We start from the raw sequence: 56,734 nt of genomic DNA, 5'->3' as shown, positions 1-56,734 counted from the left end.
GTGTTTTGGTTCAAATATGCGATTTTATTCACTTTAGTCGCCTTTGCGATGTCATCTCAAAATGTGATCCCGGTTCACATTGCCTTTATTCCAATTGTTGTACCGCCATTGTTGAGTGTGCTAAACCAACTCAAAATTGACCGGCGTGCCGTTGCCTGTGCAATTACCTTCGGTTTAACTGCAACGTATATGTTGATCCCTGCAGGCTTCGGGCAAATCTTTATTGAAAGCATTTTAGTGAAAAACATCAACCAAGCGGGCCAAGCCTTTGGTTTAACGGCAGATGTTGGCGAGGTCACCAAAGCGATGGCAATTCCGGTAACGGGAATGATTTTAGGCTTACTTACCGCACTCTTTATTTCTTACCGCAAACCACGTAGCTATGTGGAAGGTGGCAGCGTGGTGGTGGAAGACATCGAAAGTCGGGTGAAAAACGTCACGCCATTTAATATCGCTATTAGCGTAGCGGCAATTTTAGCAACCTGTGTTGTACAACTTTCTACGAACTCCACTATTTTGGGGGGCTTAGTCGGCTTGGTGATCTTCGCTTTAGGCGGCGTGTTCAAACTCAAACAAAGCAATGATATTTTCCAAGACGGCTTGCGTTTAATGGCAATGATTGGATTTGTGATGATTGCTGCCTCTGGCTACGCCAATGTAGTCAACTCAACAGGCGGTGTGGGTGAATTAGTTGAAAGCTTAAAAGGTGCGATTAGCTCGAAAGAAATGGCGGCATTCTTAATGTTGTTAGTCGGCTTATTTATCACAATGGGGATTGGCTCATCATTCTCAACGGTGCCAATTATTGCGACCATTTATGTGCCACTTTGTATGTCGTTCGGTTTCTCGCCATTGGCGACCATTTCGATTGTCGGTGTCGCCGCCGCCTTAGGTGATGCAGGATCTCCTGCGTCAGACTCAACCCTTGGTCCAACCTCTGGTTTGAATGCGGACGGCAAGCACGATCACATTTGGGATTCCGTTGTACCGACTTTCTTACACTACAATTTGCCATTATTAGCATTCGGCTGGATGGCAGCAATGGTTCTCTAATTATGACAAGCGGTCAGTTTAGGCATCAATTTTGCAAATTTCTTTCAAAATCTGACCGCTTGTATTAAAAAATCTATTGCAATTCATAAAAAAACTTATATAGTCGGAACTTCCACATATTTGGAAACGAATTTTAACATTCTTATAACAACCACTTTGGAGTGAATAATGAAAAAGCTCACACAACTTTCTCTACTTGCATTAGCCGTGGCATCAGGATCTGCGATGGCAGCCCCGAAAACGTTTGTTTACTGTTTAGAGGCGTCACCCTCTTTTCTTAGCCCACAGCTTGGTACCGATGGTGCGACGTTAGACTCAACAGGCCGAGCCATTTTTGATAAATTAACCGCTTTTGAACCAGGTACAACTAATGTAGTGCCAGGTTTGGCGGAGAAGTGGGACGTCTCTGAAGATGGCAAAACTTATGTTTTTCATCTGCGTAAAGGCGTGAAATTCCACTCAAACAAAGCATTCAAACCAACTCGCGAATTTAACGCAGACGATGTATTGTTCTCTTTCAACCGTCAGTTAGATCCAAACCACCCATTCCACAAAGTATCAGGTGGCAACTATGAGTACTTTATCGGTATGGATATGCAAAACATCATCGATAAAGTGGAAAAAGTTGATGATTACACCGTGAAAATTAGCTTGAAAGTGGCAAATGCACCATTCTTAGCAAACTTGGCAATGGATTTCGCATCAATTTTATCAGCGGAATACGGCGACAAAATGTTAAAAGCGGGTAAGCCTGAAACCGTGGATAACCAACCGATCGGCACAGGTCCATTTGAATTTGTATCTTATCAAAAAGACTCAACAGTGCGTTACAAAGCCTTTGAGAGCTACTGGCAAGGTAAATCAAAAATTGACCGTTTAGTGTTTGCGATTACGCCAGATGCGTCAGTGCGTTATGCGAAATTGAAAAAAGGCGAGTGCCACGCCATGCCATATCCAAACCCTGCGGATGTGGAAAAACTTAAAAATGATAAAGACATTACTCTACTGACCCGTCCAGGTTTGAACGTTGGTTACTTAAACTTCAATACCCAAAAAGCACCGTTTGATAACGTGAAAGTGCGTCAAGCGTTAAGCTATGCGGTGAATAAAGATGCGATCATCGAAGCGGTGTATCAAGGGGCAGGTCAAAAAGCGAAGAACCCAATTCCACCAACAATGTGGTCTTACAATGACGACATCAAAGACTACGATTATGATCCAGAAAAAGCTAAAGCGTTACTTAAAGAAGCAGGCTTTGAAAATGGCTTTGAGACGGATTTGTGGGCAATGCCAGTTTCTCGTCCATACAACCCGAACGCACGCCGTATGGCGGAGCTTATTCAAGCAGACTGGGAAAAAGTGGGCGTGAAAGCGAAAATCGTTAGTTATGAGTGGGGTGAATATCTCAAACGTATGCGTGCAGGCGATCACCAAACAGGTATGATGGGCTGGACGGGTGATAATGGGGACCCAGATAACTTCTTAAATACGTTGTTAAGCTGTGCGTCTGTTGAATCAGGTTCTAACTATGCGAAATTCTGTCACAAGCCGTTTAACGATTTAGTGACACAAGCAGTACAAGAAACAGATAAACAAAAACGTACCGACCTTTACAAACAAGCTCAAGTCGTGTTCAAAGAGCAAGCCCCGTGGATTACTGTGGCTCACTCAACCACCTACTTCCCTGTGCGTAAAGAGGTCAAAGGCTATGTGGTTAGCCCATTCGGTGTTCACGACTTCTATTCCGTGGATCTCGAAAAATAACCCGCAACAAGCGGTCAGATTTGCGAAAAAATTTGCAAATTTCAGGTAGAATCTGACCGCTTGTATTAAACAATCTGCCTCCGCGTGCGGGGGAAGTACCTTGCGAAGCAAGGGGTAGGGGGCAATCATAATGCCCCCTTCGGTTTCGTTTCACATTGCTTAACTCAACCATTTCCTCCACAAACGGGGGCAGAATTAGTGAAAGAGATTTTGAATGTTTCAATTTATTATTAAACGTATTTTAATGGTGATTCCGACCTTCTTGGCGATTACCTTAATTACTTTTGCATTAGTGCATTTAATTCCCGGTGATCCAATTGAGATCCGAATGGGGGAACGTGGGCTTACTCCTGAAATTCATGCTCAAATGATGCAGCAACTTGGCTTAGATCGGCCGTTGACTGAGCAGTATTTCAGCTATATCAAAGGCGTGTTGCAAGGCGATCTTGGTAATTCCTTCCGCAATAACGAGCCTGTGCTAAAAGAATTTTTTACCCTTTTCCCTGCCACGGTTGAGTTGGCATTTTTTGCGTTGGGTTGGTCCCTTGTGGGTGGGGTGATTTTAGGGGTGATTGCGGCAGTGAAAAAAGAGTCGTGGATTTCGCATGTCGTTACCTCGATGTCTCTGACGGGCTATTCAATGCCTATTTTCTGGTGGGGGTTAATTTTAATTTTATATGTTTCCACCCCACTTGGCTTGCCTGCCTCAGGACGTTTGCCATCGGAATATTGGATTGAAGCCGAAACGGGCTTTATGTTGATCGATACTTGGAATTCAGACGAACCAGGGGCTTTTTTAGCGGCGATTAAATCGTTGATTTTACCTGCGGTGGTGCTTGGTACTATCCCGCTGGCTATCATCACCCGTATGACCCGTTCATCCATGCTCGAAGTGCTGGGTGAAGACTATATCCGTACCGCTAAAGCCAAAGGTCTGAATACCACTCGAATTGTGATTATCCATGCCTTACGTAATGCGTTAATCCCTGTGGTTACTGTGGTTGGCTTGATTATCGGACAGCTTTTATCAGGAGCCGTTTTAACCGAAAACATTTTCTCGTGGCCTGGTATTGGTAAATGGGTTATTGATGCGATCAACTCCCGTGATTATCCTGTATTACAAGGCTCGGTACTGATTATTGCCACCTTAATTATCTTAGTGAATTTAGCGGTGGACCTGATCTACGGTGTAGTGAATCCACGGATTCGACATAACTAATTGTGTTGGGTGGGACTTGCCCGACCATTTGCAAAATTATTGAAAAATCTGACCGCTTGTTGCGGTACTTGGTGGGCAAGACTCACCTTACTAATAAAGTTGGAGTGTTAATGTCTAGTATTGAAATTACATCCCCTGCACCTAAAACACCATTGCAGGAATTTTGGCACTATTTTTGCCAGAATCGTGGGGCGGTGATTGGTTTGGCGTTTATTGCCGTGGTGTTTTTAGCGAGCGTGTTTGCAAGCGTTATCGCCCCTTTTGACCCAATCGAACAAAACCGTTCGGCATTATTATTGCCACCGATGTGGTTTGAAGGGGGGAACAGTTCCTATATTTTAGGCACGGATGACATCGGGCGGGATATTCTTTCCCGTATCATTTATGGTGCTAGATTGTCGGTCTTTATCGGATTGATTATTGTACTGCTCTCTTGCGTATTCGGTGTGATTTTAGGTTTGTTGGCAGGTTATTACGGCGGAATGGTCGACATTATCATTATGCGATTTGTCGATATCATGTTGGCGATCCCAAGTCTGCTTTTGACCATCGGTGTGGTGACTATTCTTGGTCCATCACTGATTAATGCGGCCATTGCAATTGCGGTGGTCTCAATTCCGAGTTATGTACGTTTAACCCGTGCGTCAGTGCTCAGTGAAAAAAATCGTGATTATGTTACCGCATCTCGTGTAGCAGGAGCCGGTGTATGGCGATTAATGTTTATCGTGATTTTACCAAACTGTTTAGCTCCACTCATCGTACAAATGACTATGGGAATCTCTAACGCAATCTTAGAGCTCGCGGCCCTTGGTTTCTTAGGTATCGGGGCACAGCCACCAACACCAGAGCTTGGGACGATGCTCGCAGAATCTCGTGGCTTTATGCAGTCAGCAAATTGGCTTGTTACTATCCCAGGCTTAGCGATTTTATCTTTAGTATTAGCCTTTAACTTAATGGGCGATGGATTGCGTGATGCTCTTGACCCGAAATTAAAACAGTAGGAGCGGAAAATGGCATTATTAGAAGTAAACGAACTTTCCGTTCATTTTGGCGATCAAAAAGCGCCTTTTAAAGCGGTGGATCGCATTAGTTATACGGTTAATGAAGGCGAAGTATTAGGCATTGTTGGCGAATCTGGCTCGGGCAAATCAGTTAGCTCGCTGGCGATTATGGGGTTGATTGATTACCCAGGTAAAGTGTATGCCAACGCCTTAGAATTTAATGGCAATGATTTGTTAGCGTTGAGTGCCAAAGAGAAGCAGAAAATCGTTGGGGCGGACGTGTCAATGATTTTCCAAGACGCAATGACCAGTCTCAACCCAAGCTATACAGTCGGTTTTCAAATCATGGAAGCGTTGAAGGTGCATCAAGGCGGTAGCCGTCAATGGCGAAAAGAGCGGGCGATCGAGCTTTTGACGATGGTGGGAATTCCCGATCCCACTTCCCGTTTAGACGTTTATCCCCATCAACTTTCTGGTGGAATGAGCCAGCGGGTGATGATCGCAATGGCGATCGCTTGTAACCCAAAATTGTTGATTGCAGACGAACCAACCACGGCTTTAGATGTTACTATTCAAGCCCAAATCATTGATTTGCTATTGGAATTACAACGCAAAGAGAATATGGCGTTGATCCTAATCACCCATGATTTAGCCCTAGTTGCTGAATCAGCTCACCGTATTATTGTGATGTATGCAGGGCAAGTGGTTGAAGAAGGGCGAGCAGAGGAAATTTTTAAATCTCCGCTACACCCCTACACTCAAGCATTATTGCGCGCTTTGCCAGAGTTCGCGGAAGGCAAATCTCGTTTGCAGTCGCTCCCTGGGGTTGTACCAGGTAAATACGATCGCCCACAAGGTTGTCTACTCAACCCACGCTGCCCGTATGCCACTGATCTCTGTCGTACCCAAGAACCAGCATTACATCACATCAATGGTAGACAGGTGAAATGCCATACACCGTTGAATACGGACGGAATGCCGAGCTAATATCTGTATGTCGGGGCGGACTTGTGTGTCCGCCCGAAAATATCGGACGCAACGGGCGGATACATAGCTCCGCCCCTACAAAAGAATAGAAATATGCAAAAAGATACTCAAATCCCACCGCTTCTTGATGCGGTGGATCTCAAAAAATATTATCCCGTTAAAAAAGGGCTATTTTCTAAGCCGAAATTAGTTAAAGCGGTAGACGGTGTATCATTCCGTCTGGAAAAAGGCAAAACCTTGGCAGTTGTAGGTGAGTCGGGCTGTGGCAAATCGACTTTAGGACGAATGCTGACGATGATTGAATGCCCAACGGAAGGCGAATTGTTTTATAACGGGCAAAACTTTTTGGAAAATGATCGGGAAACGGTGAAATTACGCCGCAAAAAAATCCAAATTGTGTTCCAAAATCCGTATGCATCGCTCAATCCCCGCAAAAAAATCGGCACCATTTTAGAAGAGCCGTTACTGATCAATACGGATCTAACTGCCGCTGAACGCAAAGAAAAAGTGTTGGCGATGATGGCAAAAGTCGGTTTGAAACCAGAGTTTTACGACCGTTATCCGCATATGTTTTCGGGCGGGCAACGCCAGCGGATTGCGATTGCTCGTGGCTTGATGCTTGAGCCAGATATCGTTGTGGCGGATGAACCTGTTTCGGCACTGGATGTGTCGGTGCGGGCCCAAGTACTGAATTTGATGATGGAATTGCAGGAAGAAATGGGCTTGTCTTACGTGTTTATTTCACACGATTTGTCCGTGGTTGAACATATCGCTGATGAAGTGATGGTGATGTATCTCGGGCGGGTGGTCGAGCAGGGCGATACCAAAACGATTTTCAGCAACCCTCGCCACCCTTATACCCAAGCATTGTTATCGGCGACTCCAAGACTGAACCCAGAGCATCGCCGTGAGCGAATTAAACTAACGGGAGAGCTACCAAGCCCACTCAATCCACCAAAAGGTTGTGCCTTCCACGCCCGCTGTCGTTTAGCAACTGAACGTTGCAGTCAAGAACGGCCAGAACTCAAAACCTACCCAGATGGTGCCAAAATCGCCTGTTTTATGGTGGAGTAGGGTGACAAACGATTATAAAATTGGGTCGCTTGACGTAATTTGGGGCGAACATCATGAAAAGAAAAAAAACGACTGGATAAAAAATATTCAGTCGCTTCTTTTTTCAACTTAGTAGTAAGAATGTTCGCCGTGCTGGTGTTCGGTGGCATCTTTTACGCCAACGAGTTCTTCAGGGAACATCGCAATTAGTTGTTTTTCGATCCCTTCTTTCAAGGTGACATCTACCATTGAGCAACCATTACAACCACCACCGAATTGCAGGATCGCATATTTATCCTCGGTGATTTCAATCAAAGTAACACGCCCGCCATGGCTGGCAAGTTGCGGGTTGATTTGGGTTTGGATCACATAATCTAAACGCTCAATGAATGGGGCATCGTCTGCAACTTTTTTCATTTTCGCATTTGGCGCTTTCATGGTGAGCTGTGCCCCCATTGCGTCCGTCACATAATCAATTTCTGCTTCGTCTAAAAATGGCAAGCTGATGTCGTCAATAAACGCCGAAAATTGAGCAAATTTCATTTCGGTATCGGTTGCTTCTACCGCATTAGGTGGGCAATAAGAGACGCCGCATTCCGCACCTGGAGTGCCAGGGTTGACTACGAAAATGCGGATGTTCGTCCCTTCTTCTTGCTGATCGAGCAATTTACGGAAGTGGCTTTGTGCCGCGTCTGAAATGGTAATATTCATTAGTAAAATCCTTCTAAAAAATCGTGAGGCTATTCTACTCCGATGTGTCTTTTTTGACTAGGGTCAAATTTTGCCAAGATACAAGCGGTCACTTTAGCTAAAAAATTTGCAAATTTGTTACAAAAACTGACCGTTTGTCGTTTTTTTAGGCGGGGTGTGTGAGAGAAAACTTGAAGAAGATCAAATTTTTCTAGGGGGGATGTTAAAAAAATGTGGTTAAACTAGAATTGAGTACTCTTTTTCAGGTAAAATGCCACGTTTTATTTTATTTCAGCAGGACTGAAATAGAGATCCGATTTGAGAACTTAATGTAGCAAGCGGAAGTAGGTGGGGAACTTTCGTTTATTTCTGACTTCGCTACGGCTCAATAAAGCGATTGCAGCTTGTCTGCAATCATATTTTTAACCCAACAAAAAGTAGTGCAAACAATATGATTACAATTAAACAAGGCTTAGATCTTCCGATTGCGGGAAAACCTGAGCAAGTAATCCATAACGGCAATACCGTTACTGAAGTTGCTGTGCTTGGCGAAGAATATGTGGGTATGCGTCCTTCTATGAAGGTGCGTGAAGGTGATGTAGTGAAAAAAGGTCAGGTGCTTTTTGAAGATAAAAAGAACCCTGGCGTTGTCTTTACTTCCCCAGCAAGCGGCACGGTTGTAGCGATCAATCGTGGCGAAAAACGTGTTCTTCAGTCAGTCGTTATCAAAGTTGAGGGTGATGAGCAAATTACCTTTAGCCGCTATAACGCGGCTGACCTTGCCACTTTAAGTAGCGAGCAAGTCAAACAAAACCTAGTGGAATCAGGCTTATGGACTGCATTCCGCACTCGTCCATTCAGTAAAGTGCCTGCATTAGATGCGGTACCTTCGTCAATTTTCGTGAATGCGATGGATACCAATCCATTGGCGGCAGATCCTGAGGTGATTTTAAATGAACACAAGCAGGATTTCGTTGATGGTTTAACGGTATTAAGTCGTTTATTCAATGGCGAGAAAACCATTCATTTATGTCGTGCACCAGACAGCACCACACCAAATGCTGATGTACCAAATGTGAAAGTAACTGCTTTCTCTGGTCCTCACCCAGCTGGTTTGAGCGGCACACATATTCACTTTATCGATCCGGTTAGCATCACAAAACAAGTGTGGTATTTGAACTATCAAGATGTGATTGCTATCGGTAAATTATTCACAACAGGTGAACTATTTACGGATCGTGTGGTTGCCCTTGCTGGCCCAACAGTGAAAAACCCACGTTTAGTACGTACTCGTTTAGGTGCAAACCTTTCACAATTAACTGCAAATGAATTGCAAGACGTTGAAAATCGTGTGATTTCAGGTTCTGTATTATCAGGGGCAAAAGCAGAAGGGGCTCACGACTATTTAGGTCGTTATGCATTGCAAGTATCAGTGTTAGCAGAAGGTCGTGAGCAAGAATTCTTAGGAATGATTGCCCCGTATTCACATAAATTCTCTATCACTCGTACGACGTTAGGTGCGTTTGCGAAGAAATTATTCAACTTTACTACGGCAGTAAATGGTAGCCATCGTGCGATGGTACCCATCGGCTCTTATGAGCGTGTAATGCCGTTAGATATTCTCCCAACATTGCTGTTGCGTGACTTGGCATCTGGTGATACAGATTCAGCACAAGCGTTAGGTTGCTTAGAGTTAGATGAAGAAGATTTGGCACTTTGTACCTTTGTTTGTCCAGGTAAAAATGACTATGCACCAATGTTGCGTGCAGCGTTAGATAAGATCGAGAAGGAAGGTTAATCAAATGGCTTTAAAAGATCTTTTTCATAAAATGGAACCTGCTTTCCAGAAAGGTGGAAAATATGAAAAATTCTACATTCTGTTTGAAGCAGCATATACCATTTTCTATACTCCCGGCACTGTAACACGCAAAGATGCTCACGTGCGTGATGCGATTGACTCTAAACGTATGATGTTAATCGTATGGCTTGCGTTATTCCCTGCGATGTTCTGGGGGATGTATAACGTAGGTAACCAGTCAATTATGGCATTAGCCGTTGGGGATTTCGCACAAAACGTGGCGAATAGTGTTGCAAAAGACTGGCACTTTGCTCTTGCTAATAGTTTAGGTATCTTAAATCAAGATGCAGGTGCATTAGCGAAAATGTTATTAGGGGCGATTTTCTTCCTACCAATCTACTTAACCGTCTTTGCGGTAGGTGGTTTCTGGGAGGTGTTATTCGCAATGGTGCGTAAACACGAAATCAACGAAGGCTTCTTTGTAACTTCTATCTTATTAGCCTTAATCGTGCCACCAACATTACCATTATGGCAAGCCGCATTAGCGACAACCTTTGGTGTTGTTGTTGCGAAAGAAGTATTTGGTGGTGTGGGTAAGAATTTTATGAACCCAGCGTTAGCGGGTCGTGCGTTCTTATTCTTCGCATACCCTGCTCAAATTTCTGGTGATTTAGTTTGGACTGCGGCAGATGGCTTCTCTGGTGCAACAGCGCTTTCACAATGGGCAAGTGGCGGTCAAGTCGCGTTAAAACACGTGGCAACTGGCGAAACAATCACTTGGATGGATGCTTTCTTAGGTAATCTACCTGGTTCTGTAGGTGAAGTTTCAACTTTAATGTTGATGATCGGTGCGGCAATTATTGTATTCGCACGTATTGCTTCTTGGAGAATCATTGCGGGTGTAATGATTGGTATGGCGGCAACTGCAACGTTATTCAACCTAATCGGCTCAGAAACAAATGCGATGTTTGCGATGCCATGGCATTGGCACTTGGTGTTAGGTGGTTTCGCATTAGGTATGTTCTTTATGGCAACTGACCCAGTGTCTGCGGCTTTTACTAACAAAGGTAAATGGTGGTATGGCATTTTAATCGGAGTAATGTGTGTTCTGATTCGTGTTGCAAACCCAGCCTATCCAGAAGGTATGATGTTAGCAATCTTATTTGCTAACTTATTTGCACCAATCTTCGATTATTTAGTGGTTCAAGGTAACATTAAACGTAGGAAGGCACGCAATGGCTAAATTTAATAAAGATAGCATTGGCGGAACACTCACCGTCGTTGTGTTATTAAGTTTAATCTGTTCTTTAATTGTTGCAGGGGCAGCGGTATTATTAAAACCGACCCAAGAAGAACAAAAACAACTTGATAAACAGAAAAACATTCTAAGTGTGGCAGGCTTATTGCAAGCGGATACGAAGAAAAGTCAAATCAAAGAAATTTACGTTAAAAATATTGAGCCGAAAATCGTTGATTTAGCAACTGGCGAATATGTTGAAGGTGTAATGAACTTTGATGCGAAAGCTGCTGCTAAAGATCCAGCACAAAACGTAGTAATTGCACCAGAAGTAGATAAGGCTGGTTTACGTGCTCGTGCTAAATATGCAGAAGTATATTTAGTGAAAAATGCAGAAGGGCAATTAAGCCAAGTTGTATTACCAATTTATGGTACGGGGTTGTGGTCTGTAATGTATGGTTTCGTATCAGTACAGCCAGATGGTAACACGATTAAAGGTATTACTTTCTATGATCACGGTGAAACACCGGGCTTAGGTGGTGAGATTGAAAATCCACGTTGGCAGGCGAATTTCGTTGGTAAAAAATTACAAAATGAGAAAGGTGATTCAGCAATTACGATTGCTAAAGGTGCTTCAGCAGATAAAGATCATGGTATCGATGGTTTATCTGGTGCAACTTTAACGTCAAATGGCGTAGATGGAACTTTCAAATATTGGTTTGGTGCTAACGGCTTTGGTCCATATTTAGCAAAATTAAAAGCGGGGGCTAACTAATGGCTGGCTCAAATCTTAAAAAGTTATTGTTATCTCCAATTGCAGATAACAACCCAATTGCGTTACAAATTTTAGGTATCTGTTCTGCGTTAGCGGTAACGACTAAATTAGAAACAGCCGTGGTAATGGCAATCGCGGTAAGTTTTGTAACGGGATTTGCAAGTTTCTTTATCTCTTGCATCCGTAACTACATTCCAAACAGCATCCGTATTATTGTGCAAATGGCGATCATCGCATCATTGGTAATCTTAGTTGACCAATTACTACGTGCTTATGCGTATGATCTTTCTAAACAATTATCGGTATTCGTTGGTTTGATTATTACTAACTGTATCGTCATGGGACGTGCAGAAGCGTTTGCAATGAAATCCAAACCACTTGAAAGCTTTGTGGATGGTATCGGTAACGGCTTAGGTTATGGTGCAATGTTACTTGTAGTTGGTTTCTTCCGTGAATTGATTGGTTCAGGTAAGCTCTTTGGCATGACTGTGTTCCAAACAGTTCAAGACGGTGGTTGGTACCAAGCAAACGGTCTATTCTTATTAGCACCAAGTGCATTCTTTATTATTGGTTTTGTGATCTGGGCAATCAGAACATGGAAACCAGAGCAAGTGGAGAAATAGTCTATGGAACATTATATTAGTCTATTTGTTAAGTCCGTATTTATTGAAAATATGGCACTTTCTTTCTTCCTTGGTATGTGTACATTCCTTGCGGTTTCAAAGAAAGTTTCAACCGCATTTGGTTTAGGAATTGCCGTTATCGTGGTACTTGGTATTGCGGTACCTGCAAACCAATTAGTTTACACACATGTATTGAAAGAGAATGCATTAATTGAGGGGGTAGACTTAACTTTCTTAAACTTCATTACCTTCATCGGTGTGATTGCAGCATTAGTACAAGTGCTTGAGATGATTTTAGATAAGTTCTTCCCCGCTTTATACAGTGCTTTAGGGATCTTCTTACCTCTCATTACAGTAAACTGTGCGATCTTCGGTGGTGTATCTTTCATGGTACAACGTGAATATAACTTCGCGGAGTCAGTAGTTTATGGCGTTGGTGCAGGTACAGGTTGGATGTTAGCGATTGTGGCATTAGCGGGTCTAACAGAGAAAATGAAATACTCTGATATTCCAGCAGGTTTACGTGGTTTAGGGATTACCTTTATCACTACAGGCTTAATGGCACTTGGCTTTATGTCTTTCTCAGGCATTCAGTTATAAGGAGCGTATCGAATGGATAATTTTATTTTCGGTATTGTGGTATTTACTGCCCTGGTATTAGTCCTTGCAGTATTTATCCTATTCGCTAAATCCAAGTTAGTTGATTCAGGCGATATTACCATCTCCATCAACGATGACCCAAGTAAAGCAATTACCTTACCAGCAGGTGGGAAATTATTGGGTGCATTAGCGAGCAAAGGGATCTTCGTTTCTTCTGCGTGTGGTGGCGGTGGTTCTTGTGGTCAGTGCTTAGTGAAAGTGAAAAGCGGTGGTGGCGAAATCCTACCAACAGAACTTTCCCACATCACCAAACGTGAAGCGAAAGAAGGCTATCGTCTTGCTTGCCAAGTAAACGTAAAAGGCAGTATGGATGTCGAATTACCTGAAGAAATCTTCGGTGTGAAAAAATGGGAATGTACCGTTATCTCTAACGATAACAAAGCAACCTTCATCAAAGAGCTTAAATTGCAAATTCCAGAAGGTGAAGAGGTACCATTCCGTGCTGGCGGTTATATTCAAATTGAAGCACCTCCTCACGTGGTTAACTATGAAGATTATAAAGAACTGATCGACAAAGAATATCACGAAGATTGGGATAAATTTAATCTTTGGCGTTATGTTTCAAAAGTGGATGAGCCAATTGTACGTGCTTACTCAATGGCATCTTACCCTGAAGAGAAAGGCATTATTATGTTGAACGTGCGTATTGCGACGCCACCACCAAATAATCCAAATGTTCCACCAGGTCAAATGTCTTCATATATTTGGTCATTAAAGCCTGGTGATAAAGTCACCATTTCTGGGCCATTCGGTGAATTCTTTGCAAAAGATACTGATGCGGAAATGGTCTTCATCGGTGGTGGTGCAGGTATGGCTCCAATGCGTTCACACATTTTCGATCAGCTCAAACGCTTGAAATCAAAACGTAAAATGTCGTTCTGGTATGGTGCACGTTCAAAACGTGAAATGTTCTATGTTGAAGACTTTGACGGCTTAGCCGCTGAAAATGACAACTTCGTATGGCACGTTGCACTTTCTGATCCGCAACCGGGCGATAACTGGGATGGTTACACAGGCTTTATTCACAACGTGCTTTATGAAAACTATTTGAAAGATCACGAAGCTCCTGAAGATTGTGAATACTATATGTGTGGTCCACCAATTATGAACGCATCGGTGATTAAGATGCTCAAAGATCTCGGTGTTGAAGACGAGAACATCTTACTCGATGATTTCGGTGGCTAACCTAACAGTCTCAGATTGATAACAAGCGGTCAGATTTTGCAAAACGTTTGCAAGAAATGACCGCTTGTATTTGAAGCAAAAAATAAACGAAAATGTATCCATTATTTTTTCGTTTATTTTTTATAGTTTTCTTAAGGAGTGTTTGTGAAAACGAAAATTTTATCCACTTGGCTTTTTTCTGCTGCATTTGCATTATTGCTGGCAGCTTGTGAAAAAGAGTCACGGCAAGTCACCTTAGAAGGTAAGACAATGGGAACAACTTATCATGTAAAATATATTGATGATGGTCTTGTTGATAATTTACCTAATCCAGAAAAGATTCAACAGCAAATTGATGCTGTGCTGAAAGAAGTGAATAACCAAATGTCAACTTATCAAAAAGATTCACAGATTTCAGCCTTTAATGGTTACAATCATGTCAATTCACTTTTTACTGTTTCGCCTGATTTTGCGTTTGTTGTTGAAGAAGCTATTCGGTTAAATAAAATCACAGAAGGTGCTTTGGATATTACCGTTGGGCCGCTTGTGAATTTGTGGGGATTCGGTCCTGATAAGCGATTAAATAAAGAGCCAACGGCAGAGCAGATTGCAGAGCGATCTAAGTCTGTAGGCATTGAGAAACTAGCGGTCGAAAAATCGGATCACAAATATGGCTTAATCAAATATGAGCCGAATTTATACATCGATCTTTCTTCAATTGCCAAAGGCTTTGGGGTGGATAAAGTCGCAAGACACTTAGAAACCTTAGGCTTACATCACTATTTAGTTGAAATTGGTGGTGAACTGCGTGGTAAAGGTAAAAACCTTCACGGCAAACCATGGCAAATTGCGATTGAGAAACCAACTTTTGCTCAAGGTCAAGCGGTTGAGACGATTGTTCCATTGGATAACAAAGGCTTTGCCACATCGGGCAATTATCGCAATTATTTTGAAGATGAGCAGGGTAATCGTTTGTCTCATATTATTGATCCTAAACAGCTCAAGCCGATTCAACATAATTTAGCTTCGATTACCGTTATTGCAGACACATCAATGACTGCAGATGGTTTATCGACAGGCTTGTTTGTGTTAGGACCAGAAAAAGCTCTGGAAGTGGCGGAGCGTGAGAAATTGGCGATTTTTATGATCATTAAAAATGGTCAAGATTATGAAACCAAAATGTCGAGTGAGTTTGAAAAACTGACGAAATAATCCCGACGACAAGCGGTCACTTTCGTCAATTTTTTTGCAAAAGTGACCGTTTATGATGAAAACAACTTATTAGGAATAAAAAATGGAAACCATTTTACTGACTTTCGGCTTTTTTATCGCCGTGATTTTTGCGATGTCAATTGGCTTTATCATCAAAGGCAAAACGATTAAAGGTAGCTGCGGTGGCATTTCTGCTTTGGGGATGAAAAAAATGTGCGACTGTGAAGAGCCTTGCGATAATCTCCAAGCAAAACTTGATGCAGGCGATGCGGATGCTCAAGCAGAATACCGCGAAAAATTTGTTAAAAAAGCCGAACCGCAATTCTACGAAGTGAAATAATCACGAGGTCAAGATGCCTTACGTCAATATCAAAGTAACCGGTGGAAGTGAAGCACCAACGACTGAGCAGAAATCGGCGTTAATTCAAGGTGTTACAGAATTATTGCAACGTGTATTGAATAAAAATCCGGAAACGACCGTGGTTGTCATCGACGAGATTCCAATGGAAAATTGGGGCATCGGTGGCAAGGCCGTCATAGAGAGGCGTAAGCAGAAATAATAGGAATATAATGAAATCAATCACTTATGAAAAACATTTTCGTCCATTAACCGCAGAGCAGTTGGCTGAAAATGCCAAGAAAAAAGTGATCTGCGGGATGTCAGGTGGGGTGGATTCGTCCGTTTCTGCGTTTATTCTTCAGCAACAGGGCTACCAAGTGGAAGGCTTGTTTATGAAGAACTGGGAAGAAGATGACGATACAGACTACTGCACTGCAGCAGCAGATTTAGCCGATGCGCAAGCAGTGTGCGATAGACTTGGCATTAAGTTGCATAAAATCAACTTTGCTGCGGAATATTGGGATAACGTTTTTGAACATTTTTTGGCGGAATACAGCGCAGGGCGTACACCGAACCCTGATATTTTGTGCAATAAAGAGATTAAATTCAAAGCTTTCTTGGAATATGCCACGGAAGATTTGAGTGCTGATTTTATTGCCACAGGGCATTATGTTCGCCGCACACCGTTTGATCAGCAACCAAAATTATTACGTGGTTTAGACGGTAATAAAGATCAGAGCTATTTCTTATATACTTTGAGTGAGCAGCAAGTTGGGCGGAGTTTGTTCCCCATTGGTGAAATTGAGAAACCCATTGTGCGAGCTATTGCGGAAGATCTCGGCTTGGCAACGGCGAAGAAAAAGGACTCAACGGGTATCTGCTTTATCGGCGAACGCAAATTCAAAGACTTTTTAGCCCGCTATCTGCCTGCCCAAGCAGGGGAGATTCACACCGTTGATGGACAAGTTATTGGCCGTCACGATGGCCTGATGTACCACACGCTTGGGCAACGTAAAGGCTTGGGGATTGGTGGTGTGAAAGGGGCGAGCGAAAATGCGTGGTATGTAGTGGAAAAAGATTTGGTGAATAACGTGTTGATCGTAGCTCAAGGGCAAGACAATTCCGCTTTGCTGTCAAGTGGTTTGATTGCCAGCCAACTTCATTGGGTCGATCGCCAGCCAATTAAAGAAAACTTGCGTTGCACCGTTAAAACCCGTTATCGCCAAGCGGATATTGCTTGCGAGATCCAGCCGATTGATGATGAGACTATTCGTGTAATTTTCGATGAACCACAAATTGCTGTTACGCCTGGGCAGTCTGCGGTGTTCTACCAAGGCGAAGTTTGTCTTGGTGGTGGCATCATTGAACAACAGCTAAAACCATAAAAAAGGGCGGTAGATACCGCCCTAAAATTTGCAAAATATTTCACGGAACTGACCGCTTGTTGAACGATTCAAATGGGATAACTTGTTGTTTTTCTTGGTAAATGGTGGCTTTACTTTTGGGTGTGTGAGCTGGCCAATCAGTGAAAGTGTAGGTCATATCCCATTGGTAATAGGGTTTACCGATGTCTCGGTATTGTATCAACAGTGTGCGTTCTTCTTCATCGTGGCAGTGGGGTGAATCGGCATCTTTTTCTCCGAAGCAGGCTCTGATTAGCGATTCGTAATAAAACGGAATGGCTTTAAGGGCAGTTTGATAGCTGCCATCTTCATTTAGCTGAACGATGTCGGCTTTTTCTTCTCTTATTCCTCCGCCTGAATAAGCGCCAGAACCATATTTTACAAGGGCTACGCCCCATTTTGTTTGATTGAGCGGATAGAGTTTGGGTTCAATATATAACTTCACATTGTAATCTGCTCCTTCGAGAATTTCGCTGTCGTGTACATAATCAGCAAAATCCCAATACTGTTTGAGTTGATAGTGTTTCTCTTTTGTAAAGCGTGCAATTTGAAGGTGATCATCAATGAAATAGTACTCTGTGGGTGAAGGTCGCTCATAAAGTGTGCCTGATGCCGTGTCACAACGTGGAAGTTGTTGGCAGATTTCAGTCAGTGTTTGGGGAGATAGGCTCACTTCTCGTAATTCCACGGATCTGATTTCTTGGGCGAAGAGTGAAGAGGAAAGCAATAGCGTAGAGATAATAACCCAATGTTTAAACATCATATAAGCTCCAGACGTAATGTGAGATTTGGATTTGCAAAATGTTTCACGGAACTGACCGCTTGTTGAGCGATTCAAATGGCATCATTTGTTGTTTTTCTTGGTAAATGGTGGCTTTACTTTTGGGGGTGTGAGCAGGCCAATCGGTGAAAGTGTAGGTCATTTTCCATTGGTAATAAGGCTTGCCGATGTCTTGGTAGGCAATTTTGAGTATTTGTGTTTCTTCGTCGTCGCAATGTGGTGAGTTTTTCGTCTCATCTTCCCTAAAGCAGGCTTTTACTATCAAATCGTAATAAAACGGAATATTTTTTAATGCAACTTGATAGCTACCATCTGCGTTGAGTTGAACGAAATCCGCTTTTTCTTCCGTAGCAGCACCGCCCGGAAACCAATCAGATGCCCCTTTGATAAGGGCTATCGCCCATTGCTCTTTGCTTAATGGATAAAGTACAGGGTGAATATACAAGCGAGGATCACTTGCTGCTCGGGTAATGTTGCTGTCGTGAACATAATCGGCAAAATCCCAACGCTGCTTGAGTTGGTAGATTGAATCTTTCTTGAAATAGGCAAGCTGTGGGGTATCGTCAATAAAATAGTATTCTTCTGGTGATTTTCGTTTAAATAGCCCGCCTGAATCTTGATCACATTTCGGCAATTGCTGACAAATTTCAGTCAGTTCAGCGGATGAAATCGCCACTTTATGTAAAATGTGTGCTTTTATCTCTTGTGCTAAAAGTGACGGCGAAAGCAGCAATGTGGTGGCAACCAGCCAAGATCTAAACACCATAAGAATTTCGATACTCCTTCATTTTCGGTAAAAATGAGGTGTATTGTTCCGATTTGTCGAGATATTGCAATAAATCGTCAAAATCAATAATGGAAAATACTTGGCAGTTGTAATCTCTTTCTACTTCTTGAATAGCGGAAAGTTCACCTTTGCCTTTTTCTTTGCGATTTAACGCAATTAACACGCCTGCGAGCTCGGCATGGTTGGCGTTGATAATTTCCATTGATTCGCGAATAGCGGTTCCCGCGGTGATGACATCGTCCACTAACAAAATTTTACCGAATAAGCCACTACCAATTAAATTGCCACCTTCGCCGTGATCTTTCGCTTCTTTGCGGTTAAAGCAACAAGGTTTATCCAGATCAAATTGATTTGCAAGGGCAACGGCAACCGTGGTGGCAATCGGAATGCCTTTGTAAGCAGGTCCGAACAACACATCAAATTGCACGCCGCTGTTTTGAATGGCTTGAGCATAATATTCGCCAAGTTTGGCGAGATCTCGCCCTGTGTTGAACAGCCCTGCATTGAAAAAATAGGGACTTTGTCTGCCTGATTTTAAAGTAAATTCGCCAAATTTAAGTACATTGCGGCTTAAGCAAAATTCAATAAAGTCGTGTTTGTATTGTTCCATTTTATTTCCCTTCATTTGCAAAATGTTAACGTGATCTTACCGCTTGTATTTTAGATTATTCAGGTGTGATCCAGTCTACTTTCCAGCTTCCTGTACCTTCTGGCACCAACACATCAGTGAGATAGGGGAGGATCTTTTTCATCTGGCCTTCAAGCTGCCACGGTGGGTTGATCACAATCATACCACTGGCAGTCATGCCCCGCTGGTCGCTATCAGGGCGAACAGCAAGTTCAATTTGTAGAATTTTGCGAATGCCCGTTGCTTCCAAGCCTTTGACAATGCGTTTGGTATGTTGGCGAAGCACCACGGGATACCAAATGGCATATACGCCTGTGGCAAACCGCTTATAGCCTTCCACAATCGCTTGCACCACTAATTCGTAATCGTCTTTGAGTTCATAAGGCGGGTCAATCAGCACCAAGCCACGCTTTTCTTTGGGCGGTAATGCCGCTTTGAGTTGCTGGAAACCATTTTCCCGTTTGGTGACCACATTTGGCACTTTGGCAAACTCTTGGCGTAACAGCGGGAAATCGTTCGGGTGAAGTTCGGTGAGTAAAGCACGATCCTGCGGACGAAGTTGCTGCACAGCCAATAATGGTGAGCCAGCGTAGAAACGCAATTTCCCTTTGTTAATTTTTTTCAACGCATTGATATATAAGGCAACTTCTTCGGGTAAATCAGTACGATCCCACAGGCGAGCAATGCCTTCGATATATTCGCCGGTTTTCTCGGCTTCGGCACTGAGTAGGCTATAACGCCCGACGCCTGAATGGGTGTCTAAATAAAAAAAGCCTTTCTCTTTCTGTTTTAGGGCGGTCAAAATCAAGGTCAGCACGATGTGTTTAACAACATCAGCGTGATTGCCTGCGTGGAAACTGTGGCGATAACTCAGCATTTTGGTTCTCTTTTGTTATAAAATGTCGGCTATTTTAGCTTATTTCGCCCTGTTAGCCTATGCAGAATTTGACGATTACAGACGGTTGGTTAAACCAACGCATTGTCCTTTCTCCCCATTTTAATGCACGCCCGAATGCGGATGATATTTCGTTGCTGGTGATCCACTATATTAGCCTGCCACCTGAAGAATTTGGCGGGGACTTTATCGACCGTTTTTTCCAAGGCACACTTGATCCGACCATTCACCCCTATTTTGAGGAAATCAAAGAGTTACGGGTATCCGCTCACTGTTTAATCAACCGCCAAGGTGAAATCACCCAATATGTCAATTTCAACCAAATGGCATGGCATGCAGGCGTATCGAATTTTCAAGGGCGGGAAAAATGCAACGAATTTTCGATTGGCATTGAGCTAGAAGGCTCGAATAATCAACCCTTTACGGCAGCACAATATCAAACTCTTGCTCAGCTAACACAACAAATTATGCAATGCTATCCGCAAATTACCGCTGATCGCATTGTCGGACATTCAGATATTGCACCAGGGCGTAAAATTGACCCAGGGCCGTATTTTGAGTGGGATTATTACCGCTCGCTGCTATAACGCAAGCGGTCAGATCCGTTGAAAATGTTGCAAATCGAAAGCTAGATCAACCCCAATACTTTCCTCCCGTTGATACTCGCAATGTTCGCCATTTCATCAAGATTGGTGAAGCGACAGCCAGCGGAAAGGAGGCTGAGTTCTTGCCACATATCGCCTTCGCACAACGGTACCATGTAATCACAGATGTTGTCAGTGCCGATAGCGACAGTGATGCCTTCTGGGATCATCTCATCGGCAGGCGTGAGAGCGTTATGAAAGGGGAGCACTTCGTCTTTACGCGGGCTGTCGATCCATGCCATTGGACAGGCGATCATCATCATATCTACCGCTTTCATTTTTTTGTAGAGCATCTCACGATATTCACGTGGGTGAGCGCCAATTGAAATACCATGAATGGCCACTACTCGCCCCTGCATGCCGTGTTCAAGGGATTTGTCGCACAGTTGCTCAGTCTCTTTCTCTTTTTGGCTATTGAATTGATCGACATGAACGTGCAACATTTTGCCCTGTGATTTGGCGGTTTCCATCAAAATATCCATCGCCTCCAAGCCTTTGCCATAGTCCAATTCGTCCCGATACGGTAAACCACCAATCATATCGACCATTTCTGAGCCAATATCAAACCATTTGCGCGCATTAGGCTCAATCACGCCTTTGAGTGTTTGGTTAGCAAATTTCAAAATAATATCGTTTTTATACACTTCCCGTGCCTTGTGAGCGGCGAGAATAGCACGATCTTCACACACTTGGTCGATGTCCACAAACGTGCCGAATGCTGTTACCCCTTGAGAAATCATCAACTCAATCGCTTGGCTAAAGCGGCGGTAGTAATCTTCAACGGTAGAATTGCGTTTGACTTCATCAACCAAATCCCATTTTTGCTGCAAGTTAGCTTCTTGATAAATTTTGATTTTTTCAGGTGTCATCGTGAAAGCACGGTCGGCGTGGGCGTGGGAATTAACCCAGCCGCCTTTTTTGATGACTTCATCACGAATATGGCTTTTTAACGTACGAATTAACTGGCTCATTATTTATCCTTTTGCAAAAAACGCTGAAAATCTGACCGCTTGTATCGGTTTTTTGGTGCACAGGCGAAAAAAAAGATCTCAAATAATGAGATCTTCATTCCATGAAAAAACCGCTACGCCTCGAATATTGTCAAGGCGTAGCGGTGAAAATTGGGTTGAAATTGTACGATTGCGTTGCATTTTCTAGTCCTGTGGCACTAGGCGTGCAGTATAAGTTTTTCAGGCGAAAAATGCAAACGGTTGCGTAAGATCAAGCGGTCGGATTAGCCAAAAGTTTTGCAATTACTCGGCTTACTGCAAAAAATCCGAAAGTTGCCGTGACCATTGTTGCCGCCCCGAAACCGTTGGCACAGTTCATTGTAGCAGACACTTCACAGCCTTCCGACATTGTCGGGAAAATCAGTGGCTGGGTCGAAAATACGCAGTCAACCCCAAATTTGCGTTTCGGATTTTGGCTGAAGTTGTACTCTTTTCGTAGCAAACTTCTCACTTTAGAGGCGAGCGGATCTTGAATAGTTTTACTTAGATCCGCGATCTGAATTTGAGTTGGATCCGTTTGTCCGCCCGCTCCCCCTGTCGTGATAATCTTGATTTTGTTGCGTTTACAAAATGCGATCAGGGCGGCTTTGACTTTGACGCTATCGATCGCATCGATCACATAGTCGTATCCCCGCAACAAGTAGTCGTTCAAATTTTCTGTGGTAAGAAAATCATCAATAATTTGTACTTCACACTCAGGGTTGATTTTGGCAATCCGTTCTTGCATTACTTCGGTTTTGAGCTTACCGATTTCGCCTGACATGGCGTGGATTTGGCGGTTGATGTTGGTGACACAAATATCGTCCATATCAATCAACGTCAATTTACCGACCCCCGAACGTGCCAAGGCTTCCACTGCCCACGAGCCCACTCCGCCAATGCCAATCACACAAATATGTGATTCCCGCAATTTCGCTAATCCCTCTGGCGTATAAAGCCGTCCAATGCCACCGAAACGGTATTCGTAATTATCGATTCGAGCCATATTTTCCTCTAAAAATATCAGTCATTTTTTAAAGTTCATCTAATTTAGTTTGCTGAGTTTTAAATAAGTTCAAATTTAACGATTTGTTATCAAATTTCGGCAAAAATATTATTTTTTTGTAGACATTCTCAAATTTTGTCGTTACCCTGAAAAAAGGTGGTGCTCAAAACATCACCAGTTAAATTAAATTTCAACCAAGTAATTAGGAGACTTTAATGAAAGAAATTTTATCAAATATCTTAGATTCTGCGAGCAAACAATTAGACAAAGCAAAACAAGCGTTAGATGAGTCTATTGAAAAAGGAAAAGATGCAGCAGAGTCTATGCAAGATAAAGCCTCTGAAGTGAAAGCAGATGTTGAAAGCAAAGCAACAGAGTTAAAAGCCGCTGTGGCAGATAAAGTGGATGACGTGCAAGACAAAGCCGCTGAGTTAAAAGCTGAAGCTGAGGTTAAGTGGGAGAAAATGAAAGATTCCGCAGCCGAAACAGTTGATGAAGCAAAAGCGAAAGCAGAAGAGTTGAAAGAAGATGCTGCAGTGAAAGTAGCACAATTTCAGAATGCAGCATCAGAAAAATTTGATGAGACGAAAGATAAGGCTACTGAGCTGAAAGATGAAGCTGCAGCGAAATTTGAAGATGCAAAAGAGATTGCTGCGGATAAATACGCTGAATTAAAAGAAGAGTTGAGTGCTTTAGGCGATAGCTTAAATGAGAAAGTTGATCAAGCCAAAGTGGCAATGGCGGATACCTTAGATGCTCTGGGTAAAGCGATGCAAGAAAAGGCGGCGGAATGGAAATCAGAAGCGGAAAAATAATGCCGATGGATTCATAAAAATAAAAGCGATCGGTTTTCTCCCGATCGCTTTGTTTTTACTTAGACATTCCCATTCTTAATATTTTCTAACTCTTCCCAACGTTCAAACGCTTGTTCTAACGCTAATTCGGTATCCGCCAGTTTTTGTAGTTGAGTTTGGGTGTAGCTTGGCTCTTTGCTAAAGAACTCAGCACTATTGACTTCCGTTTGTAAGGCTTCGATTTCGGCTTCGAGCTGTTCCATTTTTTCAGGGAGTGTTTCCAGTTCACGCTGGTCTTTGTAGGAAAGTTTGACCTTTTTCGCAGGTTCAGCTTTCGGTTTTTCAGGCTCAACAAGCGGTGATTTTTCGGCTGATTTTTGCAAATTCTTGCCCGAATCTGACCGCTTGTTGTCTAGCGTAGCATGATAATTGGCTTGTTGCTGCTTGGCATCGTGGTAGCCGCCGACATATTTATTTACTACGCCATTACCTTCAAAGATAAAGCATTCGGTTACGGTGTTGTCGATAAATTGACGGTCGTGGCTGACGATAATCAGCGTACCTTGGTAATCGGTGAGCATTTCTTCCAACAGTTCAAGGGTTTCTACGTCTAAATCGTTGGTCGGTTCGTCCAAAATCAGTAAATTGTTTGGTTTGAGCAGCAATTTCGCGAGTAATAAGCGGTTGCGTTCCCCGCCTGACAAGGCTTTAACTGGGGTCATCGCCCGTTTTGGTGGGAATAGGAAATCTTGCAAGTAGCCTAAAACGTGGCGTTTAACGCCATTCACTTCCACATCTTGCTTTCCGTCAGCGACGTTATCCATCACAGTTTTTTCGGGATCGAGTTCTGCACGATATTGATCAAAATAGGCAACTTCCAATTTTGTACCACAACGTACGGAACCTGAAGTGGCTTGGATTTCGCCGAGAAGCAATTTGATCAGCGTGGTTTTGCCGATGCCATTCGGACCAATCAAGGCAATTTTATCGCCCCTCAAAATGGTAGTACTGAAGTTTTTCAGCAAGGTTTTCCCTGCGACTTCAACACTGGCGTTTTCCACTTCAAACACAATTTTACCGCTGCGGGCAGTTTGGTCGAGTTGAATTTTTGCCGTGCCGAGTACATCACGGCGGTTTCGGCGTTCTTCTCGCAAGGCTTTTAACGCACGAACACGCCCTTCGTTTCGGGTGCGGCGTGCTTTGATACCTTGACGAATCCAAACTTCTTCTTGAGCCAGTTTTTTGTCGAAGAGCTCATTTTGCAAGGCCTCAACCCGCAAATCTTCCGCTTTGGTTTCCAAATAGACATCGTAATTGCTTGGATAAGAAACCAATTTACCGCGATCTAGATCGACAATGCGGGTCGCCATTTTGCGAATAAAGGCACGGTCGTGGGAAATAAAAATGATGCTGCCTTTGAAATCCAACAATAGATTTTCTAACCACGCAATCGTATCTACATCCAAATGGTTGGTTGGTTCGTCTAGCAACAGCACATCAGGATCGGCAACCAATGCCCGTGCCAATGCCGCACGGCGAACCCAACCACCAGAGAGCTCGCATAAGCGTTTGTTGGGATCAAGTTCTAATAATTTGAGTGTGTCTTGAATGCGGTTTTCAAATTGCCAGCCGTTGGCGTGTTCTAACTGAGCTTGCACTTGAGCCAGTTGCGACATCAGTGTTTCGCTGTAGTCGGTTTGCATTCGCTGCGAAATCTGGTGATATTGCTTTAAAAGATCGGCAAGATGTGCGATTCCTTCGGCAACATAATCGAAAACGGTATCTTCGATATGACGAGGCGGATCTTGCTCTAAACGGGTGACGACAATATCTTTTTCAAAGATCAATTTGCCGTCATCAAGCTGCACTTCACCCGCCAGCACTTTCATCAAAGTGGATTTTCCCGCACCATTTCGACCGACTAAACAGACACGCTCGCCTTGCTCAATATGTAGTTCGGTGTGGTCAAGTAAAGGGTGATCGCCAAAGCCTAAATAGGCGTTTGAAAGGTTTATTAAAGCCATAATATTCGCTCGTAAAAAAATTTTGCAAATTTTAGCAGTTTTCTGACCGCTTGTAAGGCGTCGCGAAATTGAGTTTGGCAAAGTGAGCTGTTATAGTGTGGAAAAAATCATCTGGGAAAAGTTATGTGGATTTGGTTTACCTTGCTTGCGGCGGTTGCACAGGCGGGCAGAAATGCCTTTCAAAAACAGTTGAGCCAAGATGTCCCCGTGTTGGGGGTAACCTTGGCTCGTTTTCTGTATGCGGTGCCGTTGGCGGTAGGCTATTTGTGTGTACTTTATCAACAAGATACAAGCCTTGAAGTGCCAGATTTTCCCTTGCTTTTTTACGTTTATGTTATTGGGGCATCGTTAGCTCAGATTTTGGCTACATCGTTAATGGTGAAACTGTTCCACCTGAAAAATTATGCTATCGGTGTAGGATTGGCGAAAAGTGAAGCGGTGTTAGCTGCGATTTTGGGCGTATGCTTTTTCGGGGTAGACATCCATTTTATTGGTTGGATTGGAGTGTTGCTCGGCGGTGTGGCCATTTTTTTGATGACAGGTAGCGGTAATTTACGCCAATTGTCGTGGAAAACGTTATTTCTTGGCATTGGCAGTGGATTGAGTTTCGCGTTAACTTCATTGTGGGTGAGAGAAGCAAGCTTACAATTACACAGCCATTATTTAATCTCCGCAGCTTGGGTATTGGCTTCGGTAATTAGTTTTGAAGCTCTTTTGTTAGTGGGCTATTTGGCGTGGCGAGACAAGCAAACCTTGGTGAAACTGTGGCAACGCCCAAAACTGGTAATATTAACCAGTTTATTCTCTTTTCTTGGCTCTTTTGGGTGGTTTAATGCGATGAGTTTAAACCACGTGGCTTTCGTCAAGACCTTAGGGCAGGTGGAAATTTTCCTGATTTTGATGATTTCTTCTTTTATTTTCAAAGAACGACTCAAACTGCAAGATTTTGTTGGATTGATTTTAGTTGTCGTGGCTGCGATTTTAGTCGTGTGGCAGTAAAAACGAAAATAGCCATGACAAATCTGGTTTTGCGTACTACTATATTCTTTATTCCGTTGTGGTTAATTGATTACTTATGAATGTGATGCGTCCTTTTAAAAATATTGCAATTGTTGGCAAACCACGCCACGACATTGCCTTTGAAACGCATATTGCGGTCTATAATTGGCTTAAAGATCGCCAATATAATTTGTTGGTTGAAACAAATATTGCTCAGCAGCTCAATTTGCCAAATGGCAAAACGATCGCTGAAATTGGCGAGCAAGCGGATTTGGTGATCGTAATTGGCGGTGACGGCAATATGTTGGGAATGGCTCGACAATTAGCAAAATATGAAGTGCCATTAATTGGTATTAACCGTGGAAATTTGGGCTTTCTAACGGACATTGCTCCACAAACCGCTTTTGAACAGCTTTACAGCACATTAGAACGGGGCGAGTTTATTATTGAAGAACGCTTTTTGTTAGAGGCAAGAATCGAGCAAAACGGTAAAGTTATTGAGCTAAGTAATGCGTTAAATGAAGTGGTTGTGCATTCCAGTCAAATTGCTCGCACGATTGAGTTTGAAGTGAGTATTGATGGTAAATTTGCCTTTTCGCAGCGTTCAGATGGTTTGATTATTGCCACGCCGACGGGGTCAACAGCGTATTCGCTTTCTGCGGGAGGGCCGATTTTAACCCCTAATCTGAATGCTGTAGTGCTCGTGCCAATGAACCCGCATAGCCTTGCATCTCGTCCGTTAGTGATTGATGGAGAGAGTGTTGTTTCTATGCGATTTGCCCAATATAACCAGCCGAACTTAGTGATTAGTTGTGATAGTCAACGATTATTGCCATTTAGTTCAGATGAGCGAGTTATTGTGCAAAAAAGCCCAGACACGTTAAAGTTGTTACATCTCAAAGATTATAACTACTTCACCGTACTAGGCTCAAAATTAGGTTGGTTGAGTAAATTATTTTAATTGTCTAAGAAAGCCATCTATTTGATGGCTTCTAACCGTAAAATTTGTGTTTGTGCTGGAAGAGACTGAATTTTACGCATTTGATGTAGCAATAAACCACTGGCGAGTGTTAAACAGATACAAAACATCAGCCAAAAGCCTGCCGCCTCCATTGGAGGCACGATCCAATCTGTCATTGATAACATATAGCCAAACGGCATGCCCACTAACCAATAGCAAATCAACGTAATCAGCAAGGTTGGTTTGGTGAATTTATAGCCCCGCAAAATACCGTTACAAGCAACTTGTACGGCATCTGGAATTTGGTAAACCGCAGCAAAAATCAACAAGCCAGAGGCGATTGCAATGGATTTTGGCTCACTGGTGAAAGCGTGTGGAATAAGATCCCTTAAAAGTAAAATAATCACCGCCATGATCATTGAAATCATCACCACACTAAAAATAGCGTGATAGCTCAAATATTTGGCATCTTCTACCTGTTTTTTTCCTAATGTTTGACCGATTAAAATCGTGGTGGCAATCGCAAAAGACATCGGCAACATAAAGAACAGTGAGCTCGTTTGTAAGGCGATCTGATGGCTTGCTACAGCCTGAGCACCAAGGGGAGAAATCACCAGTGAAGAGGCAGAGAAAAGCATTACTTCCGTGAAAATCGAAAAGCCAATTGGCGTCCCCAGTTTAAATAATTTTAACAACGTCACTTTGTTGGGGGCCTCAATCCATTTTGCAAACAGCTTGATGTCTCGTTGTGAACGATTGGTATAGCAATAAAGTAGCATCAAACCAAACATCAGCCAGTTTAAAATCGCAGTTGCGACACCGCTCCCGACCGCCCCCATGGCAGGCATTCCAAATTTACCAAAAATGAACACATAATTGAGCGGGATGTTCATCAACAATCCAAACACCGTGATCAGCATCGCAGGTTTAGGATTAGATAAACCATCATTCATACAACGTAAATTCACGGAAAGCAGGGCAGGAATCAAGCCAACGCTCACCACGGTTAAATATTGTTGTGCTTTGCCTGAGAAGTCGGCAGGTGTGCCCATAAAATCTAAAATGAAATGGCTATTTAAAAACACAATAAGCAACGGAAGGCTCAGCATTAGCACAATCCAAACCCCTTGACGAATTTGGTGGGCGATCAGCTCACGCTGCCCAGAGCCATTAAGATAGGAAACTGTTGGCGTAATCGCATTTAACACGCCTAACACAAACAGAAACAGCGGAAAGTAGAGCGAGTTGCTGACCGCAATGGCGGAAACATCCGCATCACTGACTAACCCCGCCATCACAACATCGGTAATGCCCATTCCTGATGCCGCAATCTGCGACATCAAAATCGGCAATGACAGCTTAAACAGCCGTTTGGTGTTTTCTGGGTATTTATGCCATTGTAAATTCATTGGTTGTTCTCATTATATTGTTTGTTGTTCTCTCACTATTTGCAAAAAATTTAGCGGAACTGACCGCTTGTAGCCAATTCTCCGCAGAAAATACGGCAGGTATTTTCCAGTACTCAATGTGATCACTATCACTAAAACGCTGGCGGAACGCTAAATGTCATCGGTTCACCTGTAATAGGATGAGTAATAGAAAGCGATTCAGCATGTAAACAGAGCCGTGGAGCAAGGCTTCGAGCTAACGGATTGGCATAAAATTTATCGCCCAAAATCGGATGGCCCAATGCCAAACTATGTACCCGCAATTGATGTGAACGCCCCGTATGTGGCGTTAATTTCACCCTTGTGGTGTTATTGGGATAATGTGCAAGAATTTCGTAGAAGGTGACCGCTTGTTTTCCCCGTTCATAGCAAATTTTTTGGCGTGGACGATTTTCCCAATCACAGATGAGCGGAAAATTCATGGTTCCTGTTTCACCCACCTTTTCACCTAATTTGCCCCACAGTAACGCTTGATAATGCTTTTTCGGCTCTCGCTCACGGAATTGGCGTTTTAGCTCTTTCTCTGCCGCTTTGCTTAAGGCAAACAGCAAAATGCCACTGGTTGCCATATCCAAACGGTGAGCAGGCTCCGTAAAACCATATTTTTGTTGAACACGAGTCATTGCACTGTCTTGATACTCAGGGCGATTGCCAGGAACAGACAGCAAACCGCTTGGTTTATTGATCACTAAAATATGATTATCTCGATAGACTTCGTCTAGCCAAGGCTCTGTTGGGGGATGGTATTCAATTAACGCCATAATAAAAATGTGGTGGAACGCCCACCCTTTGCAAAATAGTGTGAAGAACTGACCGCTTGCTGCGGTAGCTAAGTAAAGAGATGTATTTTAACAGAAATGCAAAATTTTCCCCAATGAAAGATTGCAATTCGGAACATTAGGCCCAATATGGGGTCTATCCCATTGTTCTTTTAACCAATATGAGGAAATATAATGAATTTTAGTAAACTTTTATCAACGATGTTGGATACCGCAAAGCAGTCGGCAGGTAACATGAGAAAGCCAAGTGAAAGCACGGCGGATACCATTACCAAAGTCGGTGGCGGTGCAGCGTTAGCGGGCATTTTATCTATGGTGCTTGGACGTAGCGGCGGAGCGAGTCTAGCCAAAATGGGGTCGCTTGCGGCACTTGGTAGTATTGCGTATCAGGCGTACCAAACCTATCAAAAAAATCAGGCCACAGTCGCAGAGATAACACCGAATGAGTTTGAAGCTACAACACATTCAGAGGAAGAAAAAGCGTCTGTTATTTTACGCACAATGATTGCAGCAGCCCTTTCAGATGGAGTATTAGATGAAAGCGAAAGAGCGGCCATTGAACGTGAAGCCGGAGACAACGCAGAGTTACACCAATGGCTTGCGGCAGAAGTCGAAAAACCGATTTCGATTGCGGAAATCGCACGTATTGTAGGTAGTGATGTTGCATTAGCAAGCCAAGTCTATCTGGCTGCCCGTGTCGTTTGCCAAGAGCTTTCTCGCAAAGAGATTGTCTTTTTATCCCAACTCGCCGAAGCCTTAAAATTAGACGACGCCTTGGTTGAGCAATTAGAGAAACAAGCGGGGTTCTAAAATTAAGCGGACTAAAGTTAAAGTCCGCTTTTCTTTTGCAAAAAATTGGCGGGAAAGCTAATTTAATTTCAGCTCATTTAGAAAGAGCTGATTTAAGTTCGGCTAATTTAGAAAGAGCTAATTTAATTTCAGCTCATTTAGAAGAAGCTGATTTAAGAGAGGCTCATTTAGAAGGATCTGATTTAAGTTCAACTCACTTAAAAGGTGCAATAGTTTATTACAATAATACTCGGTCAGAAGAGATAAAAGCACAAGGCGGAATTGTCTTATATCTAAAAGAGAATCCAGATTGTCGACTCCATAAATTGAAAGCAAAAAGAAATAAGAAAGCTTTTGAGTGTGAATTGTATGATTCGATTGATTTAATCAAAACCCAACAAGCAAACCCCGATTGGGAAATCTCCATAGAAGAAATAGAATAATTAAAAAGCCCAAATGCGTTCACATTTGGGCTTTTTATATATTGCAAAAAATTGGCGAGAAGTGACCGCTTGTTACGCCTGATTGCTGATAATCACCCGCAAGCTATCTAATCGCCAAGTGGCTTGGTTGAGATGTTCAAGAGATTCCGTTTTCAATCGTTCTAACGCAGCGACTTCATCGGCTCGGATATTTTTATTGACCGCTTGGAGCGAAGTCAAGCGGTGCAACTCTGCCGATAACGTGTGATCGGCATTCTGTTTCGCCGCAGCAATTAAGGCTTCCGCTTGCGGTGCGATTTTCGCTTCGGCGGCAGCAATCAATTTCTCAATTTCCGCTCTTGCCATTTTGGCGATTTTGTTCGCCATCTGTTTGTTCACCGGTTTGAGCTGTTTTTCCAAACCTGCGAACGATACTTGAGCAGCAAGATCGTTGCCTTTGGCATCAAGCAGTAAACGTACGGGCGTTGGCGGCAGGAAACGGGTGAGTTGTAAGCCTTTCGGCGCTTGGGCTTCGACCACATAAATCGCTTCAAGCAGAATCGTGCCAGCAGGTAAGTTTTTGTTAATTAGCAGTGAAATGGCAGTTTTGCCAATGTCGCCCGAAGTGATCAGGTCGATACCGTTGCGGATCATCGGGTGATCCCAGGTTAAAAACTGTACATCTTCACGCACTAGTGCCAATTCACGATCAAACGTCACCGTGCTGCCATCTTCCGAAATTCCTGGGAAATCAGGCACTAACATATGCCCCGTTGGGCTGATCACAATGCTTTTCTCGCCGAGATCCTCCTGCTCCAAGCCGATTACATCAAACAGTTTCAGGGCGAAATTGACCAACTGCGGATTGTTGTCCTGCTCGGCAATTTGCTGTGCCAACTGTTGAGCCTGTTCGCCGCCGTTAGAATTGAGTTCCAGCAAGCGATCTCGCCCTTTTTCCAACTCTAATTTGAGTTGCTGTTGGCGTTTGTGAGTTTGCTCGATGAACTCTGCAAGCGGTGGGTTTTGGCTTGGATTTTGCAAATAGCGTGCCAATGTTTCACCAAATTCATGGAACAAGGTCGCCCCCATTGGGCAAGTTTCTTCAAAGGCATTCAAGCCGTTGTGATACCACTCGGCAAGCACCATTTGGGCGGAATTTTCAAAGCAAGGCACATAAATTTGAATATCAAATTTCTGCCCGATGCGGTCAAGCCGCCCGATACTTTGCTCCAATAAATCAGGGTTATCAGGCAAGTTGAACAGCACCAAGTGGCGAGCGAACTGGAAGTTACGTCCTTCTGAACCGATGCTTGAACTGATCAGCACCTGTGCCCCTTCTTCCTGTTGAGCGAAATAGGCAGCGGCTTTGTCTCGTTCGACAATCGACATTTTTTCGTGGAACACTGCCGAGCGAATGCCTTCTTTTTCCCGCAGCACTTGTTCGAGCTGAATAGCGGTGTCGGAATGTTTACAAATCACCAAAATTTTTTCATCACGATGATTTTTCAAGAAGGTGATCAGCCATTCAATGCGAGGATCGAATTCATACCACGCTGCATTTGGATTCATTCGTTGGAATAGGCGTTCAGGGTAGAGTAAATCTTCCTGCTTGTTGCCGCCCATCATGCCCATTACTTTCAAGGCGTTAGCGTACTGCTTCGGCATTTCCAACGTGATTTGGTTGAAAAGTCTGTGCGGGAAGCCTTTCACTCCTTGACGAGTGTTGCGGAACAGCACACGGCTGGTACCGTGACGGTCGATCAACTCGCTAATCAGCTCTTGACGGACTTCAAGGCGTTGTTCTGGCGAACAGTCGGCAGAATTGATGATGCGGAACATTGGCTCCACATCTTCTTCCGCTAATAGCTCGCTAATGCTGTTCTGCTCGGCATGGCTGAGTGGTTTGTCGTTGAGCAAGGTCGCCACCGCATCGGCAACGGGCTGATACTGTTTCTGCTCAGCGACAAAGGCTTGGTAATCATAGAAACGGTCGGAGTCCAACAAGGCAAGGCGAGCAAAATGGCTCTCTTGCCCAAGCTGTTCAGGAGTTGCCGTCAATAGCAAAATGGCAGGAATTTGCTTGGCTAACTGTTCGACAAATTGATAGGCAACACTTGGTGTTTGTTCGTTCCATTCAAGATGATGAGCTTCATCGACGATCAACATATCCCATTGACTTTCAAGCACTTGTTTCGCTCGAGCAGGGCTTTTCGCGAGCCAATCTATCGAGCAGATCACTAAACTTTCGCTATCAAACGGATTTTCGCTGACATCGTTGTCATTTTCGTCTTTTTTAGTGAAATCGGCAGCACGTTCTTCATCAAACAACGAGAAATTCAGGCTGAAACGGCGGAGCATTTCCACCAGCCATTGATGTTGCAAACTTTCTGGTACAAGCACCAAAACCCGATCGACACGCCCTGAAAAGAGCTGTTGTTGTAAAATCATTCCCGCTTCAATGGTTTTACCCAAACCAACTTCATCGGCGAGCAATACTCGTGGAGCAAGGCGTTGCCCCACTTCTTTGGCAATGTGTAACTGGTGTGGAATCACGCTAGCCCGAATACCCCGCAGCCCACGTAATGCCGATTGAAATTGAGCCTGCTGGTGTTGCAGTGCCCGATAACGCAAAGCAAAGCGGTCGCTACGGTCGATTTGGGCAGAGAACAAACGGTCTTGCGGTTTGCTGAAACTGACTTTGTGATCGAGCAACATTTCTGGCAGTACGCCTTGTTCTTGGGTATCGGCACGCTTACCGAGATAAATCGCCACCCCTTGATTTTCCACTACATCATCAATTTCAAACTGCCAGCCGTCCACGCTCGTGACCTGATCGCCTTTTTGAAACTGCACTCTCGTGAGCGGAGCTACCGCCACGGCATACACCCGCTGCTCTTCGGACGCAGGGAAATCAATAGTGACGGTGCGATTATCTACCGCGGTGACAATGCCTAATCCTAAATTATTTTCTGATTCGCTAATCCAACGCTGACCGACTACAAAGCTCATACAATCCTCTTTATATTCTCTAATTTTTTCGGGCAGTTATTTTACCTGATTTTGCCAAGACAAGCGGTGAGATCACAGAGAAATTTTGCAGAACTGCATTCAGTTCTGCAAAAAGATGAAATGAAGATTATTGATAGGCGGCATCAAAGAATTGATATTCTAAACGGCATAAGCGTTTAAATTGTTCGGCAAGTGCATTTTGTTCTTGCTCAGATTGGCTCGCAAATTGATCAACTTGCTTACGAACCCAATCAACAAAGGCGTTAAATTCAATGTTGTCGTGTAGGGCAATCCATTCTTTATGATAGAAATGCCGAGGTCTTTTGCCCCTCAAACGGATTGCCCAAGTGTGATAACTCCATTCTGCTACAAATAATGTCGTAATGGCGTATGCGTAACCCTTCGTGGAGCCATCTGATAAGGCTTGCTGGAACTCAAGGGAAACGTCATTCAGTTTGGGGGAGAGATAGAGGCTTTCGCTCACTCCAAGTGCTTCAAAGCTGCGAATGAAATAGGTATTCTCATCGCTAGTAATGGCGGTGAGAAAATTTGCTAAAACGTGCCGAATTTCCATCGTGGGGGCGTCTGCAATGGCGGTACACACTAAGCGAGTCAAGCTATCGACAAAGGTATAATCTTGGATTAGGTAGTTGGAAAGCACCTGATTTGCTAGTGTGCCTTCACCTAATTCATTCACAAAACGATGGTGAATAATTTTTTGCCATTCTTCATCACTGTATAACCGAAGCTGTTCGCTGAATGGTAAATCGGGATGTTGTTGGCGGAGTTGTTGAAAGTTCATATCTTCTCCTTACAGAATGAAAACTTACGCCAATATTCTCTTGCATTTACATTTTTTTAACAAGAGAAAATATCAATAAGCGGTGAGATTTGCGAAAAATTTTGCACATCATGAGATGTTGAAAATGTGTATATCTCGTCATTTGCAAAAAATTCACAGGAACAGACCGCTTGTAAGCGGTCTGTTTACGCTTTTGCTACCGTTGGCGGTAAATTTGCTCAAAAGGCACTCGATAACGCTCGCCCCAAATTCCCCGCCCTGCTTTGCGAACACCGCAAGAGACAATCATATTGATTTCAGCACCGCTTGGTAGATCGAGGATTTTCTTTACTCGGCGGCTATCAAGCCCTTCTAGCGGGCAAGTATCGTAGCCTTGCTCTGCCATGGCTAACATAAATGTTTGAGCGACTAATGCACAGCTTTTATGCACCGTCACTCGTATATCGGCTTCGGAAACATCGGTTTTAATGGGGCGATGTAGGCGAATGGTGTAAGCGATCGCTTTGCGAAACAGTCCCAGTAAACCGAAAAAGCGACGATATACAAAGGGCATTAACTTAGCGTAGTAGGCTTTTTTGCCGTTGATACGATTCTCCCACCGCTCAGGTGGGCTGTGGCGTTTGATATTGTCAATTTCAAACTCAAGCACGGCATTGGCCCGTTGTTGATAAAGATCTTGGCGAGTGACAAACACCACCATTTGCTGTGCCGTGCGTGCGGCTTGCTGTCCTAAACACGCGGTGGCGAGCTGGTCGAGCAACGTGTTGTCGGTGATGTGATAGCACTCGTAAAGCTGCATATTCGAACTTGTGGGTGCCAAGGTGGCAAGGGCTAAACAGTGTTTGACTTTATCGTTATCAAGTGGTTGTTCCGCATCAAAATAACGCACCGCTCGGCGGTAGTTCAACAAATCGTGTAATGCCATAATTCCCCCTACAAACTTTGATACAACTTAAATGCTTGCCCATCGGACATACTGGCTAAATAATCGCAAATAATGCGTGGGCGTTTGCGTTCTTCGGTGGCTTTCCAGCGATCGGCTACCGCTTTCGGCAATAAACGAGTGGGGTCGCAAGAGAGCATATCGAATAAATCCATTAAAATCCGTTGTCCTTTGTATTCGACTCGTTGGGTTTTAACATCGCAGATAACATATTGATAGACAAAGGTTTTTAATACATCAAGCACGGCTTGTACATCGTCTGGTAAAGCCGCATTAAAACGCAGCAACGGTTCATCAAATTCCGCAACTTCTCGCCACTGCACATTGGTGACAAAGTGATTGACCAATGCTCCGATTACATCTTTTCGCTGATAACGATGTGCCGAAAACAGCTTCTCACGCAGTTCAGGCAAGCGGGTTTTAATCCACTGCGATGAACAATTCGCTAAGGCATCTTCCGCCGCTTGCCACGATTGCGGCGTAACCATACCGCCTACAATCGCATCTTCCAAATCGTGCACGCCGTAAGCAATGTCGTCTGCCAATTCCATAATGCTGCAATCAAGGGATTTGTAGCAGGTTTTGTTTGGCAGTTCGGGATTTTCGCTTGCCACAACGGCACGGAATAGTTGGCGATCGTGAGCAGAAAGCGGAGCTAGCACCCAATCAAAAAAGCGTTCATCATCTCGAAATAAGCCTTTGCTCGTTTTCACATCGTGCAAATTGATAAAGCGGCTTTCGGTGATGATTTTCGGCGAGCGAGGAGCTGTCTCATCAATCAATGCAGGGTATTTGATGATGCCAAGCAAGGTGCGGCGAGTGAGATTCATCCCTGCATTTTCAGTGTAGGGTTCCAGTTGAGTCACGATGCGAAAAGACTGAGCGTTGCCTTCAAAGCCGCCGTGTTCACGCATTTTGTAATTCAACGCCATTTCTCCCCCATGCCCAAAAGGCGGATGCCCAATGTCGTGAGCAAAACAGAGCGATTCAATCAAACTACGAGAAGGGAGCAAGTCAGTCAAATTCTCGACCAGATTGGCGTAAAATGCATCACTTTTACCCCCTTGAGATTGGCGAGATTCAGCATTGAAGAGAGGATTTGCAAAAAAATCGGAGAATCTGACCGCTTGTAAGAAGCCTTGGCGATCCCGTTCGAGCTTCGCTCGCAAGCTGTTGCCAATTTGTGCCACTTCAAGGGAATGGGTCAAGCGGGTGCGATAGAAATCGTCTTCGCCCACGGCGTGAATTTGGGTTTTGGCTTGCAAACAGCGAAATGCCTCTGAATGCAAAATCCGCCCGCGATCCCGCTGAAACGGTGAGCGGTGATCGTTTTCTCGTTGCTTATCGCCTAAAAATCGTTCTGTCCAAATCGCGCTGTTCATACCTAGCCCCTTGCGTAAAATTTTCCGCTATAATACGCCAATCTTTTTCCCATTCAACCCTATTTCATGGCACTTTTCTATTCCGATAAATCTGCAAAAAAATCCACAAAACCGACCGCTTGTCGCCCTTTTACCATTCAAGATCTAGACTATCAAGGGCTTGGCGTGGCAAAGGTCGAGGGCAAAACGTGGTTTGTGGAAAATGCGTTGCCGAATGAACAGGTTGAAGCGGTGGTGATCGAAGAAAAACGCCAGTTTGGGCGGGCAAAAGCGGTCAGGTTTAAGCAAAAATCGGCAAATCGGCAAGTGCCAAGTTGTGCAATTTATGGGCGTTGTGGTGGCTGTCAAATGCAGCATATTTCGCTGGAGATGCAACGAGCCGCCAAGCAAAAAGCCTTGTTCCAAAGGTTACAACGGCTACAAGACAGCCCGATTGATTTCCAGCCAATGATTGTCGGCCGTGCTACGGGCTATCGCCGTCGTGCTAAATTGCATATTGGCGTAGAGAAAAACGGTGTGGTGCTTGGCTTTCGACAGGCAAATTCGCAGCAAATCGTGCCAGTTAGCGAGTGCGAAATGCTCGAACCGTCCCTTTCTGCATTATTACCTAAATTGCAGCAACTGCTTTCTGGTTGGAAAAATAAAAAGCAGTTGGGGCATTTGGAATTGGTGCGAGCAGATAACGGCATCTGCTTGCTACTTCGCCATATTGGTCCATTACATCAACAAGATAGCGAAAATTTACGTCAGTTTGCTGGAATGGAAAATTTGTCGTTATTTGTGATGACCGAAAAAGAGCAGGTAGAACAATGGCGTGGTGAACCACCTTATTATCAAATTGACGGGCTGAAATTAGCATTTTCCATTCGGGATTTTATTCAAGTCAATGCCGAGCTGAACGCGAGCATGGTCGCCACTGCGTTGGATTGGTTATCGCTCACCCCGCAAGATCGAGTGTTGGATCTCTTCTGCGGAATGGGCAATTTCACCTTGCCGATTGCTAAGCAAGCGGCACAAGCGGTTGGAATTGAAGGTGTTGCTGCAATGGTTGAGCAAGCAACACAGAATGCGGTTGGCAATGGCATTTTGAACGCCCAATTTTTCCAAACGGATCTCGATCAGCCTTTTGTGGATCAGCTTTGGGCGGCAGAAAAATTCAACAAAGTGCTGCTCGACCCCGCACGCAACGGGGCATGGTTCGCTCTTGATCATCTCTGCCAGCTGCAACCTGAGCGAATGGTTTATGTTTCCTGCAATCCTGCCACCTTGGTACGAGACGCCGAAAAGTTGATCGCCAATGGCTATCGCCTGACACGTTGTGCGATGATCGATATGTTCCCCAACACAGCCCATTTGGAGTCGATTTCGTTGTTTGAAAAGGTATAGGGCAAAAACGCTGGTGATGAAGCGGTATAGCTGCCCCTTTTTGAGTGGCAAAAAATGCTATGCAACTGACCGCTTGTTACGCTTCCATATCGCCTTGTTCTACAGCTTCCTCCAATTCATCCGCCATTGCAGATAAGGCATCGCGGGTGAGTTGGGCGAGAGCTTTGTAGAAACCATTGTCGAAGGCTTCCACTTGTCCTAGGAATTTACTCAAGCAAGGCAGTAAAAACTGCTCGAATAAGGTTTGTTGAGCTTCTGTTGAGCCTAGATTATCTTCAATCCACGATGCCGTGAGCAGCAGTAAAGCCACGTGATCGGCATTGTCCAAGGCGGGCATTCCACGCTGTTGGCGGAAGGTGGCGAAGTTTTCTACGGAAAATCCATAGGCAGAAATTGTTGTAGCGATAGCGCCATTTTCGCTAAAAAGTGCTTGATAACTCGGTGTAAGTTGCGTAGGGTGAGCATTTTTTTCTACGCTGCTTAGGGCTTGCTCGCTTTGGCTGTCGGTGGATAACGCCCAGTTGCTGCGTAAGTTGCCTTGTGCAAGCCAAGCGAACGTACCTGCGAGAATGGGATCTTGCGGTTGGCGGTAGAATAGGTTGCCGAATAAGCGGCAAAGTAGTGAAAAATCGTTGATAGTGGTTTGGGTCATCAGTTTGTCCTTGAAAAAATTACTATGTTACATCAAAAAAGAGGAAATCAGATGAAATATGTTGGGGCTCATGTCAGTGCATCGGGTGGTGTAGAAAATGCGGTGTTGCGTTCCGTTGAAATTGGAGCAAATGCGTTTGCGTTGTTCACTAAAAATCAGCGTCAGTGGAAAGCTCCTGCGTTGAAAGCGGAAACCATTGAAAAATTTAAACGTTTCTGTAAGGTGCATCAATTTTCTCCTGATCAAATTCTGCCCCACGATAGCTATTTGATTAACTTAGGGAATCCCGAAGCAGAAAATTTAGCCAAATCTCGCGAAGCGTTTATTGATGAAATGCAGCGTTGCGATCAGCTTGGCTTGAAGCTGCTTAATTTTCACCCAGGGTCTCATCTCAATAAAATCTCTGAGAAAGATTGCTTAGCTCGCATTGCGGAGTCACTCAATATGGCGATTGATGCGGTGCCAAATGTGATTGCGGTGATTGAAAATACCGCAGGACAAGGCTCAAATTTGGGCTGGCGATTTGAGCATTTAGCTGAAATCATTGAGCAAGTGGAAAATAAAGCCCGAGTGGGTGTTTGTTTGGACACTTGCCATCTCTTTTCTGCAGGCTACGACATCAGCTCTTTTGAAAAAAGCAGCCACGTTTTTGCCGAGTTTAGCAAGGTTGTCGGCTTTGACTATTTACGTGGAATGCACCTAAATGGCTCGAAAACGCCATTAGCAAGCCGAGTGGATCGCCACGATATTTTGCAAGATGGCACTATTGGTACAGGCGTGTTTGAATTTATTATGCAAGACAACAGGTTTGATGGTATTCCGATGATTTTAGAAACCATTCAGCCAGAAAATTGGGCGAATGAAATAAAATTTTTACGTTCTTTGGAACAAAATTAGTTTATGTTAGTCTGACTGGAACGGCTTAGTGTAAAACTAAGCCGATTTTATTTTGATGTGAGTTTTTAAACAGAGGTTGTTCGCTTTCGGGTTCTGGCGAGACGGTAAATCATTATGCAAAAATCATTTTTCACTTTAACAAAAACATGGTGTTTTTCTCTTGCGGTATTCGCATTAGCGGCATGTTCTTCAACGGTCAATGCGAGTTTAAGCACTAAAGCGGCGAAGCCGAATCAAATTACGCATACTCAGAGCAAAAATTCAGATGCCAGCAAAGTGCTTTCCGCTTATCGTCAATGGGCGGGTACTCGCTATCGCTTAGGTGGCACAACCAAAGCGGGCATTGACTGCTCAGCCTTTGTTAAAGCCGCAATGAATAGTGCATTTAACTTACATTTACCTCGTTCCACGGCTCAGCAAAAATATTCTGGTAAAGCGATTTCAAAAAAGGAATTACGCCCAGGCGATTTAGTCTTTTTCCGTAAAAATCATCACGTTGGCATTTATATTGGTGGCGGAAAATTTGTTCACGCTAGCTCAAGCCGTGGCGTAATCACAAGTTCACTGTCTGAAAAATATTGGGCAAGAACTTATACTCAATCTCGCCGTGTGTTGTAAGCACTACAAGCGGTCAGATTCTTAGAAAACTTTGCAAATGTTAAGCCGCATATTTCATTGGAGATGTGCGGTTTCGCATTTGATGTACTACATTGGTAATCACGCCTGCAACATTGATTTCATCCCATTCTTGAATGCGTAAGTTCGGTTCGCTAACATCCAAAGAAAACAGGATTTTTTCCCCATTTACTTCATTGAAAAATTGATAAAACTTATATTCTCCGTCTTTTTCTAATACAAAAAGATCGTTGATTAAAATCTGCTCGCTCTGCTCAACAATTAGCAGATCGTCTAACTCAATTCCCCATGCAATTAGGTTTGGATTTTTCACATGGATAAAAAAAGTCTCTGTTGGGCGACGAATACAAAGTGAATTTAAATCCAATTTGATTGAACGCTGTGTGTTGAAATCACGGTAAAGTGGAATAGGTTGATAGGAACGTTCACGTTCAAGCGATCTGAGATGTGCCATAGTAAGTCTCCAAGAGCTGATTGTTTATACAGGGTTATTTTACTGGTTAAACAGACAGTGTCAATGCTTGAAATAAAATTTTTGTAAATAAATACAGTATTTTGTTCTAATTATTACTTGTTTTAGATTACACTTTGTTATCTTTTATCCCAATATGAGGCATCTGTTATGAAAAAATTCATCTTGTTTTGCTTATTGTTCTGTGGTGTTACCGCTAAAGCACACGAAATCTCCGCTCCGCTGGTTGATACACAACTTGTTTTTATTCTCGACCGCAGTGGCTCGATGGGGGGATTAGAATCCGATACTATTGGTGGCTTCAATGCCATGTTGGAAAAACAGAAGAAAGAAAAAGGGCTGGCTTTTGTTACGACGGTGTTATTTGATCATAAGTATGAACTACTACATAATCGCATTCCACTAGAGAAAGTGAGCCCAATTACGGAAAAAGAGTATTTTGTAAGAGGAAATACGGCGTTATTAGATGCGATTGGTAAAACGATTGTGAATGTGAAACAGCAACAAAAAGCGTCAGAAAAAATGAAGTCTGAAAGGGTTCTGTTTGTGATTATTACCGATGGCATGGAGAATGCAAGCCAAGAATTTAAACTGGATAAAGTGAAACAACTGATTACTGAACAACAGAAAAAACAGGAATGGGAGTTTTTATTTTTAGGGGCAAATATTGATGCGATTAACACAGCAGAGTCTTTTGGGATAGATAAAAGCAGAGCGGTAGAGTACATTTCCGATAGCCAAGGTACTCAAATGAATTACAAAGCGGTCAATAGTGCGGTACAAGAAGTTCGTCGCGGTAAGCAGCTCGATGAAAGCTGGAAAGCGGAAATTGAGGCAGATGTGAAAGAACGTAAGAAATAATAAAAAAACCACGAGAAGTGCTGGTATTACCTCCGATCTCGTGGTTTTTTAATTGCATCACACTATTTTGATGTGAGCAAGTTTGCTAAGGTTTTGATGCCAATTCCCGTTGCACCAACAGCCCACAGATCGCTTGCTGTTTTGCGGAAAGTCGCAGAGCAGTCGATATGTAGCCAATTTTGTTGATAATTTTTCACAAAATAAGATAAAAATGCGGTTGCTGTGCTGGCGCCCGCTGCGACAGGCACGGTGCTGGTGTTTGCAATATCAGCAAAGGATGAAATAATTTGTGAGCGGTGCAATTCTTCAAACGGTAAACGCCAGAATGGTTCGTTTTCGGCTTTTGCTGCAGCAACGAGATCGGCGACCAAATTGTCGTCCATTGATAAAATTGAGTGATAGTCGTTGCCAACCGCAATTTTCGCAGCACCAGTTAACGTCGCACAATCGACAATAAATTGTGGGTTCTGTTTGTCGGCTTCAATTAAGCCATCTGCTAATACTAAACGACCTTCTGCATCGGTATTTAACACTTCAGCAGTTACACCATTGCGATAAGTGATGATATCGCCTAATTTGAATGCTCGGCTGCTGACCATATTTTCTGCACAGCAGAGATAGAGTTTGACACGCTGTTTTAAACCACGAGCAATTGCCATGCCTAATGCACCTGTAACTAATGCCGCTCCCCCCATATCGGTTCGCATAGTAGACATTCCTTCACTGGGTTTTAAGCTGTAACCACCAGTATCAAAGGTGATGCCTTTACCAACTAAGCAAGCTAATACTGGGGCATCAGGGTTGCCTGTTGGGTTGAAATCCAATTGCAACATCGCTGGTAGATTAGCAGAGCCTTTACCTACTGCCCAAATGCCGCTGTAGCCACGCTCTTTTAATGCTTCACGAGCAACAATTTCAAAAGAAACTTTGCCTTTTCCTGCAAATTTATCGGCTTGGTGAACAATAAATTCCGCCGCTTTGTGAGCAAGTGCTTCAGGCGTGAGTGTTTCCGATGGCTCATTGATTAGCTCACGGGTGAAGGTGGAACAAGCTAAGCGGGCATCGAATTCCGCTTGGTTTTCTAGGGCTGGGAAAGCAATAGACCCCGTATTTTTCACGCTAACAAAGCCTTGATGAAATGCCCAACATTCTTCTAATCCCCAGCCATCGCCTGCTAAAGAAACATTCAGAATACCTTGATTTTTAATTTTACGAGCGGCTTTTTGAATGGTTGTTAGGGCATTTTTCTCGCCATGTACCGTCATACCTTGATCGCTGACGGAAAGAATTGCATTTTTGCCCCAAACTTCTGCCGCAGGCTGTGTTGATAAATAAATTTGCATGGTTGTCATAGTTCTTCCTTCTTTTTATGATGATAATGAAAGGTTACAAGCGGTCAGATTCTAGCAAAATTTTGCAAATCCTGCTCCGTCAAAATTTTCACACCGAGTTCTTGGGCCTTAGCAAGTTTTGAGCCTGCTTTTTCGCCAGCGATCAGATAATCGGTTTTGCTTGAAACACTGCCCGCCACTTTGCAGCCGAGCTGTTGCAAAATTGCTTTAGCTTGATCTCGAGTGAGCTGAGTGAGCGTGCCAGTTAGCACCACGGTTTTATCTTTTAGCGGATTATCGGCAATTTCTTGTTGTACCACATCTTGCCAATTCACCCCTTGAACGATGAGATCGTCCACCACTTCCACATTATGTGGCTCTTGCCAAAAACGCACGATGCGATTTGCCACCACTTCGCCCACATCTTGCACTTGCTGCAACTGTTCGAAAGTGGCTTGACGGATGGCATCTAACGTGCCGAAATGGTTCGCTAAATTTTGTGCTGTGGTCTCGCCGACATCACGAATCCCAAGGGAAAATAAGAAACGGGAAAGGGTGGTGTTTTTCGCTTTTTCGATACTTTGTAACGCATTATTCGCTGATTTTTCACCCATACGATCTAGTCGCATTAAGGTGATTTGATCGAGTTTGAACAAATCCGCAGGGGTGTGGATCAGCTCCCTCGCCATCAACTGTTCAATCAATTTTTCGCCCACGCCATCAATGTCCATCGCTTTACGAGAAACAAAATGTTTCAAGGCTTCTTTGCGTTGTGCCCCGCAGAATAGCCCACCCGTACAGCGAGCAACGGCTTCGCCATCAACTCGCACCACCGCCGATTGACACACGGGACAAGCGGTCGGAAATTCAATTTTTTTTGCATTTTCTGGGCGACGTTCTGCCACAATGCCGATGATCTGTGGGATCACATCGCCCGCACGGCGAATAATGACGGTATCGCCAATCGCAATGCCGAGACGCTCGATCTCATCGCCATTGTGCAAAGTCGCATTGCTTACGGTAACGCCCGCTACGAACACAGGCTCTAGTTTCGCCACGGGCGTAATTGCCCCAGTTCGCCCCACTTGAAACTCCACATCCTTAAGAATAGTCATCTCTTCTTGTGCAGGGAATTTGTAAGCAATTGCCCAACGGGGAGCTTTGGAAATATAGCCAAGCTGCTCTTGCAGAAGGATATCATTCACTTTCAGTACGGTGCCGTCAATGTCGTAACCCAGCGAGCTGCGTTTTTGCTGGATTTTTTGGTAGAACGCCAGCAGTTGTTCCCGCCCTTTCGCTAAGGTGATCTCGCTATTGACGGGAATGCCGATCGATTTCAACCATTGCAAGCGATCGAAGTGGGTTGAAGGCAGCTCGTCATCGCTTTCATACACACCGATGCTATAAGCATTCAACATTAACGGGCGTTGGCGAGTGATTTTCGGATCGAGCTGACGCAGTGATCCTGCCGCCGCATTGCGTGGGTTAGCAAAGGTTTTCTCGCCTTTGGCTAACGCCCGTTCGTTCAAGGTTTCAAAGCCTGCCTGCGACATAAACACTTCACCCCGTACTTCTAAACGAGCGGGCGGATTTGCCATGTTCAATTTGAGCAGTACATTACGAATGGTGCGAATGTTCGCAGTGATTTCTTCGCCTGTCGTCCCGTCGCCACGGGTGGCGGCTTGGGCCAGTACGCCATTCTCATACAGAATGCTGACTGCCAAGCCGTCTAATTTCGGCTCACAACAAAATTCGAGAGTTTGGCTATTTACTGCAATGCGATCTTCAATACGCCGTAAAAAGCCATCTACATCTTCATCTGAAAAGGCGTTATCCAGCGACAGCATTGGGCGTTCGTGCTGAATTTGAGCAAAGCCATCTAGCGGTTTTGCCCCAACACGTTGCGTTGGTGAATCGGCTGTGATCAGTTCTGGATGTTGCCATTCGAGATTTTTTAGCTCATTTAATAAGCGGTCATATTCCACATCAGGTACGAGTGGGTTATCTAAAACGTGGTAGTGATATTCGTATTCACGCAGTTTGCCACGCAAGTTATCTAGTTGATTTTCAATGGATTTTGGCATTTGATTATATCTCAATAAAAAAGACCGCTTGTAAGCGGTCAGATCCTTAAAAAGTTTTGCAAATTATTGCTGGGTCACTCGCAGCAAGTAGGCTTGGCGAGATTGATCGTCAAACAGTTGATGTTGATCGTTTAACACGAAGCCACCAAGGGATTGAGCAAAGCTTTCAACCGTTTTGATCATCAAGCGAACATTGACTAAATCATTACCTGCAGATGGCAGGTGCATAAAAAAGACAAGCCCAACAGTAGTGAACTGATCCATTTTATTCAAATCAAAAACGCCTGGTTGCAACATATTGGCAACGCTGAAAAGCACAGGGCTTGAAGCGTTATCAATATGGCGATGGAAAATATTGTACTCACCGAATTGGAAGCCTAAGGCATCTAGACTTTGTTGGATGGTATCACCACGGAATTGCATCCCTTCTGGTGCGACCACATAGAGTGTGACCATTTGCGGTTCTTCTGCTACAGGCTCTGAATTTGCTTGCGGTGCAACAGATTCTGGCTGTTCGAGCTGTACTGTTGGCGTTGGATCTGCAAAAGCGGGCGTGGATTCGACCGCTTGTGTTGGGGTTGGCTCACCAGTTTGGATTGGCTGAGTTGAGAATGCAGGCTGTGGTTCCTGTGGATACGCGTCTGGTTGTTGGTTTGGTAAACGGATTTGGATGTTTTTTACGCTATTTTCGATTTCTTGCCGATCGATTGGAGTAAAAGGTTCATTGACTGTTTGGTTAGTCGTATTTGATTGGGCATTAAACGGTTGCGGTGCAAGAGTAGGCGGAACATTTGAATGTAACTCCGTATTGATTGGCGTTGATGGTGGTCGAGTTGAAAACGTATTAGAAAACACGCGTGATTTTTCACGACGAGCTGACCAAATACTGGCACCAACTAGAATCGCTATCAGTAATCCTGCAACAATGAATAAAATAACCTGAGTTTCCATTTTGTCCTCTTTGCTCAAATAATCAGCTATATTTACATTTCATGCTTTGCGAAAATGAGTGCATAGCTTACCATATTTATTTCAAATGTTGATAAATTAAAGGTGAATTATGAATACCCCATTTTCCAGTTATGAAAGCCAAGCAATGAGTGGTTTCCATTATTTTATTTATGGTTGGAGATTATTGTTGCAACGTCGATTAATGCCGTTTGTGGTTTTACCGGTAGTGATTAATGCGATTGTTATGATCGGCTTGGTTTGGCTCTTTTTTGCCAATGTGGGCGGTTGGTTAGATGCGATGTTACCATCGTGGTTAGATTGGCTCAGTTTTATCTTGATTCCTCTGATTTTTTTGATGATTTTGGTGATTTTTTATTTCACCTTCACGACGTTAGCAAATTTTGTCGCCGCCCCTTTTAATGCTTTACTTGCAGAAAAAGTGGAGCAGCAACTAACGGGAGAAAATCTCACGGAAATGACCATGACAGAAATGTTAAAAGATGTGCCGAGAATGCTTAAACGAGAATGGCAAAAAATGTGGTACAGCATTCCCCGTTTACTTGCTTTGTTTTTACTCGGTTTTGTGCCTGTGTTAGGGCAAACAGTCGTGCCAGTATTGACTTTTATCTTTGGGGCTTGGTTATTAGCAATTCAATATTGTGACTATCCTTTTGATAATCATAAAATTAGTTTTGCGCGAATGCGAAATGCTCTTGCACAACGCCGTACAATGAACTTCACCTTTGGTGCGTTAGTCAGCTTGTTTACGATGGTGCCATTTTTGAATTTGGTTGCGATGCCTGTGGCGGTTTGTGGGGCTTCTGCAATGTGGGTAAAAGAGTATCGTAATTTCTTACTGGGCAAAGACTCGGGCGAGTTTTCCGATAAAAGAAAAATTGAGCATAAAAACGCCATAGTGGTGAAAGAAGAACGTTGAGATATTCGGTAGCTCTACAAGCAAAAAAGTATCGATAGTGCTATCGATACTTTTTTTGTGTCCTAAAAAATAGCTATTCACTGTATTTTTTTAAGATAGAATAAAGCTCATCTTTGATGTGTAGTTTTTCTTTTTTCAATACTTCTACTTCGGTTGGGGTTGCAAGCTCAATGTTTGCTTCCATATTTTTAATTTTTTGGTCAAGATCATTGTGTTTATCGAATAAACGAGCGAAATGAGCATCTTCAGTTTTGAGCTTTGTGATTAAATCACGAAATTCTGGGAACATAAAAAACTCCTTATTATTGAAATAATTTGCACTGAGATACTAGCACTTTTCTTGGTTTTACTAAGGATAAAATGTCAGAATTTTGAACTTGATCACAAAATAATCTTGTGCAGCTTTCTCATATTTCACGCTATAATAGTCCCAATTTTCTTTAGTTGATCTGTACGATGCGTTATTTAAAAATCCTTTGTGCATCCATGTTATTGCTTGCTAACACTGTATCTGCACAGTGGAAGAAAATCAATGATGTGGATTATGTTTGGGGACCCTTCTCTATTTATAATCTCGCACTTTTTTCGGAAACTGGTGAGTATGTTGAAGGCATTCGCCCTTTAATGTTGACGCTGAAATATCAAAAGCCAGTAGATGGTCGTGATTTTGCTATTTCCTTGGCTCGTTCGTGGTCAAATTTAGGCATTACATTACCAGAGCAAGATGATGTGGTTGATCGTCTGCGTAAAACGTTACCGAATATTAAAAAAGGTGATTCACTCAGTTATATTGCATTGCAAAATAAAGGTTATTTTGTACTTAACGACATGGTGATTCCTGAAGAATTTAATCAAGATTTTAATAATGCTGTTGTGGCGGTTTGGCTTGATCAACGAGTTGAAATTGGTCGAGCTTTATTAGCAAAAGATCGTCAAGTGGTGGAAACCGCAAAATCAGCGGTGATTATTCCGGAGCAAACGACTGATGAAGCAAATCCGGAACAAGAAAATGCACAAGATAATTTGAGTCAACCAGAACAGTCCATTCGAACGGATACTAAGACAGAGCAACAAGCAACTGCAAAAGATGAAGAAGCTTTGAATGTAGGCTCTACTAATGAAGCTGAAGGTGAGATCAAGCCTGCTCAAGAACCTACGAATAATGTGGAACAAAATGTTGCAAAATCAAATGAGAACAAACCAATACAGGAGCCAATATCGGAACCGTCAGTGGTAGTTCAAACAGAGATAGCTCAAGTTGAGATAAAATCTGAAGAGAAAGAGAATAAAGCGGAAAAGTCAAAAGACGCAGCGGTAACCCCCGTAGAATCAGAACAAAAGAAAGACGATGATTCTATAGACATTCTACCTTTACACGATTTTGTAGATTTAAGTGAAAATTTATGCTGAAAAAATAGGATAGAAATAATCTGCCCAAAGAGTTAGATTCATTTGATTCAAGGACTGAGTTCTGTATTTTACAGGGCTTAGTCCTTTTAACTTAACAGCATTGTGATGCCTTCATAAATGAGACGAGAACCAAATAAAATGAAAATCACGCCAGCGAAGTTATCTAAATAGTGGTTGTGTTTCGCATAGAAATTCCGCACATATTTATGTGAAAATAAAAAAGAGACCAGTACAAAATAGATGATTGCACTGCCCGTTAAAATGAATAATACAAATAGAATATCGGATAAGTTGGATAAATTTGAAACATAGCCTGCTAACACACTGCTGAAAAAGACCACAATTTTCGGGTTAGACAGATTGATCATCAAACCGCCTAAAATTTCCTTCCAAACAGACTGACTTGATTGACTTTTCGCCTCATCTAATTTGGCATTCTTGCGAATTTGTACCATTTGGAGTCCGCTATAAGCTAAGTAACTGCCGCCAAATAGCATCAAAATATATTGAAACATGGGAATCGTACGATTTAAGAATGTTAGTCCAAATAACACAATCAGTGACCAAAACGCGACACCGATAGTAATTCCAATAGAAGCCAGGAGTGCGTTGCGGCGAGTATCGCCCATCGCTTTACGGGAAATATAAAAGAAATCAGGGCCAGGGCTAACTAAGCCAACGAGTTGTACAATAAAAATTGTCCACATATCAGAAAATCCAAGCAAAAAGATGGAGAGCAATCAGAGTGTAAAGGGCAGCTAAAATATCATCGATCATAATGCCTAAGCCGTTTTCAATTTTGTGATCAAAATAGCGAATGGGAAAAGGTTTCCAAACGTCAAACAGCCTGAAAAAGATAAAAGTGAGAGCAAAATAGAGACAATTGTATGCAGGCAACGCACAAAAAATCAGGAAAATAGCAACAATTTCATCCCAGACAATTCGTCCATCATCATGCACGCCAAGATCATCGCTCGTTTTTTGGCAAATATAGCAGCCGACGATGAATGAAATCAGTGTTAGCACGACAAAAAACGTGGTACAAGCGGTCACTTCCCACAAAAAAATAGCAAATAGTAGACCAAGAAGTGTACCCCAAGTGCCGGGAGCCGGGCGAAGAAGTCCAACGCCAAATCCAACAGCAAGAAAATGGATGGGATTTTTTAGATTGATGTTCATTATGAATTAAAGTGATCAAAACCAATATGTGACGGCATTGCGACTTTTTCACCTTTTTTTAAGAGTGTAAGTGAACGCTCAGTGATTCTACCGATACAGCTACAGCGTATATCAAGTGACTTTACCGCTGTTTCAAAAGCATCTCGCTGTTCGGTTGGAATGGTAAAGCAAAGCTCGTAGTCTTCTCCGCCAGTTAATGCAAATTTTTCGGCTTGTTCTTGAGAATATTCGGCAAGCAACGAGTGAGAAAGTGGTAATTTCTCTAACCACAATTCAGCACCGCACTGACTGCGAGCAAGTATGTGACCAAGATCAGCAATCAACCCATCGGAAATATCAATGGCACAGCGGCTAAATCGAGTGAGTAATTGTCCCAGTTCGATACGTGGTGTTGGGCATAAATGACGTTCAACTAAATTGCGTTGGTGATCATTTTGAACGACTGCCTGATTCAATAATAAGTCGAGACCCGCAGCACTGTCGCCTAAATAACCCGAAACAAAAATCCAGTCTCCAACCTTTGCTTGATGCCGAAAAAGTCCTGTGTCTTTTGTTAGCACGCCTTGTGCTGTCAGCGTTAGCGATAGATGACCTTTTGTGGTGTCACCGCCAATTAAAGCAACATCATAGCGTTGTAAAATTTCAAATAATCCACGGCTGAATTCAGCAAGCCATTGATGATCGACGTTAGGCAGAGTGAGTGCAAGGGAAACCCAAGTGGGTTTGGCTCCCATTGCCGCAAGATCACTTAGATTAACCGCCACCGTTTTGTGGGCAAGTTGTGCTGGTGCGATATTTTCAAGAAAATGCGTACCACAGACTAATGTGTCTGTCGTAATGGCGAGTTGTTGGTTTGCTTCAATAGCCGTGACAGCACAATCATCGCCGACTGATTGCAAAATATCAGGACGATCTAACCGCTTGTGTTGGCTAAAATACTGCGTGATTAAATCAAACTCGCCCATGGCTAACCCTATTTGCGTCCGAGAGCAGGTGCTAACTTATCTAAAATACCGTTGATGTATTTATGGCTATCATCTGAGCCTAATACTTTAGCGACCTCAATACCTTCATTGATGACCACTTTATAAGGCACATCTAGTTCAAATTGGAGTTCATAAGCAGCTAAACGTAAGATGGCTCGCTCAATAGGATCAACCTCATCTTCCGCTCGGTCTAAATAGGGACGAAGTGAACCGTCAATCGTATCAATATGTTCAACTGTGCCACGTAATAGTTTACGGAAGTAAGGCATATCGACTTTATCATCTTCCAATTGTGATTCGTCATCTGCAATAAAGGCGAGTTCAGTCACAAAAGCCAGTTCAATTTGTTCAACTGGATTTTGTGATAATTGCCAAGAGTAAAGTGCTTGTGCAGCACACTCGCGTGCACGGCGGCGGGGAGAAATTTTCATAACACCTCAAATATCATAAAATTCGCTTATTTAAGCGGAAAATAGTGGCGAATTTTAGCATAGTTTGGTTAGTTTTGTTTGGATTTTCTCACTTTCTCTTGTGTGGTTGACATCGGTGATGACTTCACAATATAAGGCGTGACAAAAATGACGAGCTCTCGTTTTGAGATTTTATTTCTGCTTTGACTAAATAGCTGCTTCACGACAGGAATGCTGCCTAAAATAGGCACTTTATCTTCACCTTTTGATTTTAAGTGCTGAAAAACGCCGCCAAGGACAATGGTTTCACCATGTTTAGCAAAGACTTGTGTGCGTAGCTCTTGTTTGTCAATGGTAGTTAAACCGCTCACGCCATTTTGTCCATTCGGCGAGTTTTGAGTGACGATTAAGTCAAGCAAAATTTGATTATCGGCAGAGATTTGGGGGGTAACATCTAATCCAAGTACAGCATCTTTAAACTCAAAATCAAATGTCTCAGATTTCTTATTGTAAATGGTGTAAGGAATTTCTGTGCCTTGCTGAATACTTGCACTTTTTTTATTTGTTGTGAGTAATCGTGGGCTGGCGATGATTTCCACATTATTTTCCTGCTCTAAAGCACTCAGTTCTAAATCTAAAACACGCCCATTAATACTCGCAATTTGTAATACGGCAGATGCAGAATTATTTAATACAGGGAAATTAACATTCAAGTTGTTGGTCTCAAAGCCATTTCCTTCTAAACGCCCCGCAAAACGATGGCTATGTTCATTTCGATTAAACATCCCCCAACGAACCCCAAGTTCTTTGAGATTCTCACTGCCAATCGTGACGATTCGAGCTTCAATCGCAATTTGTTCTGTTGGCAGATCCAGATGTTTGATTAGCGTCGTAATATTTTTTATCGAGGAAGCCGTGTCTTTAATAATAATGCTATTGCTACGCTCATCAAAATGTAAATATCCATTTTCAGATAATAAATTTCCATTTCCTTTTGTAATGGAGTCAATGATTTCGGAGGCTTTAGCATAATGCAGCTTTATATTTTGAGTAAGGAGCGTTGGGTTTTTATTAACTTCTTCTCCTTTATTTTGTTCTTTCTTATGAATGTAATAGATATTATTTTCTATTTTAACAGAAAGCTGATTGATTTCTGCAATGCTTTTGATGATTTCATCAAAGGAGCGACTTTCTATTCTTAGTGTTGAACGGTTTTGAATATCTTCCACTAATACAATATTTTTATTATTTTCTTCAGCTAAATAAGCTAAAATTGATTTTGTCGGTGCCTCTTTTAATGAAATAGATAAGGTATTAGCAAAAACAGATTGATTGATAAAAAGAAGACTTAAAAGTAGATAACGCATAATTTTTCCTAGAGTTTTTGTTGAATTTTTTTAGGTTTGGAGCAAGTTTCACTGTTTAGCCAATCAATGACTTGAATACTTTTCATGTCAATTTTTTCAATTTGAATTTGTGATTCCACTAATAAGCTATTTTGTTTAATATCAATTAGATTGTTCTCTTTATCACTAAAAAGGGCAGTATATGTTTGATTTTTCTTCACTATGCCAACAAGTTTTAGATCTTCAAATTTTATAGGGAAATAGATTAACTGAAGATCATTAGGCGGCTTACAAGCGGGTAGTTCCAGAGAGTTTTTTGCAAATGAGCTCTGTTCTTTAAGTGATGTATTATCCGCATAAAATGGATCCGCCAAGCAATTTGTATACAGCAATAGAATAAATAAATATTTTTTCATTCTTTTTCCTTTTATTTAACCAGTAAAAATATGCCATTTAACTCAACTAATTGTTGTTGGTTAAGTTTTGTGAGTGTAATCTGCTTTATGTATAATCCTTCTATTTTGTTTAATTTATTAATTAAAGAGAATAGTGTGTTGCTTTGATGATGTATTGTTAAATATAATTGGCTATCTTGATCGAATTGCCACTGGAGATTTTCTACTTTTAATTGATGGTGAGAAACAAGATTTTGGATCTGTTGATTCATTTGACTAAATGATGTTTGAGATTTATTTTGTGTCTCTTGATTCTGTCTTAAGTTTGCTAATAATTTGGCACTCTGTTTCATTTTTTGTTCTAATTCAATTTGTGTTTGTTCCTGTTCTTTATTTGAAAAAGAGAGATTTAAATAGTAATATGTCGGATAAAAAATTATAGTAGTAAATAATCCAAATAGGATAATCCATAGATGGTGATTTATTGCATAGAAAATGTTATAACTTATCTTGTTGGGCTTGATATAGCTATCTAATATCCAATTTTTCATTTTTTTTCTTCTTCTAATGCGATGACTAAAATGAACTCATATTCACGCTGTTCATTTATTTGGAAGTTATCAACCTGATACGAATAGTTTAATTGAGTAAGCTGCCTAGTTATCTTCTCTAATTCAGTTTGTTCTTTTATTTTTCCGACGAGTTTTAGTTTCGGAATTTCATCTATATAAAGATAGGCGATCTCAATAATACCTTGGATTGGTATTCTCTGAATATATACCATGAATTGCTCAACCGTTTTCTCTTTTAGATAAATTGGTTTCTTGTGGTTTCGTTGAGATTGTTTGATTTGATGAATTTGTTGTTCAAAATCGGCTATCTGTTGGTGTAATTTGTTGATAAAGTCTTTCGTTTGGTAAAATTCTGTGTGTAACTGACTGCTTGCAAGCCAAATCCATATTGACATTGTGATGGTAATGAGGGCAGTTATTGCAATCACTATTGCGTTTTTAACCGTCTGGTTTAACCATATTTGTTGGCGGTTATTAGATAAATCTATGCCGTACCATTCCATAAACTGGCTCCTAATGCAGATAAATAGAGATGGGGAGATAATATTTTTTCAGGAAAATCGAGTGTAGTAATATCAATACCATTGTCTTCTTCAGAAAGAGTTAATCCATTTGAATTAAATTGAAAATTAAGCGAGCCTATTTTTAAAAAATGATTTTCTAATTTCGGGAATAAATAATGAAAGCCGCGCCAATAGCAATGTGTTTCATTATCTAATATCGTTGGATATTCACTTAATAATGGATCTGCAAATGCTTTTCTGAGTGCAAAAAGTGTTATTTGTGTGAGTTGTTTTTCTATTTGTTGTTTAATTTTAAAATCAAAATAAACCTGTTCGATTGGCAATGGCAATTCTTGTTCTAAAATTTGAATAGCCTGTTTATAAATAAGTTGTTCGCTATCAACAAGTGGCAGAAGTACTCGCTTTCGCCAAATATAGTGATGAGATACAGCTCGAATAAGAGTAAATTTTGGTTTGGTATTATCTATAAACGGCTGAGTCAATTTGCTCACTTCTTCAGCCCCCGAGCTTGAAAAGCATTCCCTTCTTGTAAGCATTTGTTGAAGTCCAATTTCAAATGGATCTTGAATGTCTTGCCAAATCACTCGTGGTATTTGCTCAAATTGTCCAACTAAACAGCGATATTGGCGGTTTTCGCTGATACCAATTTGCTTGTTTTTTAAGCGTTTGTTTTTGCTAATTGTTTGAAATAACTTCATTTCTTGTGAATGCTAAAGGTTGTGATGAAATTTAAACGGCTTTTTCAGCATTTTTCGCTTATAATTAAGCCGTTTATGTGTGAATTAGGGCTATATTGGTCGTAAATTCAGATTCCGTCATTTACTAAAAGAGAATTTTTCGATGAAGATCGTAAAAATTATATTAAGTGCTTTACTTACACTCATCATTGTGGCTAGCGTTGCTGTCGGAGTGCTTTATTTTCACTTAAAGCAAGATTTGCCAAATGTTGAGTCCTTAAAAACCGTTGAACTACAAAAGCCAATGCAGATTTTTACTGCTGATGGCAAGTTAATTGGCGAAGTTGGAGAAGAGCGGCGTATTCCTGTGAAGTTAGCCGATGTACCACAAACATTAATTGATGCGGTGATCGCAACAGAAGATGCTCGCTTCTATGACCATAAAGGGATCGATCCAAAAGGGATTATGCGTGCGGTGTGGCGTTCAGCTCAAGGGGATAAACAAGGTGCGAGTACCATTACTCAGCAGTTGGCTCGTAACTTTTTCTTATCTCCAGAGCGAACAATGGAACGTAAGCTAAAAGAAGTTATTTTAGCGTTGGAAATCGAAAATAATCTTTCTAAAAATGAAATTTTAGAGCTGTATTTAAATAAGATTTACCTTGGTTATCGTTCTTACGGCGTAGCAGCCGCAGCAAAAACCTATTTTGGTAAAAAATTGGATGAATTGACGCTTAGTGAAATGGCAATTATTGCAGGGCTACCAAAAGCCCCTTCAACGATGAATCCGCTATTTTCTGTTAAACGAGCAGAAAATCGACGTAATGTCGTGCTTGGTCGTATGTTGGAAGTGAATAAAATCACTAAAGATCAATATGAACAAGCCAAAGCTGAGCCAGTTAAAGCGAAATTTCATGGTGCTGCGTTAGAGTTTAGAGCGGATTACGTTACCGAAATGATTCGTCAAGAAATGGTAAAACGCTATGGCGAAGAAACTGCTTATACTAAAGGTTTTCAAGTGTATGCCACAGTGCTTTCTCATGATCAAAAAGAAGCGCAAGATGCGTTGCGTAATAATTTGATCAATTACGACCGTCGTCACGGCTGGCGTGGCGCTGAGAAATTATGGCAAGCAAATGAAACGGCTTGGGATGAAGAAAAAATCATTGAACATCTAAGTAAGTTACCGAACTCAGAACCATTTATTGGTGCGGCAGTATTGAAGATCGCAAAAGATAAAGCGGATATTATGTTGCCAAACGGTGATCGTGCTGAACTAAAATTGGCGACCATGAAATGGGCTCGGAAATTTATTAATGATTCTGCTCAGGGGAAAACCCCGACATCGGTTAAAGATGTTATCAATGTTGGGGAACAAATTTGGGTTCGCCAAGATGCGAAAGGCAACTGGGAACTCGGACAAATTCCAGATGTAAACTCAGCACTGGTGTCATTGAATAGTGACAATGGTGCGATTGAAGCCGTTGTTGGTGGCTTCAGCTTTGAACAAAGCCGTTTTAACCGTGCAACACAATCATTAGTTCAAGTTGGTTCATCGGTAAAACCGTTTATTTATGCCGCAGCCTTGAATAAAGGATTAAGTTTATCCACAACAATTAGCGATGAGAAAATCACCATTAAAAAACGTGGACAAAAGCCTTGGACACCAAAAAACTCACCGAATGTATATGAAGGTCCATTACGTTTACGTGTCGGTTTGGGTAAATCCAAAAACGTGATGATGGTGAGAACGGTACAAATGGCTGGTGTTGATTATATTGCTGACTATTTACAACGTTTTGGATTCAATCGTGATCAATATCAAGCCACGGAAGCGCTTGCATTAGGTGCGGCATCCTTTACGCCATTAGAAATGGCTCGTGGATATGCGGTTTTTGATAATGGTGGTTATTTGGTTGAACCTTATATTATTGAGCGTATTCTTGATAGTAATGGCAATGAGTTAT

At 42.6% G+C, this 56,734-nt stretch carries 58 protein-coding genes (2 of these 58 cut by a window edge); 29 read left to right on the top strand and 29 right to left on the bottom strand.

Going from position 1 to position 56,734, the window contains the following annotated elements:
- From A4G17_RS10205 to A4G17_RS10180, 6 genes are all read left to right on the top strand, one after another.
- Window positions 1–1,053, top strand: the 3' portion of a protein-coding gene (locus A4G17_RS10205) for a Na+/H+ antiporter family protein (RefSeq protein WP_123956665.1). 318 nt of this gene lie to the left of the window's left edge; 1,053 of the gene's 1,371 nt are visible here — the last part of the coding sequence; the start codon falls outside the window, past its left edge; the stop codon is at window positions 1,051–1,053.
- Window positions 1,054–1,221: 168 nt separating this feature from the next.
- Window positions 1,222–2,817 carry an ABC transporter substrate-binding protein gene (locus A4G17_RS10200; protein WP_123955695.1) on the top strand — a complete coding sequence of 532 codons (1,596 nt, stop codon included), beginning with the start codon at window positions 1,222–1,224 and terminating at the stop codon, window positions 2,815–2,817.
- A 214-nt stretch (window positions 2,818–3,031) separates the two neighbouring features.
- Window positions 3,032–4,036, top strand: coding sequence for an ABC transporter permease subunit (locus A4G17_RS10195; RefSeq protein WP_123955696.1), 1,005 nt, complete (start codon window positions 3,032–3,034; stop codon window positions 4,034–4,036).
- Window positions 4,037–4,146: 110 nt separating this feature from the next.
- Entirely contained in the window at window positions 4,147–5,037 is an 891-nt protein-coding gene (locus A4G17_RS10190; RefSeq protein WP_123955697.1) for an ABC transporter permease subunit, read from the top strand.
- Between the two features lie 9 nt (window positions 5,038–5,046).
- The gene (gene dppD / locus A4G17_RS10185; RefSeq protein WP_123955698.1) at window positions 5,047–6,024 is read left to right on the top strand and encodes a dipeptide ABC transporter ATP-binding protein; all 978 of its coding nucleotides are present in this window, start codon (window positions 5,047–5,049) and stop codon (window positions 6,022–6,024) included.
- A 93-nt stretch (window positions 6,025–6,117) separates the two neighbouring features.
- Complete coding sequence (locus A4G17_RS10180; protein WP_123955699.1) at window positions 6,118–7,098, top strand: peptide ABC transporter ATP-binding protein; 981 nt, start codon at window positions 6,118–6,120, stop codon at window positions 7,096–7,098.
- A gap of 108 nt (window positions 7,099–7,206) precedes the next feature.
- On the opposite strand, the gene nfuA is transcribed toward A4G17_RS10180, so the two are convergent.
- Window positions 7,207–7,788, bottom strand: a complete 582-nt coding sequence (gene nfuA, locus A4G17_RS10175; protein ID WP_123955700.1) for a Fe-S biogenesis protein NfuA — start codon at window positions 7,786–7,788, stop codon at window positions 7,207–7,209.
- Between the two features lie 430 nt (window positions 7,789–8,218).
- Between nfuA and A4G17_RS10170 the strand changes: the two genes are divergently transcribed.
- From A4G17_RS10170 to mnmA, 10 genes are all read left to right on the top strand, one after another.
- Complete coding sequence (locus A4G17_RS10170; protein WP_123955701.1) at window positions 8,219–9,565, top strand: Na(+)-translocating NADH-quinone reductase subunit A; 1,347 nt, start codon at window positions 8,219–8,221, stop codon at window positions 9,563–9,565.
- A gap of 4 nt (window positions 9,566–9,569) precedes the next feature.
- Window positions 9,570–10,808: an NADH:ubiquinone reductase (Na(+)-transporting) subunit B gene (locus A4G17_RS10165; RefSeq protein ID WP_123955702.1), complete on the top strand. Its 1,239-nt coding sequence runs from the start codon at window positions 9,570–9,572 to the stop codon at window positions 10,806–10,808.
- Complete coding sequence (locus A4G17_RS10160; RefSeq protein WP_123955703.1) at window positions 10,801–11,577, top strand: Na(+)-translocating NADH-quinone reductase subunit C; 777 nt, start codon at window positions 10,801–10,803, stop codon at window positions 11,575–11,577. Before A4G17_RS10165 ends, A4G17_RS10160 begins: the two co-directional genes overlap by 8 nt.
- A complete protein-coding gene (locus tag A4G17_RS10155; protein WP_123955704.1) occupies window positions 11,577–12,200 on the top strand; it encodes an NADH:ubiquinone reductase (Na(+)-transporting) subunit D in 624 nt (207 codons plus the stop codon). The genes A4G17_RS10160 and A4G17_RS10155 overlap by 1 nt, the downstream gene beginning before the upstream one ends.
- Before the next feature lie 3 nt (window positions 12,201–12,203).
- A complete protein-coding gene (gene nqrE, locus A4G17_RS10150; RefSeq protein WP_123955705.1) occupies window positions 12,204–12,800 on the top strand; it encodes an NADH:ubiquinone reductase (Na(+)-transporting) subunit E in 597 nt (198 codons plus the stop codon).
- 12 nt (window positions 12,801–12,812) lie between these two features.
- Window positions 12,813–14,045, top strand: a complete 1,233-nt coding sequence (gene nqrF / locus A4G17_RS10145) for an NADH:ubiquinone reductase (Na(+)-transporting) subunit F (RefSeq protein ID WP_123955706.1) — start codon at window positions 12,813–12,815, stop codon at window positions 14,043–14,045.
- A 144-nt stretch (window positions 14,046–14,189) separates the two neighbouring features.
- The gene (locus tag A4G17_RS10140) at window positions 14,190–15,236 is read left to right on the top strand and encodes an FAD:protein FMN transferase (RefSeq protein ID WP_207948552.1); all 1,047 of its coding nucleotides are present in this window, start codon (window positions 14,190–14,192) and stop codon (window positions 15,234–15,236) included.
- Between the two features lie 82 nt (window positions 15,237–15,318).
- Window positions 15,319–15,576: a (Na+)-NQR maturation NqrM gene (gene nqrM / locus A4G17_RS10135; RefSeq protein ID WP_123955707.1), complete on the top strand. Its 258-nt coding sequence runs from the start codon at window positions 15,319–15,321 to the stop codon at window positions 15,574–15,576.
- A gap of 13 nt (window positions 15,577–15,589) precedes the next feature.
- Window positions 15,590–15,796, top strand: coding sequence for a tautomerase family protein (locus A4G17_RS10130; protein ID WP_123955708.1), 207 nt, complete (start codon window positions 15,590–15,592; stop codon window positions 15,794–15,796).
- A 10-nt stretch (window positions 15,797–15,806) separates the two neighbouring features.
- Complete coding sequence (gene mnmA, locus A4G17_RS10125) at window positions 15,807–16,961, top strand: tRNA 2-thiouridine(34) synthase MnmA (RefSeq protein WP_123955709.1); 1,155 nt, start codon at window positions 15,807–15,809, stop codon at window positions 16,959–16,961.
- Window positions 16,962–17,001: 40 nt separating this feature from the next.
- On the opposite strand, the gene A4G17_RS10120 is transcribed toward mnmA, so the two are convergent.
- Genes A4G17_RS10120 through A4G17_RS10105 form a run of 4 tightly spaced genes read right to left on the bottom strand, consistent with a single transcriptional unit; the run spans window position 17,002 to window position 20,052 of the window.
- Window positions 17,002–17,742, bottom strand: a complete 741-nt coding sequence (locus tag A4G17_RS10120; RefSeq protein ID WP_123955710.1) for a hypothetical protein — start codon at window positions 17,740–17,742, stop codon at window positions 17,002–17,004.
- 43 nt (window positions 17,743–17,785) lie between these two features.
- On the bottom strand, window positions 17,786–18,526 hold the full coding sequence (locus A4G17_RS10115) for a hypothetical protein (protein ID WP_123955711.1): 741 nt from the start codon (window positions 18,524–18,526) through the stop codon (window positions 17,786–17,788).
- Window positions 18,516–19,157: an orotate phosphoribosyltransferase gene (gene pyrE, locus A4G17_RS10110; protein ID WP_123955712.1), complete on the bottom strand. Its 642-nt coding sequence runs from the start codon at window positions 19,155–19,157 to the stop codon at window positions 18,516–18,518. The genes A4G17_RS10115 and pyrE overlap by 11 nt, the downstream gene beginning before the upstream one ends.
- Window positions 19,158–19,212: 55 nt before the next feature.
- Entirely contained in the window at window positions 19,213–20,052 is an 840-nt protein-coding gene (locus tag A4G17_RS10105; protein ID WP_123955713.1) for a 23S rRNA (adenine(2030)-N(6))-methyltransferase RlmJ, read from the bottom strand.
- 59 nt (window positions 20,053–20,111) lie between these two features.
- On the opposite strand from A4G17_RS10105, the gene ampD reads away from it, so the two are divergent.
- The gene (ampD, locus tag A4G17_RS10100; protein ID WP_123955714.1) at window positions 20,112–20,657 is read left to right on the top strand and encodes a 1,6-anhydro-N-acetylmuramyl-L-alanine amidase AmpD; all 546 of its coding nucleotides are present in this window, start codon (window positions 20,112–20,114) and stop codon (window positions 20,655–20,657) included.
- Between the two features lie 41 nt (window positions 20,658–20,698).
- On the opposite strand, the gene A4G17_RS10095 is transcribed toward ampD, so the two are convergent.
- Together A4G17_RS10095 and tcdA are read right to left on the bottom strand one after the other, a co-directional pair.
- Window positions 20,699–21,685 carry an amidohydrolase family protein gene (locus A4G17_RS10095; RefSeq protein WP_123955715.1) on the bottom strand — a complete coding sequence of 329 codons (987 nt, stop codon included), beginning with the start codon at window positions 21,683–21,685 and terminating at the stop codon, window positions 20,699–20,701.
- A 250-nt stretch (window positions 21,686–21,935) separates the two neighbouring features.
- Window positions 21,936–22,709, bottom strand: a complete 774-nt coding sequence (tcdA, locus tag A4G17_RS10090; protein WP_123955716.1) for a tRNA cyclic N6-threonylcarbamoyladenosine(37) synthase TcdA — start codon at window positions 22,707–22,709, stop codon at window positions 21,936–21,938.
- Window positions 22,710–22,924: 215 nt separating this feature from the next.
- Between tcdA and A4G17_RS10085 the strand changes: the two genes are divergently transcribed.
- Window positions 22,925–23,524: a hypothetical protein gene (locus tag A4G17_RS10085; protein WP_123955717.1), complete on the top strand. Its 600-nt coding sequence runs from the start codon at window positions 22,925–22,927 to the stop codon at window positions 23,522–23,524.
- A 59-nt stretch (window positions 23,525–23,583) separates the two neighbouring features.
- On the opposite strand, the gene A4G17_RS10080 is transcribed toward A4G17_RS10085, so the two are convergent.
- Window positions 23,584–25,527 carry an ABC transporter ATP-binding protein gene (locus tag A4G17_RS10080; RefSeq protein ID WP_123955718.1) on the bottom strand — a complete coding sequence of 648 codons (1,944 nt, stop codon included), beginning with the start codon at window positions 25,525–25,527 and terminating at the stop codon, window positions 23,584–23,586.
- A 123-nt stretch (window positions 25,528–25,650) separates the two neighbouring features.
- Here A4G17_RS10080 and A4G17_RS10075 point away from each other — a divergent pair, with 123 nt between their 5' ends.
- Window positions 25,651–26,526, top strand: coding sequence for an EamA family transporter (locus tag A4G17_RS10075; RefSeq protein WP_123955719.1), 876 nt, complete (start codon window positions 25,651–25,653; stop codon window positions 26,524–26,526).
- An 85-nt stretch (window positions 26,527–26,611) separates the two neighbouring features.
- A complete protein-coding gene (locus A4G17_RS10070; protein WP_123955720.1) occupies window positions 26,612–27,487 on the top strand; it encodes an NAD(+) kinase in 876 nt (291 codons plus the stop codon).
- Window positions 27,488–27,504: 17 nt separating this feature from the next.
- Here A4G17_RS10070 and A4G17_RS10065 read toward each other — a convergent pair whose 3' ends face one another.
- Together A4G17_RS10065 and rluA are read right to left on the bottom strand one after the other, a co-directional pair.
- Window positions 27,505–28,896: an MATE family efflux transporter gene (locus A4G17_RS10065; protein WP_123955721.1), complete on the bottom strand. Its 1,392-nt coding sequence runs from the start codon at window positions 28,894–28,896 to the stop codon at window positions 27,505–27,507.
- A 131-nt stretch (window positions 28,897–29,027) separates the two neighbouring features.
- Window positions 29,028–29,696: a bifunctional tRNA pseudouridine(32) synthase/23S rRNA pseudouridine(746) synthase RluA gene (gene rluA / locus A4G17_RS10060; protein WP_123955722.1), complete on the bottom strand. Its 669-nt coding sequence runs from the start codon at window positions 29,694–29,696 to the stop codon at window positions 29,028–29,030.
- Window positions 29,697–29,888: 192 nt separating this feature from the next.
- Here rluA and A4G17_RS10055 point away from each other — a divergent pair, with 192 nt between their 5' ends.
- Both A4G17_RS10055 and A4G17_RS10050 read left to right on the top strand, forming a co-directional pair.
- Complete coding sequence (locus A4G17_RS10055; protein WP_123955723.1) at window positions 29,889–30,524, top strand: tellurite resistance TerB family protein; 636 nt, start codon at window positions 29,889–29,891, stop codon at window positions 30,522–30,524.
- 35 nt (window positions 30,525–30,559) lie between these two features.
- On the top strand, window positions 30,560–30,946 hold the full coding sequence (locus A4G17_RS10050) for a pentapeptide repeat-containing protein (protein ID WP_207948551.1): 387 nt from the start codon (window positions 30,560–30,562) through the stop codon (window positions 30,944–30,946).
- A 72-nt stretch (window positions 30,947–31,018) separates the two neighbouring features.
- On the opposite strand, the gene rapA is transcribed toward A4G17_RS10050, so the two are convergent.
- The 4 genes from rapA to A4G17_RS10030 form a co-directional block, all read right to left on the bottom strand.
- Window positions 31,019–33,934 carry an RNA polymerase-associated protein RapA gene (rapA, locus tag A4G17_RS10045; RefSeq protein ID WP_123955725.1) on the bottom strand — a complete coding sequence of 972 codons (2,916 nt, stop codon included), beginning with the start codon at window positions 33,932–33,934 and terminating at the stop codon, window positions 31,019–31,021.
- A 127-nt stretch (window positions 33,935–34,061) separates the two neighbouring features.
- Entirely contained in the window at window positions 34,062–34,736 is a 675-nt protein-coding gene (locus A4G17_RS10040) for a TenA family protein (protein WP_123955726.1), read from the bottom strand.
- A gap of 196 nt (window positions 34,737–34,932) precedes the next feature.
- Window positions 34,933–35,661, bottom strand: a complete 729-nt coding sequence (locus A4G17_RS10035; protein WP_123955727.1) for a nitroreductase family protein — start codon at window positions 35,659–35,661, stop codon at window positions 34,933–34,935.
- A gap of 8 nt (window positions 35,662–35,669) precedes the next feature.
- A complete protein-coding gene (locus tag A4G17_RS10030; RefSeq protein WP_123955728.1) occupies window positions 35,670–37,061 on the bottom strand; it encodes an anti-phage deoxyguanosine triphosphatase in 1,392 nt (463 codons plus the stop codon).
- Between the two features lie 66 nt (window positions 37,062–37,127).
- On the opposite strand from A4G17_RS10030, the gene rlmD reads away from it, so the two are divergent.
- Window positions 37,128–38,447, top strand: a complete 1,320-nt coding sequence (rlmD, locus tag A4G17_RS10025) for a 23S rRNA (uracil(1939)-C(5))-methyltransferase RlmD (protein WP_123955729.1) — start codon at window positions 37,128–37,130, stop codon at window positions 38,445–38,447.
- A gap of 76 nt (window positions 38,448–38,523) precedes the next feature.
- On the opposite strand, the gene A4G17_RS10020 is transcribed toward rlmD, so the two are convergent.
- On the bottom strand, window positions 38,524–39,099 hold the full coding sequence (locus A4G17_RS10020; protein ID WP_123955730.1) for a TorD/DmsD family molecular chaperone: 576 nt from the start codon (window positions 39,097–39,099) through the stop codon (window positions 38,524–38,526).
- A 51-nt stretch (window positions 39,100–39,150) separates the two neighbouring features.
- Between A4G17_RS10020 and nfo the strand changes: the two genes are divergently transcribed.
- The gene (gene nfo, locus A4G17_RS10015) at window positions 39,151–39,996 is read left to right on the top strand and encodes a deoxyribonuclease IV (RefSeq protein ID WP_123955731.1); all 846 of its coding nucleotides are present in this window, start codon (window positions 39,151–39,153) and stop codon (window positions 39,994–39,996) included.
- A gap of 114 nt (window positions 39,997–40,110) precedes the next feature.
- Window positions 40,111–40,614: an NlpC/P60 family protein gene (locus A4G17_RS10010; RefSeq protein ID WP_123955732.1), complete on the top strand. Its 504-nt coding sequence runs from the start codon at window positions 40,111–40,113 to the stop codon at window positions 40,612–40,614.
- A 40-nt stretch (window positions 40,615–40,654) separates the two neighbouring features.
- On the opposite strand, the gene A4G17_RS10005 is transcribed toward A4G17_RS10010, so the two are convergent.
- Window positions 40,655–41,086: a LexA family protein gene (locus A4G17_RS10005; RefSeq protein WP_123955733.1), complete on the bottom strand. Its 432-nt coding sequence runs from the start codon at window positions 41,084–41,086 to the stop codon at window positions 40,655–40,657.
- Between the two features lie 168 nt (window positions 41,087–41,254).
- On the opposite strand from A4G17_RS10005, the gene A4G17_RS10000 reads away from it, so the two are divergent.
- Window positions 41,255–41,965 (top strand): vWA domain-containing protein, encoded by a 711-nt coding sequence (locus A4G17_RS10000; protein ID WP_123955734.1) that lies wholly within the window; start codon window positions 41,255–41,257, stop codon window positions 41,963–41,965.
- Between the two features lie 62 nt (window positions 41,966–42,027).
- On the opposite strand, the gene pepB is transcribed toward A4G17_RS10000, so the two are convergent.
- The 3 genes from pepB to zipA all read right to left on the bottom strand — a co-directional run bounded on the left by pepB (window position 42,028) and on the right by zipA (window position 46,331).
- Window positions 42,028–43,317: an aminopeptidase PepB gene (pepB, locus tag A4G17_RS09995; protein ID WP_123955735.1), complete on the bottom strand. Its 1,290-nt coding sequence runs from the start codon at window positions 43,315–43,317 to the stop codon at window positions 42,028–42,030.
- Between the two features lie 44 nt (window positions 43,318–43,361).
- A complete protein-coding gene (ligA, locus tag A4G17_RS09990) occupies window positions 43,362–45,380 on the bottom strand; it encodes an NAD-dependent DNA ligase LigA (RefSeq protein ID WP_123955736.1) in 2,019 nt (672 codons plus the stop codon).
- A gap of 63 nt (window positions 45,381–45,443) precedes the next feature.
- Window positions 45,444–46,331 (bottom strand): cell division protein ZipA, encoded by an 888-nt coding sequence (zipA, locus tag A4G17_RS09985; RefSeq protein ID WP_123955737.1) that lies wholly within the window; start codon window positions 46,329–46,331, stop codon window positions 45,444–45,446.
- 109 nt (window positions 46,332–46,440) lie between these two features.
- Here zipA and cysZ point away from each other — a divergent pair, with 109 nt between their 5' ends.
- Window positions 46,441–47,268 carry a sulfate transporter CysZ gene (cysZ, locus tag A4G17_RS09980; protein WP_123955738.1) on the top strand — a complete coding sequence of 276 codons (828 nt, stop codon included), beginning with the start codon at window positions 46,441–46,443 and terminating at the stop codon, window positions 47,266–47,268.
- 73 nt (window positions 47,269–47,341) lie between these two features.
- Here cysZ and A4G17_RS09975 read toward each other — a convergent pair whose 3' ends face one another.
- Window positions 47,342–47,557, bottom strand: a complete 216-nt coding sequence (locus A4G17_RS09975; protein WP_123955739.1) for a YdcH family protein — start codon at window positions 47,555–47,557, stop codon at window positions 47,342–47,344.
- Between the two features lie 167 nt (window positions 47,558–47,724).
- Here A4G17_RS09975 and A4G17_RS10325 point away from each other — a divergent pair, with 167 nt between their 5' ends.
- Window positions 47,725–48,678, top strand: coding sequence for a PspC-like choline-binding domain-containing protein (locus A4G17_RS10325; protein WP_236941010.1), 954 nt, complete (start codon window positions 47,725–47,727; stop codon window positions 48,676–48,678).
- Between the two features lie 86 nt (window positions 48,679–48,764).
- Here the strand turns inward: A4G17_RS10325 and A4G17_RS09965 are convergent, their stop codons facing one another.
- From A4G17_RS09965 to A4G17_RS09925, 9 genes are all read right to left on the bottom strand, one after another.
- Window positions 48,765–49,385: a LysE family transporter gene (locus A4G17_RS09965; protein WP_123955740.1), complete on the bottom strand. Its 621-nt coding sequence runs from the start codon at window positions 49,383–49,385 to the stop codon at window positions 48,765–48,767.
- A 1-nt stretch (window position 49,386) separates the two neighbouring features.
- Window positions 49,387–49,860 (bottom strand): phosphatidylglycerophosphatase A family protein, encoded by a 474-nt coding sequence (locus tag A4G17_RS09960; RefSeq protein ID WP_123955741.1) that lies wholly within the window; start codon window positions 49,858–49,860, stop codon window positions 49,387–49,389.
- Window positions 49,857–50,822 carry a thiamine-phosphate kinase gene (thiL, locus tag A4G17_RS09955; RefSeq protein ID WP_123955742.1) on the bottom strand — a complete coding sequence of 322 codons (966 nt, stop codon included), beginning with the start codon at window positions 50,820–50,822 and terminating at the stop codon, window positions 49,857–49,859. The genes A4G17_RS09960 and thiL overlap by 4 nt, the downstream gene beginning before the upstream one ends.
- Window positions 50,823–50,830: 8 nt before the next feature.
- Window positions 50,831–51,274, bottom strand: a complete 444-nt coding sequence (gene nusB, locus A4G17_RS09950; protein ID WP_123955743.1) for a transcription antitermination factor NusB — start codon at window positions 51,272–51,274, stop codon at window positions 50,831–50,833.
- A 68-nt stretch (window positions 51,275–51,342) separates the two neighbouring features.
- Window positions 51,343–52,620, bottom strand: coding sequence for a type IV pilus secretin PilQ (gene pilQ, locus A4G17_RS09945; protein WP_123955744.1), 1,278 nt, complete (start codon window positions 52,618–52,620; stop codon window positions 51,343–51,345).
- Window positions 52,621–52,628: 8 nt separating this feature from the next.
- The gene (locus A4G17_RS09940; protein WP_123955745.1) at window positions 52,629–53,015 is read right to left on the bottom strand and encodes a pilus assembly protein PilP; all 387 of its coding nucleotides are present in this window, start codon (window positions 53,013–53,015) and stop codon (window positions 52,629–52,631) included.
- Between the two features lie 11 nt (window positions 53,016–53,026).
- Window positions 53,027–53,545: a type II secretion system protein GspM gene (gene gspM, locus A4G17_RS09935; RefSeq protein WP_123955746.1), complete on the bottom strand. Its 519-nt coding sequence runs from the start codon at window positions 53,543–53,545 to the stop codon at window positions 53,027–53,029.
- The gene (locus tag A4G17_RS09930; protein WP_123955747.1) at window positions 53,542–54,069 is read right to left on the bottom strand and encodes a hypothetical protein; all 528 of its coding nucleotides are present in this window, start codon (window positions 54,067–54,069) and stop codon (window positions 53,542–53,544) included. The genes gspM and A4G17_RS09930 overlap by 4 nt, the downstream gene beginning before the upstream one ends.
- Window positions 54,051–54,788 (bottom strand): hypothetical protein, encoded by a 738-nt coding sequence (locus A4G17_RS09925; protein ID WP_123955748.1) that lies wholly within the window; start codon window positions 54,786–54,788, stop codon window positions 54,051–54,053. Before A4G17_RS09925 ends, A4G17_RS09930 begins: the two co-directional genes overlap by 19 nt.
- Before the next feature lie 142 nt (window positions 54,789–54,930).
- Here A4G17_RS09925 and A4G17_RS09920 point away from each other — a divergent pair, with 142 nt between their 5' ends.
- Window positions 54,931–56,734, top strand: the 5' portion of a protein-coding gene (locus A4G17_RS09920) for a penicillin-binding protein 1A (RefSeq protein ID WP_123955749.1). The gene runs 773 nt beyond the window's last position; 1,804 of the gene's 2,577 nt are visible here — the first part of the coding sequence; it begins with the start codon at window positions 54,931–54,933; the stop codon falls past the right edge of the window.

Source organism: Frederiksenia canicola (assembly GCF_011455495.1).
GTDB lineage: Bacteria > Pseudomonadota > Gammaproteobacteria > Enterobacterales > Pasteurellaceae > Frederiksenia > Frederiksenia canicola.
This window is presented reverse-complemented; position numbering and strand designations above follow the sequence as displayed.

Excerpts from the sequence above, each read along its gene's own strand:
- A4G17_RS10200 (WP_123955695.1), top strand. The coding sequence starts at position 1,222 with ATGAAAAAGCTCACACAACTTTCTCTACTTGCATTAGCCGTGGCATCA.
- A4G17_RS10195 (WP_123955696.1), top strand. The coding sequence starts at position 3,032 with ATGTTTCAATTTATTATTAAACGTATTTTAATGGTGATTCCGACCTTC.
- A4G17_RS10190 (WP_123955697.1), top strand. The coding sequence starts at position 4,147 with ATGTCTAGTATTGAAATTACATCCCCTGCACCTAAAACACCATTGCAG.
- dppD (WP_123955698.1), top strand. The coding sequence starts at position 5,047 with ATGGCATTATTAGAAGTAAACGAACTTTCCGTTCATTTTGGCGATCAA.
- A4G17_RS10180 (WP_123955699.1), top strand. The coding sequence starts at position 6,118 with ATGCAAAAAGATACTCAAATCCCACCGCTTCTTGATGCGGTGGATCTC.
- nfuA (WP_123955700.1), bottom strand. The coding sequence starts at position 7,788 with ATGAATATTACCATTTCAGACGCGGCACAAAGCCACTTCCGTAAATTG.
- A4G17_RS10170 (WP_123955701.1), top strand. The coding sequence starts at position 8,219 with ATGATTACAATTAAACAAGGCTTAGATCTTCCGATTGCGGGAAAACCT.
- A4G17_RS10165 (WP_123955702.1), top strand. The coding sequence starts at position 9,570 with ATGGCTTTAAAAGATCTTTTTCATAAAATGGAACCTGCTTTCCAGAAA.
- A4G17_RS10160 (WP_123955703.1), top strand. The coding sequence starts at position 10,801 with ATGGCTAAATTTAATAAAGATAGCATTGGCGGAACACTCACCGTCGTT.
- A4G17_RS10155 (WP_123955704.1), top strand. The coding sequence starts at position 11,577 with ATGGCTGGCTCAAATCTTAAAAAGTTATTGTTATCTCCAATTGCAGAT.
- nqrE (WP_123955705.1), top strand. The coding sequence starts at position 12,204 with ATGGAACATTATATTAGTCTATTTGTTAAGTCCGTATTTATTGAAAAT.
- nqrF (WP_123955706.1), top strand. The coding sequence starts at position 12,813 with ATGGATAATTTTATTTTCGGTATTGTGGTATTTACTGCCCTGGTATTA.
- nqrM (WP_123955707.1), top strand. The coding sequence starts at position 15,319 with ATGGAAACCATTTTACTGACTTTCGGCTTTTTTATCGCCGTGATTTTT.
- A4G17_RS10130 (WP_123955708.1), top strand. The coding sequence starts at position 15,590 with ATGCCTTACGTCAATATCAAAGTAACCGGTGGAAGTGAAGCACCAACG.
- mnmA (WP_123955709.1), top strand. The coding sequence starts at position 15,807 with ATGAAATCAATCACTTATGAAAAACATTTTCGTCCATTAACCGCAGAG.
- A4G17_RS10120 (WP_123955710.1), bottom strand. The coding sequence starts at position 17,742 with ATGATGTTTAAACATTGGGTTATTATCTCTACGCTATTGCTTTCCTCT.
- A4G17_RS10115 (WP_123955711.1), bottom strand. The coding sequence starts at position 18,526 with ATGGTGTTTAGATCTTGGCTGGTTGCCACCACATTGCTGCTTTCGCCG.
- pyrE (WP_123955712.1), bottom strand. The coding sequence starts at position 19,157 with ATGGAACAATACAAACACGACTTTATTGAATTTTGCTTAAGCCGCAAT.
- A4G17_RS10105 (WP_123955713.1), bottom strand. The coding sequence starts at position 20,052 with ATGCTGAGTTATCGCCACAGTTTCCACGCAGGCAATCACGCTGATGTT.
- ampD (WP_123955714.1), top strand. The coding sequence starts at position 20,112 with ATGCAGAATTTGACGATTACAGACGGTTGGTTAAACCAACGCATTGTC.
- A4G17_RS10095 (WP_123955715.1), bottom strand. The coding sequence starts at position 21,685 with ATGAGCCAGTTAATTCGTACGTTAAAAAGCCATATTCGTGATGAAGTC.
- tcdA (WP_123955716.1), bottom strand. The coding sequence starts at position 22,709 with ATGGCTCGAATCGATAATTACGAATACCGTTTCGGTGGCATTGGACGG.
- A4G17_RS10085 (WP_123955717.1), top strand. The coding sequence starts at position 22,925 with ATGAAAGAAATTTTATCAAATATCTTAGATTCTGCGAGCAAACAATTA.
- A4G17_RS10080 (WP_123955718.1), bottom strand. The coding sequence starts at position 25,527 with ATGGCTTTAATAAACCTTTCAAACGCCTATTTAGGCTTTGGCGATCAC.
- A4G17_RS10075 (WP_123955719.1), top strand. The coding sequence starts at position 25,651 with ATGTGGATTTGGTTTACCTTGCTTGCGGCGGTTGCACAGGCGGGCAGA.
- A4G17_RS10070 (WP_123955720.1), top strand. The coding sequence starts at position 26,612 with ATGCGTCCTTTTAAAAATATTGCAATTGTTGGCAAACCACGCCACGAC.
- A4G17_RS10065 (WP_123955721.1), bottom strand. The coding sequence starts at position 28,896 with ATGAATTTACAATGGCATAAATACCCAGAAAACACCAAACGGCTGTTT.
- rluA (WP_123955722.1), bottom strand. The coding sequence starts at position 29,696 with ATGGCGTTAATTGAATACCATCCCCCAACAGAGCCTTGGCTAGACGAA.
- A4G17_RS10055 (WP_123955723.1), top strand. The coding sequence starts at position 29,889 with ATGAATTTTAGTAAACTTTTATCAACGATGTTGGATACCGCAAAGCAG.
- rapA (WP_123955725.1), bottom strand. The coding sequence starts at position 33,934 with ATGAGCTTTGTAGTCGGTCAGCGTTGGATTAGCGAATCAGAAAATAAT.
- A4G17_RS10040 (WP_123955726.1), bottom strand. The coding sequence starts at position 34,736 with ATGAACTTTCAACAACTCCGCCAACAACATCCCGATTTACCATTCAGC.
- A4G17_RS10035 (WP_123955727.1), bottom strand. The coding sequence starts at position 35,661 with ATGGCATTACACGATTTGTTGAACTACCGCCGAGCGGTGCGTTATTTT.
- A4G17_RS10030 (WP_123955728.1), bottom strand. The coding sequence starts at position 37,061 with ATGAACAGCGCGATTTGGACAGAACGATTTTTAGGCGATAAGCAACGA.
- rlmD (WP_123955729.1), top strand. The coding sequence starts at position 37,128 with ATGGCACTTTTCTATTCCGATAAATCTGCAAAAAAATCCACAAAACCG.
- A4G17_RS10020 (WP_123955730.1), bottom strand. The coding sequence starts at position 39,099 with ATGACCCAAACCACTATCAACGATTTTTCACTACTTTGCCGCTTATTC.
- nfo (WP_123955731.1), top strand. The coding sequence starts at position 39,151 with ATGAAATATGTTGGGGCTCATGTCAGTGCATCGGGTGGTGTAGAAAAT.
- A4G17_RS10010 (WP_123955732.1), top strand. The coding sequence starts at position 40,111 with ATGCAAAAATCATTTTTCACTTTAACAAAAACATGGTGTTTTTCTCTT.
- A4G17_RS10005 (WP_123955733.1), bottom strand. The coding sequence starts at position 41,086 with ATGGCACATCTCAGATCGCTTGAACGTGAACGTTCCTATCAACCTATT.
- A4G17_RS10000 (WP_123955734.1), top strand. The coding sequence starts at position 41,255 with ATGAAAAAATTCATCTTGTTTTGCTTATTGTTCTGTGGTGTTACCGCT.
- pepB (WP_123955735.1), bottom strand. The coding sequence starts at position 43,317 with ATGACAACCATGCAAATTTATTTATCAACACAGCCTGCGGCAGAAGTT.
- ligA (WP_123955736.1), bottom strand. The coding sequence starts at position 45,380 with ATGCCAAAATCCATTGAAAATCAACTAGATAACTTGCGTGGCAAACTG.
- zipA (WP_123955737.1), bottom strand. The coding sequence starts at position 46,331 with ATGGAAACTCAGGTTATTTTATTCATTGTTGCAGGATTACTGATAGCG.
- cysZ (WP_123955738.1), top strand. The coding sequence starts at position 46,441 with ATGAATACCCCATTTTCCAGTTATGAAAGCCAAGCAATGAGTGGTTTC.
- A4G17_RS09975 (WP_123955739.1), bottom strand. The coding sequence starts at position 47,557 with ATGTTCCCAGAATTTCGTGATTTAATCACAAAGCTCAAAACTGAAGAT.
- A4G17_RS10325 (WP_236941010.1), top strand. The coding sequence starts at position 47,725 with ATGCGTTATTTAAAAATCCTTTGTGCATCCATGTTATTGCTTGCTAAC.
- A4G17_RS09965 (WP_123955740.1), bottom strand. The coding sequence starts at position 49,385 with ATGTGGACAATTTTTATTGTACAACTCGTTGGCTTAGTTAGCCCTGGC.
- thiL (WP_123955742.1), bottom strand. The coding sequence starts at position 50,822 with ATGGGCGAGTTTGATTTAATCACGCAGTATTTTAGCCAACACAAGCGG.
- nusB (WP_123955743.1), bottom strand. The coding sequence starts at position 51,274 with ATGAAAATTTCTCCCCGCCGCCGTGCACGCGAGTGTGCTGCACAAGCA.
- pilQ (WP_123955744.1), bottom strand. The coding sequence starts at position 52,620 with ATGCGTTATCTACTTTTAAGTCTTCTTTTTATCAATCAATCTGTTTTT.
- A4G17_RS09940 (WP_123955745.1), bottom strand. The coding sequence starts at position 53,015 with ATGAAAAAATATTTATTTATTCTATTGCTGTATACAAATTGCTTGGCG.
- gspM (WP_123955746.1), bottom strand. The coding sequence starts at position 53,545 with ATGAAAAATTGGATATTAGATAGCTATATCAAGCCCAACAAGATAAGT.
- A4G17_RS09930 (WP_123955747.1), bottom strand. The coding sequence starts at position 54,069 with ATGGAATGGTACGGCATAGATTTATCTAATAACCGCCAACAAATATGG.
- A4G17_RS09925 (WP_123955748.1), bottom strand. The coding sequence starts at position 54,788 with ATGAAGTTATTTCAAACAATTAGCAAAAACAAACGCTTAAAAAACAAG.